Source organism: Bradyrhizobium sp. JR4.3 (genome assembly GCF_040547695.1).
In the GTDB taxonomy this organism is placed as follows: domain Bacteria; phylum Pseudomonadota; class Alphaproteobacteria; order Rhizobiales; family Xanthobacteraceae; genus Bradyrhizobium; species Bradyrhizobium canariense.
Window position 1 is genome coordinate 281,077 of sequence record NZ_JBEPQF010000004.1, and the last position, 56,352, is coordinate 337,428.

Annotated in this window: 56 protein-coding genes and 1 pseudogene (2 of these 57 cut by a window edge); 41 read left to right on the plus strand and 16 right to left on the minus strand. The window is 64.1% G+C overall.

Translation table 11 applies throughout. The features are described from left to right. A protein-coding gene (locus tag ABIB91_RS09905) for a DEAD/DEAH box helicase (protein ID WP_035993472.1) crosses the window boundary here: on the plus strand, nt 1-599 show its 3' end. It extends 2,512 nt beyond the left edge of the window; 599 of the gene's 3,111 nt are visible here — the last part of the coding sequence; its start codon lies beyond the left edge, outside the window; its stop codon occupies nt 597-599. Nucleotides 600-602: 3 nt separating this feature from the next. Here the strand turns inward: ABIB91_RS09905 and ABIB91_RS09910 are convergent, their stop codons facing one another. The 4 genes from ABIB91_RS09910 to ABIB91_RS09925 all read right to left on the minus strand — a co-directional run bounded on the left by ABIB91_RS09910 (nt 603) and on the right by ABIB91_RS09925 (nt 4,952). Then, nucleotides 603-1,874 (minus strand): DUF892 family protein, encoded by a 1,272-nt coding sequence (locus ABIB91_RS09910; RefSeq protein WP_007595978.1) that lies wholly within the window; start codon nt 1,872-1,874, stop codon nt 603-605. Between the two features lie 141 nt (nt 1,875-2,015). Then, nucleotides 2,016-2,309, minus strand: a complete 294-nt coding sequence (locus tag ABIB91_RS09915; protein ID WP_354160402.1) for a hypothetical protein — start codon at nt 2,307-2,309, stop codon at nt 2,016-2,018. 104 nt (nt 2,310-2,413) lie between these two features. Continuing rightward, on the minus strand, nt 2,414-4,651 hold the full coding sequence (glgX, locus tag ABIB91_RS09920) for a glycogen debranching protein GlgX (protein WP_354160404.1): 2,238 nt from the start codon (nt 4,649-4,651) through the stop codon (nt 2,414-2,416). Nucleotides 4,652-4,670: 19 nt separating this feature from the next. Next, a complete protein-coding gene (locus ABIB91_RS09925) occupies nt 4,671-4,952 on the minus strand; it encodes a DUF3606 domain-containing protein (RefSeq protein WP_219681535.1) in 282 nt (93 codons plus the stop codon). Nucleotides 4,953-5,228: 276 nt separating this feature from the next. On the opposite strand from ABIB91_RS09925, the gene treZ reads away from it, so the two are divergent. Continuing rightward, entirely contained in the window at nt 5,229-7,040 is a 1,812-nt protein-coding gene (gene treZ, locus ABIB91_RS09930; protein ID WP_354160406.1) for a malto-oligosyltrehalose trehalohydrolase, read from the plus strand. 63 nt (nt 7,041-7,103) lie between these two features. Further along, the gene (locus ABIB91_RS09935; protein ID WP_354160408.1) at nt 7,104-7,961 is read left to right on the plus strand and encodes an SDR family oxidoreductase; all 858 of its coding nucleotides are present in this window, start codon (nt 7,104-7,106) and stop codon (nt 7,959-7,961) included. Between the two features lie 90 nt (nt 7,962-8,051). Here ABIB91_RS09935 and ABIB91_RS09940 read toward each other — a convergent pair. Further along, nucleotides 8,052-8,150, minus strand: a pseudogene (locus ABIB91_RS09940) (DUF892 family protein); the annotation flags it as partial. 115 nt (nt 8,151-8,265) lie between these two features. On the opposite strand from ABIB91_RS09940, the gene ABIB91_RS09945 reads away from it, so the two are divergent. The 3 genes from ABIB91_RS09945 (at nt 8,266) to ABIB91_RS09955 (ending at nt 9,287) form a co-directional block, all read left to right on the plus strand. Next, nucleotides 8,266-8,460, plus strand: a complete 195-nt coding sequence (locus ABIB91_RS09945) for a hypothetical protein (RefSeq protein ID WP_027519884.1) — start codon at nt 8,266-8,268, stop codon at nt 8,458-8,460. 77 nt (nt 8,461-8,537) lie between these two features. Further along, the gene (locus ABIB91_RS09950; protein WP_354160410.1) at nt 8,538-8,765 is read left to right on the plus strand and encodes a hypothetical protein; all 228 of its coding nucleotides are present in this window, start codon (nt 8,538-8,540) and stop codon (nt 8,763-8,765) included. A gap of 336 nt (nt 8,766-9,101) precedes the next feature. Next, complete coding sequence (locus ABIB91_RS09955; RefSeq protein WP_007595953.1) at nt 9,102-9,287, plus strand: hypothetical protein; 186 nt, start codon at nt 9,102-9,104, stop codon at nt 9,285-9,287. Between the two features lie 38 nt (nt 9,288-9,325). Here the strand turns inward: ABIB91_RS09955 and ABIB91_RS09960 are convergent, their stop codons facing one another. Beyond that, nucleotides 9,326-11,113 carry a peptide ABC transporter substrate-binding protein gene (locus tag ABIB91_RS09960; protein WP_354160412.1) on the minus strand — a complete coding sequence of 596 codons (1,788 nt, stop codon included), beginning with the start codon at nt 11,111-11,113 and terminating at the stop codon, nt 9,326-9,328. 195 nt (nt 11,114-11,308) lie between these two features. Continuing rightward, a complete protein-coding gene (locus ABIB91_RS09965; RefSeq protein ID WP_354160414.1) occupies nt 11,309-11,893 on the minus strand; it encodes a TetR family transcriptional regulator in 585 nt (194 codons plus the stop codon). Nucleotides 11,894-12,030: 137 nt separating this feature from the next. Here ABIB91_RS09965 and ABIB91_RS09970 point away from each other — a divergent pair, with 137 nt between their 5' ends. Continuing rightward, nucleotides 12,031-13,476 carry an MATE family efflux transporter gene (locus tag ABIB91_RS09970; RefSeq protein WP_354160416.1) on the plus strand — a complete coding sequence of 482 codons (1,446 nt, stop codon included), beginning with the start codon at nt 12,031-12,033 and terminating at the stop codon, nt 13,474-13,476. Nucleotides 13,477-13,483: 7 nt separating this feature from the next. Here ABIB91_RS09970 and ABIB91_RS09975 read toward each other — a convergent pair whose 3' ends face one another. After that, a complete protein-coding gene (locus ABIB91_RS09975; RefSeq protein WP_354160418.1) occupies nt 13,484-13,696 on the minus strand; it encodes a hypothetical protein in 213 nt (70 codons plus the stop codon). A 72-nt stretch (nt 13,697-13,768) separates the two neighbouring features. Here ABIB91_RS09975 and ABIB91_RS09980 point away from each other — a divergent pair, with 72 nt between their 5' ends. The 9 genes from ABIB91_RS09980 to ABIB91_RS10020 all read left to right on the plus strand — a co-directional run bounded on the left by ABIB91_RS09980 (nt 13,769) and on the right by ABIB91_RS10020 (nt 22,826). Then, nucleotides 13,769-14,563, plus strand: coding sequence for a MetQ/NlpA family ABC transporter substrate-binding protein (locus ABIB91_RS09980; protein ID WP_354160420.1), 795 nt, complete (start codon nt 13,769-13,771; stop codon nt 14,561-14,563). 136 nt (nt 14,564-14,699) lie between these two features. After that, nucleotides 14,700-15,734, plus strand: a complete 1,035-nt coding sequence (locus ABIB91_RS09985; protein WP_354127226.1) for a putative FMN-dependent luciferase-like monooxygenase — start codon at nt 14,700-14,702, stop codon at nt 15,732-15,734. Between the two features lie 33 nt (nt 15,735-15,767). After that, nucleotides 15,768-16,391 (plus strand): CMD domain protein, encoded by a 624-nt coding sequence (locus ABIB91_RS09990; RefSeq protein WP_007595947.1) that lies wholly within the window; start codon nt 15,768-15,770, stop codon nt 16,389-16,391. Nucleotides 16,392-16,404: 13 nt separating this feature from the next. Beyond that, nucleotides 16,405-16,992 (plus strand): alkylhydroperoxidase domain protein, encoded by a 588-nt coding sequence (locus tag ABIB91_RS09995; RefSeq protein ID WP_354160423.1) that lies wholly within the window; start codon nt 16,405-16,407, stop codon nt 16,990-16,992. A 60-nt stretch (nt 16,993-17,052) separates the two neighbouring features. Beyond that, nucleotides 17,053-18,210, plus strand: coding sequence for an ABC transporter substrate-binding protein (locus ABIB91_RS10000; RefSeq protein WP_007595945.1), 1,158 nt, complete (start codon nt 17,053-17,055; stop codon nt 18,208-18,210). A 13-nt stretch (nt 18,211-18,223) separates the two neighbouring features. After that, on the plus strand, nt 18,224-20,047 hold the full coding sequence (locus ABIB91_RS10005) for an ABC transporter permease (protein WP_354160425.1): 1,824 nt from the start codon (nt 18,224-18,226) through the stop codon (nt 20,045-20,047). Continuing rightward, nucleotides 20,047-20,880 carry an ABC transporter ATP-binding protein gene (locus ABIB91_RS10010; protein ID WP_219681517.1) on the plus strand — a complete coding sequence of 278 codons (834 nt, stop codon included), beginning with the start codon at nt 20,047-20,049 and terminating at the stop codon, nt 20,878-20,880. The genes ABIB91_RS10005 and ABIB91_RS10010 overlap by 1 nt, the downstream gene beginning before the upstream one ends. Further along, nucleotides 20,877-21,617 carry an ABC transporter ATP-binding protein gene (locus ABIB91_RS10015; RefSeq protein WP_007595939.1) on the plus strand — a complete coding sequence of 247 codons (741 nt, stop codon included), beginning with the start codon at nt 20,877-20,879 and terminating at the stop codon, nt 21,615-21,617. The genes ABIB91_RS10010 and ABIB91_RS10015 overlap by 4 nt, the downstream gene beginning before the upstream one ends. 177 nt (nt 21,618-21,794) lie before the next feature. Continuing rightward, entirely contained in the window at nt 21,795-22,826 is a 1,032-nt protein-coding gene (locus ABIB91_RS10020; protein WP_354213014.1) for a HoxN/HupN/NixA family nickel/cobalt transporter, read from the plus strand. Between the two features lie 16 nt (nt 22,827-22,842). On the opposite strand, the gene ABIB91_RS10025 is transcribed toward ABIB91_RS10020, so the two are convergent. The 3 genes from ABIB91_RS10025 to ABIB91_RS10035 form a co-directional block, all read right to left on the minus strand. After that, a complete protein-coding gene (locus tag ABIB91_RS10025) occupies nt 22,843-24,354 on the minus strand; it encodes a helicase HerA domain-containing protein (protein WP_354160430.1) in 1,512 nt (503 codons plus the stop codon). Nucleotides 24,355-24,456: 102 nt separating this feature from the next. Further along, nucleotides 24,457-25,275, minus strand: a complete 819-nt coding sequence (locus ABIB91_RS10030) for a CxxCxxCC domain-containing protein (protein ID WP_354160432.1) — start codon at nt 25,273-25,275, stop codon at nt 24,457-24,459. Between the two features lie 527 nt (nt 25,276-25,802). Further along, nucleotides 25,803-26,867: a ketopantoate reductase family protein gene (locus ABIB91_RS10035; protein ID WP_007595931.1), complete on the minus strand. Its 1,065-nt coding sequence runs from the start codon at nt 26,865-26,867 to the stop codon at nt 25,803-25,805. A gap of 861 nt (nt 26,868-27,728) precedes the next feature. Between ABIB91_RS10035 and ABIB91_RS10040 the strand changes: the two genes are divergently transcribed. Beyond that, nucleotides 27,729-28,811 (plus strand): alpha/beta hydrolase family protein, encoded by a 1,083-nt coding sequence (locus ABIB91_RS10040; RefSeq protein WP_354160434.1) that lies wholly within the window; start codon nt 27,729-27,731, stop codon nt 28,809-28,811. Nucleotides 28,812-28,888: 77 nt separating this feature from the next. Here the strand turns inward: ABIB91_RS10040 and ABIB91_RS10045 are convergent, their stop codons facing one another. Further along, nucleotides 28,889-29,368: a MarR family winged helix-turn-helix transcriptional regulator gene (locus ABIB91_RS10045; RefSeq protein ID WP_007595922.1), complete on the minus strand. Its 480-nt coding sequence runs from the start codon at nt 29,366-29,368 to the stop codon at nt 28,889-28,891. Nucleotides 29,369-29,874: 506 nt separating this feature from the next. Here ABIB91_RS10045 and ABIB91_RS10050 point away from each other — a divergent pair. Continuing rightward, nucleotides 29,875-31,458 carry a porin gene (locus tag ABIB91_RS10050; protein WP_354160436.1) on the plus strand — a complete coding sequence of 528 codons (1,584 nt, stop codon included), beginning with the start codon at nt 29,875-29,877 and terminating at the stop codon, nt 31,456-31,458. 1,167 nt (nt 31,459-32,625) lie between these two features. Here the strand turns inward: ABIB91_RS10050 and ABIB91_RS10055 are convergent. From ABIB91_RS10055 to ABIB91_RS10070, 4 genes are all read right to left on the minus strand, one after another. Beyond that, nucleotides 32,626-33,261, minus strand: a complete 636-nt coding sequence (locus tag ABIB91_RS10055; protein WP_007595918.1) for a MarR family winged helix-turn-helix transcriptional regulator — start codon at nt 33,259-33,261, stop codon at nt 32,626-32,628. 840 nt (nt 33,262-34,101) lie between these two features. Then, the gene (gene fliI, locus ABIB91_RS10060) at nt 34,102-35,427 is read right to left on the minus strand and encodes a flagellar protein export ATPase FliI (protein ID WP_007595917.1); all 1,326 of its coding nucleotides are present in this window, start codon (nt 35,425-35,427) and stop codon (nt 34,102-34,104) included. Nucleotides 35,428-35,463: 36 nt separating this feature from the next. Beyond that, the gene (gene flgF / locus ABIB91_RS10065; protein ID WP_007595915.1) at nt 35,464-36,192 is read right to left on the minus strand and encodes a flagellar basal-body rod protein FlgF; all 729 of its coding nucleotides are present in this window, start codon (nt 36,190-36,192) and stop codon (nt 35,464-35,466) included. A gap of 3 nt (nt 36,193-36,195) precedes the next feature. Further along, complete coding sequence (locus tag ABIB91_RS10070) at nt 36,196-36,984, minus strand: DUF1217 domain-containing protein (protein ID WP_219681291.1); 789 nt, start codon at nt 36,982-36,984, stop codon at nt 36,196-36,198. A gap of 142 nt (nt 36,985-37,126) precedes the next feature. Between ABIB91_RS10070 and motA the strand changes: the two genes are divergently transcribed. From motA to fliK, 23 genes are all read left to right on the plus strand, one after another. Beyond that, nucleotides 37,127-38,026, plus strand: coding sequence for a flagellar motor stator protein MotA (gene motA, locus ABIB91_RS10075; RefSeq protein ID WP_354160439.1), 900 nt, complete (start codon nt 37,127-37,129; stop codon nt 38,024-38,026). Then, complete coding sequence (locus tag ABIB91_RS10080; RefSeq protein ID WP_007595903.1) at nt 38,023-38,961, plus strand: flagellar motor switch protein FliM; 939 nt, start codon at nt 38,023-38,025, stop codon at nt 38,959-38,961. The genes motA and ABIB91_RS10080 overlap by 4 nt, the downstream gene beginning before the upstream one ends. Beyond that, on the plus strand, nt 38,942-39,256 hold the full coding sequence (locus ABIB91_RS10085; RefSeq protein ID WP_354160441.1) for a hypothetical protein: 315 nt from the start codon (nt 38,942-38,944) through the stop codon (nt 39,254-39,256). Before ABIB91_RS10080 ends, ABIB91_RS10085 begins: the two co-directional genes overlap by 20 nt. A gap of 76 nt (nt 39,257-39,332) precedes the next feature. Next, nucleotides 39,333-39,713: a flagellar motor switch protein FliN gene (fliN, locus tag ABIB91_RS10090; protein ID WP_007595899.1), complete on the plus strand. Its 381-nt coding sequence runs from the start codon at nt 39,333-39,335 to the stop codon at nt 39,711-39,713. Nucleotides 39,714-39,715: 2 nt separating this feature from the next. Then, complete coding sequence (locus ABIB91_RS10095) at nt 39,716-40,756, plus strand: flagellar motor switch protein FliG (protein ID WP_007595897.1); 1,041 nt, start codon at nt 39,716-39,718, stop codon at nt 40,754-40,756. Nucleotides 40,757-40,769: 13 nt separating this feature from the next. Further along, nucleotides 40,770-41,855: a flagellar biosynthesis protein FlhB gene (flhB, locus tag ABIB91_RS10100; protein ID WP_354127232.1), complete on the plus strand. Its 1,086-nt coding sequence runs from the start codon at nt 40,770-40,772 to the stop codon at nt 41,853-41,855. A gap of 85 nt (nt 41,856-41,940) precedes the next feature. Next, nucleotides 41,941-42,321, plus strand: a complete 381-nt coding sequence (gene flgB, locus ABIB91_RS10105) for a flagellar basal body rod protein FlgB (protein WP_354160444.1) — start codon at nt 41,941-41,943, stop codon at nt 42,319-42,321. A gap of 11 nt (nt 42,322-42,332) precedes the next feature. Continuing rightward, nucleotides 42,333-42,749, plus strand: a complete 417-nt coding sequence (flgC, locus tag ABIB91_RS10110; RefSeq protein WP_007595894.1) for a flagellar basal body rod protein FlgC — start codon at nt 42,333-42,335, stop codon at nt 42,747-42,749. Between the two features lie 2 nt (nt 42,750-42,751). Next, nucleotides 42,752-43,081, plus strand: a complete 330-nt coding sequence (gene fliE / locus ABIB91_RS10115) for a flagellar hook-basal body complex protein FliE (protein ID WP_007595893.1) — start codon at nt 42,752-42,754, stop codon at nt 43,079-43,081. A gap of 15 nt (nt 43,082-43,096) precedes the next feature. Continuing rightward, entirely contained in the window at nt 43,097-43,885 is a 789-nt protein-coding gene (gene flgG, locus ABIB91_RS10120) for a flagellar basal-body rod protein FlgG (RefSeq protein ID WP_007595892.1), read from the plus strand. A gap of 13 nt (nt 43,886-43,898) precedes the next feature. Next, entirely contained in the window at nt 43,899-44,375 is a 477-nt protein-coding gene (gene flgA / locus ABIB91_RS10125) for a flagellar basal body P-ring formation chaperone FlgA (RefSeq protein ID WP_219681286.1), read from the plus strand. After that, complete coding sequence (flgI, locus tag ABIB91_RS10130) at nt 44,372-45,502, plus strand: flagellar basal body P-ring protein FlgI (protein WP_007595884.1); 1,131 nt, start codon at nt 44,372-44,374, stop codon at nt 45,500-45,502. Before flgA ends, flgI begins: the two co-directional genes overlap by 4 nt. Nucleotides 45,503-45,566: 64 nt before the next feature. Further along, nucleotides 45,567-46,325: a MotE family protein gene (locus ABIB91_RS10135; protein ID WP_007595880.1), complete on the plus strand. Its 759-nt coding sequence runs from the start codon at nt 45,567-45,569 to the stop codon at nt 46,323-46,325. Next, on the plus strand, nt 46,326-47,021 hold the full coding sequence (gene flgH, locus ABIB91_RS10140) for a flagellar basal body L-ring protein FlgH (RefSeq protein ID WP_219681280.1): 696 nt from the start codon (nt 46,326-46,328) through the stop codon (nt 47,019-47,021). A gap of 42 nt (nt 47,022-47,063) precedes the next feature. Continuing rightward, nucleotides 47,064-47,507 (plus strand): flagellar basal body-associated FliL family protein, encoded by a 444-nt coding sequence (locus ABIB91_RS10145; RefSeq protein WP_007595878.1) that lies wholly within the window; start codon nt 47,064-47,066, stop codon nt 47,505-47,507. Beyond that, on the plus strand, nt 47,504-48,244 hold the full coding sequence (gene fliP / locus ABIB91_RS10150; protein WP_247401331.1) for a flagellar type III secretion system pore protein FliP: 741 nt from the start codon (nt 47,504-47,506) through the stop codon (nt 48,242-48,244). Before ABIB91_RS10145 ends, fliP begins: the two co-directional genes overlap by 4 nt. Before the next feature lie 264 nt (nt 48,245-48,508). Beyond that, the gene (locus tag ABIB91_RS10155) at nt 48,509-49,417 is read left to right on the plus strand and encodes a flagellin N-terminal helical domain-containing protein (protein WP_007595876.1); all 909 of its coding nucleotides are present in this window, start codon (nt 48,509-48,511) and stop codon (nt 49,415-49,417) included. Between the two features lie 267 nt (nt 49,418-49,684). Continuing rightward, nucleotides 49,685-50,596, plus strand: a complete 912-nt coding sequence (locus tag ABIB91_RS10160; protein WP_007595875.1) for a flagellin N-terminal helical domain-containing protein — start codon at nt 49,685-49,687, stop codon at nt 50,594-50,596. A gap of 304 nt (nt 50,597-50,900) precedes the next feature. Further along, nucleotides 50,901-52,532 (plus strand): flagellar basal-body MS-ring/collar protein FliF, encoded by a 1,632-nt coding sequence (gene fliF / locus ABIB91_RS10165; protein WP_354160450.1) that lies wholly within the window; start codon nt 50,901-50,903, stop codon nt 52,530-52,532. Then, nucleotides 52,529-53,224, plus strand: coding sequence for a hypothetical protein (locus ABIB91_RS10170; protein ID WP_354160452.1), 696 nt, complete (start codon nt 52,529-52,531; stop codon nt 53,222-53,224). Before fliF ends, ABIB91_RS10170 begins: the two co-directional genes overlap by 4 nt. A 6-nt stretch (nt 53,225-53,230) precedes the next feature. Continuing rightward, nucleotides 53,231-54,580, plus strand: coding sequence for a MotB family protein (locus ABIB91_RS10175; protein ID WP_354160454.1), 1,350 nt, complete (start codon nt 53,231-53,233; stop codon nt 54,578-54,580). Continuing rightward, entirely contained in the window at nt 54,577-55,773 is a 1,197-nt protein-coding gene (locus ABIB91_RS10180) for a chemotaxis protein (protein WP_354160456.1), read from the plus strand. Before ABIB91_RS10175 ends, ABIB91_RS10180 begins: the two co-directional genes overlap by 4 nt. Then, nucleotides 55,770-56,352, plus strand: the 5' portion of a protein-coding gene (gene fliK, locus ABIB91_RS10185) for a flagellar hook-length control protein FliK (protein ID WP_354160458.1). The gene runs 749 nt beyond the window's last position; 583 of the gene's 1,332 nt are visible here — the first part of the coding sequence; its start codon is at nt 55,770-55,772; its stop codon lies beyond the right edge, outside the window. Before ABIB91_RS10180 ends, fliK begins: the two co-directional genes overlap by 4 nt.

The window sequence follows — 56,352 nt, forward strand, 5'->3', positions numbered from 1 at the left end:
TACTGGAGGAGTTCAGCAAGCCGGGTGCCGGCTTTGCGATCAGCGAGCGCGACCTCGACCTCAGGGGCGCCGGCGATCTGTTCTCGGAACAGCAGTCCGGCCATGTCCAGGTGTTCGGACCGGTGCTCTACAGTCATCTGCTGAAGCGGGCGTCCGAGCGAGGTAGCGACGCCGGCGCCGATCTGTGGGTGCCCGATCTCAATATGCCGTTGGCCGACATGCTGCCTGAGGGCTACGTGCAATCGGAAGCGGTCCGGCTCGAGATCTATGGCCGCGCCGCCCGATGCCGAAGCGACGACGATCTGGAAGATCTGGAGGAGGAGATCTCGCGTCGTTTCGGTCGGTTGCCGCCGGAGGCCCGCGACTTCTTCGCATCCGCCAGGCTCCGGATCGATTGCAAACGGCGCGGCATCGTCAGGCTCGATGTCGGGCCCGAGGCGGTCGCCGCGACGTTCCTGCCGGGGCGGCTGCGGAAATCCAGAGGAAAGTCGCAGACGGGAGCGCTGCAGCGCGACGGCGACCGCGTCGTTCACGCCGGCCGCCGCGACGCGGATCCGTTCAGCCGGGTCGAGGAGTTTCTCGACCTGCTGGACGGCTAGGGATCATTCGGTCTGCTCGACTGCCGCGGGCATTTTCGCCACCGACATCAGCGAGCGGGCCACCTGGTTGAGGAGCTGATCCGCGTTCTCCTCCTCCGCGAGTGATTTCGACAGCAGGGCGACAACGGCGCTGTGGCGAAGCTGCTGGGCGAGGTTGCGCGCCGTGGTATAGCCTGCGATCTCGTAGTGCTCGACGCGTTGCGCCGCGCCGATCAGCGCGAGGTCGGCCGCCGCGTCCTCCTTGTCCTCACCCTCGGCCATGATCTCCTGGCCCTCCTCGACGAGGCCCATCATGCCCTTGCAGGGCTTGGCGCGGGCGGATTTGCCGAGCATCTCGAAGCATTCGTTGATGCGCTCGACCTGTGCTTCGGTCTCCGCCAAGTGCTGCTCGAACAGCTCGCGCAACTGGTCGAAGCGGGCGGCCTCCGCCATCTTGGGAAGCGCCTTGGTCAATTGCTTCTCGGCATGCAAGATATCGCGCAGCTCGTTGATGAGCAGATCGCCGAGACCCGCTTCGTCGGCCGGCGGCGAGCTCTCGGTGACGATGGCCGAGGCCGGACCCGGTTCGCCCGCCTGGATCGCCGGCGACTCCGTGAAGACCCAGTCGCCGCCCTCGTTCCAGGGGCCGCGCGTGTCGATCTCGCCATGGTCGCCGGCGCCGGTGGAATCGTTGAAGAACTGGTCGACAAGGCCGGGCGTCGGGGCGATGCGGCCGATGCTGAAGGCCGGCTTGCCCATGCTCTCGAGCGCCAGCGCGAACGCCTTCATGTGCGTGATCTCGCGGGTCATCAGGAACTGCAGCGCGTCCTTGCTGCCGGCGTCGTCGCAGAAATTGATCAGCCGCTCATAGACGATCTTGGCCCGCGCCTCTGCGGCGATGTTGCTGCGCAGATCGACGTCGAGCTCGCCGGTGATCTTCAGATAGTCGGCGGTCCAGGCATTGCCCTGCGAGTTGAACAGATTGACTCCGCCGCCGCCCGCGATGGCGATGAGGGGATCGGCTTCGGCCGCCTGGCGGTCGAACTTCGAGGGCTTGAGATGCATCCGCGCCAGCGTGCCCACCACTTCCAGATGACTGAGCTCCTCGGTGCCGATGTCCATCAGCAGGTCCTTACGATCGGGATCCTCACAGTTCAATCCTTGGATCGAGTACTGCATCGCGGCGGCGAGCTCGCCATTGGCGCCGCCGAACTGCTCCAGCAGCATGTTGCCGAAGCGCGGATCCGGCTCGTCGACGCGAACGGTGAACATTAGCTTCTTGACGTGATGATACATGGCGGGACTCTCGGATTGGGAGGGCAGGAAAGAAGATGTCTTCCGAACGGGCGGCTTCAGCGTTCGTTCCTAGCGGAACGACCTGCGCCGATCAGGCGCAGGTCGTTCGAAGTCGATCGGCAGGATTGTGGACGTGTTCGTTCAGCGTTGATCCGGACGCTTGGCGGGCGGCCCGCTCTTATTGCCCGGTGCGCCCTGAATATGCGCCGGGTCCTGCGATTGCACGGCGGTGTTGCCGGTGGAGCTCGTCGAATTCGATCCGACGGTTTCACCGGGCTTGGCCGCCGGCCCGTTCTTGTTGCCGGGCTGTCCGGCAATGCCGGCACCCGAATTCTGTGCGCTCGGCGCGGACGAAACGTCAGGCTTGCTGGCCTGCGCCAAAGCTGCTCCGGGCAATGCGAGGGCAGCGAGGATAACGACACCTGTGAACTTCATCTCGGTGTTCTCCGACTGATGCCCCATTTACTCGAACGCTGGTAACCTGCGTGCGTTCCCAATTGTCATCAACTCGAAAGCATCGGCTCGCCTGATCGTGGCGACTATCCCGGCAGCGGCGCCTCCACGACGTCCAGCAGCGCTCCCAGGCCCTGGCGCAGGCGGCGGGTGGCGATGCTCTCGGTGGCGAGACCGAACACCACGAGGGATCGCCCGGTCATCACATAAACATGCCCGAAGTCGAACGCGGGCATCTGCCCCTCCGGTTGATTGGTGTCGATCAACCCGACCCAGCTGCGTCCCTCGGCGACGGCGGGCAGGGTGAAATGGACGACGTCGTGATGAGCATTGTAGATCAGCAGCATGGTTGCGTCCGAGCCGCGGCGCTTGATGCCGGTCTCCTGGGCGCGGCCGTCGAGCAGCAAAGCGAAACATTTGGCGTTGCCGTCCTGCCACTGCTCCGTCGTCATTTCCTCTCCGGACGGCGCGAGCCACGTCACGTCCTTCACGTCCAGCTCTTCATTGTGCGAGCCGACCAGGAAGCGGCTGCGGTAGAGAATCGGAAATGCCTTGCGCGTGGCGATCAGCTTGCGGGTGAATTCGCGAAGGCTGCGGCCATTCGCGGTGATGCCCATCCAGTCGAGCCATGTGGTCTCGTTGTCCTGGGCGTACGCGTTGTTGTTGCCGTGCTGGGTGTGCCCGAATTCGTCGCCGGCAAGCAGCATGGGCGTGCCGTGCGACAACAGCATGGTTGCCAGCAGATTGCGCTTCTGGCGCTCGCGCAGCGCAATGATGTCCGGATCGTCCGTCGGTCCCTCTGCGCCGCAATTCCAGGAATGATTGTTGCTGTGGCCGTCGCGATTGTCCTCGCCATTGGCTTCGTTGTGCTTGTCGTTGTACGAGACGAGATCGTTGAGATTGAAACCATCATGTGCGGTGACGAAGTTGACGCTGGCCCACGGCCGGCGGCCGCGCTTGTTGAAGAGATCGCCGGATCCGGACACGCGCTTGGCGAAGTCCGCGATCGATCCCTCGTCGCCCTTCCAGAAGGCGCGCACCGTGTCCCTGAACTTGTCGTTCCACTCCGCCCATCCCGGCGGAAACTGGCCGACCTGATAGCCGCCCGGACCGATGTCCCAAGGCTCGGCGATCAGCTTGACGCTGGAGAGCACGGGGTCCTGACGGCAGGCATCGAGAAAGCCGCCGCCTTCGTCGAACCCGTAGGGCTCCCGTGCCAGGATGGTGGCGAGGTCGAAACGGAAGCCGTCGATCCTCATCTCGGTCGCCCAATAGCGCAGGGAATCCGCGACGAGTTGCAGCACACGCGGGTGCGACAGGTTCACCGTATTCCCGGTACCGGTATCGTTGATGTAGTAGCGCTGCTGGTCCGGCAGCAGGCGGTAATAGCTAGCGTTGTCGATGCCCTTGAACGACAGGGTCGGGCCGAGCTCGTTTCCTTCCGCGGTGTGATTGTAGACGACGTCGAGGATGACCTCGATGCCATGGGCGTGGAACTGGTTGGCCATGGCTTTGAATTCGTTCGCGAACGGCGTCTTGAGGTAACGTGGCTCCGGCGCGAAGAAGGCGAGGGAGTTGTAGCCCCAGTAATTGCGCAGGCCTTTCTCAACCAAATAGCTGTCGTCGACGAAGGCATGGATCGGCAGCAATTCTGCACTGGTGATGCCGAGCGATCGCAGATAGGCCGGGACCTCCGAATGCGCGAGGCCGGAGAACGTGCCGCGGTCTGCGTCGGGCACCAGCGGATGCAGCTGGGTAAAACCCTTGACGTGCATCTCGTAGACGATCGTCCGCTCCCATGGCACTTCCGGCTTGCGCGCGGCGCCCCAGGTGAAGGCCGGGTCGATGACGCGGCATTTCTGCATCAAGGGCGCGCTGTCGCGTTCGTCGTAGGAGAGATCCTTGTCGGCATGGTCGAGCTGGTAGCCGAACAGCTCCGGTCCCCAGCGCAACCGGCCGACCAGCTGCTTGGCGTAAGGATCGAGCACGAGCTTGTTGGGATTGAAGCGGTGTCCCGCGTCGGGTTCGTAGGGGCCGTGAACACGATAGCCATAGATGGTGCCGGGACGGGCCGCGGGCAAATAGCCATGCCAGACTTCGTCGGTATATTCCGGGAGTTCGATCCGCTCCAGTTCGGTCTCGCCGTCGTCGTCGAACAGGCAGAGTTCGACCTTGGTGGCATGGGCCGAAAACAGCGCGAAATTGACGCCGAGCCCGTCCCAGGTGGCGCCGAGCGGAAACGGCTTGCCCTCGCTGATGCGGGAGCGGCGCAGGCGCGAGGCCGCCCGCGTCAGGGCGTCGTCTGGATGTACTGTTTGATCCATCGTTGCCCCGAAAAGTCGTTCAAGAATTTGGTGGGATTGCCGTCACTTCCGTCGTCGCCTGCTCGCCGACGGTCGCCGAAGCGATCACGGCGGCGGGAGGTACATCGTCCGGCTTGGGCAGCGTGGTTGCCCTTTGCAGCGCCGCCTCCTTGCTGATGGCCGCAATCGAGTTGCCGGTCCGCTCGACGATGCTGGTCAGCTCCGCATCCGACAGTCCGAGACGCTTTCTGACGAGGCGCACCTGAGTACGGTCGGTCAGGTCGAGCTTGTTGCGGATCGGCTGTGGCTTCGAGCGGCGCATGGCGAAAACTCCCGTGTAGAACTGCAACCGTCGCCGAGGCGATTCCGTTCCCTGTTTGCAACAGTGATCTTCCCCAACCATCGTCGCCGCACCTCGGCCCAAAAGTGCACACAACGCGCATGGCGCATCGGTGTGGCGCCGGCCTGAGGAACGAATGCCTCCATCTCGGCTTCTCCCGTCCTGAGCATGCTCGAGCGATCGTAAAATCGAGCCTCGCGAAGCGTGCTGTTACTTCCAGCCACGCAAAGGCGGCCAGGTTTGAGTCACAGATTGGGAATGGCCGGGCAAGCGCGACACCACGGCCCTCGATGCCTCGATCACGGGGTCTGCTTCAATCTCTGGGCGCCGACGGCGCAATCGGTCGAATTGCTCGAAGCCGGCCGGCCGCCACTCCGGATGACGCGCGACCATGATGGCTGGTACCAGTCGTTGAGTCCCACCGCGCATGTCGGCACGCGCTATCAGTTCAGGATCAACGAAGATCTGGTCGTTCCCGATCCCGCCTCGTTCTTCCAGCCCGACGACGTCGGGGCGCCGAGCGAGGTGATCGACACCCCGGCGTTCCGGGACTCGGTGCTCTATCCCGGCCGCCCCTGGGCGGAAGCCGTAATCTACGAGTTGCATGTCGGCACCTTCAGTGAGGAAGGCACCTATGCCGGCGTCGAGAAGAAGTTGCCCTATCTGCACGATCTCGGCATTACCGCAATCGAGCTGATGCCGCTCAATGACGTCCCCGGCCGGCATAATTGGGGCTATGACGGCGTGCTGCTGAATGCGCCCAATGCACGCTACGGCAGGCCGGAAGACCTCAAGCGGCTGCTACGCGCGGCGCATGCCCTCGACATCATGGTCTACCTCGATGTGGTCTATAACCATTTCGGGCCGCAGCTGAACTACCTGCACCTCTATGCGGAAAGCTTCTTCATCACGCGCCACAGCACCGGCTGGGGCCCTGCCGTCAACCTCGAGGGACACGACGGCGCGTTCGTGCGCGAGTTCCTGATCGAGAACGCGTTGATGTGGCTGCGCGACTACGGGTTCGACGGCTTGCGGCTCGATGCGGTTCACGCGCTCAAGGACGATTCCGACCGCCATTTCCTGATCGAGCTTGCCGAGACGGTTCGCAGTCAGCTGCCGGGCCGACGCGTGCATCTGATGCTGGAGAACGAGGCCAATCAGGTCCGCCTGCTCGACCGTGCTCAAGGGCGAACCCGGCTCTATGACGCGCAATGGGGCGATGATTTTCACAACGCGCTCCACGTCCTCTTGACGGGTGAGGACGAAGGCTACTATCGCGCCTTCGCAGGCAGGCCGCTTGAACATCTCGCGCGAGCGCTCACCGAGGGCTTTGCCTATCAGGGCGAAGTCTTTCCGCTGCATGACGAACCGCGCGGCGAGCCGAGCGCGCATCTGCCGCCTGAGGCCACCATCTTCTTCGCCCAGAACCACGACCAGATCGGCAATCGCGCGCTCGGGGAGCGGCTTTCCGCGCTGGTCGGTCCGGAGAAACTGGATCAGGCCATGGCGCTGGTTCTCTTGAATCCGCACATTCCGATGTTGTTCATGGGTGAGGAAGCCGCGGCCGAGACACCGTTCCTGTTTTTCGCAGACTGGTCCGGCGAAGCTGCCGAGCGGACGCGGGAAGGGCGACGCAAGGAGTTCGCGCACTTCAAGGCATTCTCGACGCCCGACATGCGCGCCAGGATTCCGGATCCGTGCGATGAAAAAACCTTCGCGGCATCGAAGCTCGACTGGACCGGCATCGACCGCTCTTCCGCCAGCGCCAGGTTTCGCGGCCTCACAACCCGATTGCTGAGGATACGGCGCGAGAAGATCGTTCCGCTGATCAAACGGGGTTTCGTTTCGGCTCATTGCAAGTTGCTGGGGGAGAACGAGGCTAAGGGCGGCCTGGATGCCCGTTGGCGGACGGAGAACGGAGACATCTTGCAGATTGTCGCCAATTTCGCGGACGGCGAACTGCCCATGCCGGCGCTGGTTGCGGGCGAGAGCCTATGGCGATTGGGCGCCGCCGAAGCGCCAGCCCTGTTGCGGAGCGACATCATCGTAAGGCTTGGCCACGAGGCGTGATGGAACAGCGAGGAACGCTTCCGAAAGCTTTCCGTTAGCGGAGTAAATCTCTGGAGCCGCTTCATGACCGAATATCCAAAGCCGCCTTTCCCGCCGCAGCAGCAGTCGATGCCCGGTTCGACGCGCGCGATGAACCCGCGACCGGATCATGGCGAGGAAAGTTACAGGGGCGCCGGGCGCTTGGCCGGAAAGAAGGCAATCATCACCGGAGGCGACAGTGGCATCGGCCGCGCGGTCGCGATCGCCTATGCCCGGGAAGGTGCCGACATCGTCATCGCCTATTTGAACGAGGACGAGGATGCCGCCGAGGTCAAGACGCTGGTGGAGCGCGCAGGACGCAAGGTCGTCCTGATCCCCGGCGACATCCGCAATCCCGATCATTGCCGCGCGATCATCCAGCGCACCGTCGAGGCGTTCGGCGCAATAGACATCCTCGTCAACAACGCGGCGCATCAGGACACGTTCAAGGAGATCGCTGACATCAGCGACGAGGAATGGCAGCGGACGTTCGAGACCAATATCCACGCCATGTTCTATCTCACCAAGGCTGCGGTCCCCCACATGCGCCCGGGAGCGGCGATCATCAACACCGCGTCGGTGAACTCCGACATGCCGAATCCGACTTTGCTGGCCTATGCCACGACCAAGGGCGCCATTCAGAATTTTACCGGTGGGCTCGCCCAGATGCTGGCGAGCAAAGGCATTCGGGTCAATGCGGTCGCCCCGGGTCCGATCTGGACGCCGCTGATTCCGTCGACGATGGCGGAGGACACTGTGAAGAACTTCGGCAAGCAGGTGCCGATGCAACGGGCCGGCCAGCCGGCCGAACTCGCGACAGCCTATGTCATGCTCGCCGATCCGCTCTCGAGCTACACATCGGGAGCGACCCTGGCGGTCACCGGCGGCAAGCCGTTCATCTGACCGAACGTGCGACGAGAACGTGGCAGCCCTGCGAGCAGGGCCGCCACGCCCAGCACGTCTTCACCAGTACGCCTCGACCGGCGACGAGGTCCTTGTTGTCGCCTTCTCGATCATCTTCGGCAGCGCCTTGAGGATCTGCTGTTCCGCGTAATAGATATCCTGCAGCCCGTGCAGCAGCAGGTCTTCCATCGATTTGATGTCCTTGGTGAAGAATCCCGTAAACGACGTCTCCTTGACAATGATGGAACTGGAACGCCGCACAGCTGCAGCTGTTCCATTCCCGTGACCAGATCAGGAGAGCCGAATGAGCGATGGAGCGGATCATCTTGCGAGCCTGCTCGGACGAGCGGCGATGGACGTCTGGGGTGACATGCCCCGCGACATCCAGGAAGCGCTGTTCGAGACCGCCATGAAGGGACGGCCAGCGGAGCGGGAAGAGCTCGCGCGACTGCTGCACGAGCGGCATCCCCGTACGCTTCATCCGGCGCGGCCTGGCTGAGCCGTTGCAGGAACGATCGGGCAAGAAGCCGATTTGTAAAATGGGCGAGGCGCGGCGAATGGGATTGGACGAAGCCCGTGAGCCGTAGCTCCGCCCGGGATCAAATCGGTGAGTCGATCGGCGTGACTGAAATGATGATCGGAAAATGGTACGACCCGATCTCCCAGAGATGGATCGTGCCGCGTGAAACGCACCTGGTGGCGGGCCACTCGCAGTCCGACCCGGAGAAGGGGCTCGAAGCCCGCAAGCCGGCCGAGGCGCAGCGGATCTGGGACCTGTTGGTCGATTGCTGCGCGCGCGGGTGATGTCCGAGCCGCACCATCATTGGCTTCTGCTGTCGGCAATTCACAGAGTGATGACATAGACCGCGAAGGCAATGATGAGCGCCAGGCTTACGACGGCGGTGCTGATCAATATCTTGCCCATGGCGCGTCCGTGCTGTCTCGCCGCGTCAATGTAACAGCCGTCATTTTCGTTCCGGACCGGCAGCTGAAGGCAGCTCCGACTGTTCACATGTGCACAAAGGGCGTCGGTACCAAATGGCTTGAACTATATCATTTGATGCAGACATGGCTGCGCTCGCTCTTATCATCGGCCATGCGGATAGGCACCGCATGGTGCCATGACATGGAGACCCGATCGTGCACAGGCGGCGTCGCGTTCAGCAAACCACCACGCTTCAAGAGCGGCTTGCAGAGTTCACCAGGACCATCCGCGAAAAGGCCGAGGCGTTGCCCGACGGCAAGGAGCGGGATGAGCTGATGAAGCGGCTGAGAAGCGCCGACACTGCGTCAAACCTCGACCGTCAATTCGCCGGCAGGGATTGAGCTCGCAAGGATTGAACTGGCAATTGAGCTGGAAAGCGTCAGCTGCGGTACCAACTCGCCAGATTCCAGGTCGTGACGTCCCAGCCTGACATGTCGACCATGAGATTGTTGACCCCTGCGTTGACGATGTTGCGGGATAGAAGCGGCAGGAACACGTTGGCCTCGCAAAAAGTTTCGTCGACCTTGATCAGCAGCGCGGCCCGCTTGACCGGATCGAGCTCGTTCTGGGCGGCCTTGTAGGCCTTGTCGGCCTCGGGATCGGACCAGCGCGAGACGTTGCGGCCGAGCCATTTGTTGTCCTTGTTGGAAATCTCCCAGGAGACGCATTGGTTCAGGAAGCGCTCCGGGTCGGGCTGCGGCTGCGTCGTGTTGTACATCTCCATGTCGGCATAGAACTTCGAGTAGGTGTCGGGGTTGCCGACGTCGGACGAGAAGAACACCGATGCCGTGACCGCCTTGATCTCGATCTCGATGCCGGCCTTCTGGCAGGCCTGCTTGATGATGGCCTGCGTCTTCTGACGCGGCGCATTGGTCGAAGTCTGGAAGACGAATTTGAGCTTCTTGCCGTCCTTCTCGCGGATGCCGTCCGCGCCCTTTGCCCAGCCGGCGTCATCCAGGACCTTGTTGGCCTTGTCGACGTCGAACTCGTATTTCAGCTTGGCCGACTTGAACTGTTTGGGTGCGTTGACGAAGCTCGCGGTGGCGACGCCGCCGCGCCCGTAAATGAACTTCTGGATCGACTCGCGGTCGATCAGCAAGTTCATCGCGCGGCGAACGGCGGGATCGGACAGCGTCGGGTGCTTGGTCTTGGGGCTGGAGCGCTCGCCGTCCACCTCGGTCCACGGATCGGTCGTGTTGAGGATGATGAACTCGACATTGCCTGACGGCGTGACGTCGAGCTTGCCCTTGCCGCTGGCCTCCATGCGTTTGAGGACCTCCTCCTCCACTTGCATGTTCCAGGCGTAGTCATATTCGCCGGTCTGCAGCACGGCGCGCGCCGCGGACACCGCATCGCCGCCGCCCTTGATTTCGAGCGTGTCGAAATGCGGCTGGTTCTTGACGTGATAGTCGGGATTGCGTTCGGCCCGGATCAGGTCGCCCGGCTTGAACTCGACGAATTTGTAGGGACCAGTGCCGACCGGCTTCAGATTGCCGGGCGCTTCGCGCGACTTCGCGCCGACATAATCGCCGAAATGATGCTTCGGCAGGATCGGACCGACCGAGCCGACGAAGGGATCGGCCCAGAACGGCGTCGGCGCCTTGAACAGTACCTTGACGGTGTGGTCGTCGATCTTCTCGACCGTGATGTCCTTGTAGGAACCCGTGGTGTACGCCGCGGTCGCGAGATCCGAGGCGTATTGCCAGGTGAAGACGACATCGTCGGCAGTGAAGGGCTTGCCGTCATGCCACCTCACGCCCTGTTTCAGTTTCCAGGTCACGCTCAGGCCGTTCGGCGAAAGGCCGCCGTTCTGCTTGGATGGAGCCTCGGCCGCGAGGCAGGGGACGAGGTTGCCCTCCTTGTCCCAGCCGGCGAGCGGCTCGAAGAAGACGCGCGAGGCGATCTGGTCCTTGGTGCCGAGCGCGAAATGCGGATTGAGCAGCGTCGGGGCCTGCCAGAGCAGGATCTTGAGCGGGCCGCCGCCGCCGGCCTTGGTCGGCTTGTAAGGCAGCGTGGCGTCCGCCATCGCCATGTCGTTCCAGACCAGGATCTGGCTCGCGACCGGCGCTGCGATCCCGATCGCAGCCATCGTCTGCATGAACGAACGTCGCGATAGCTTGCCTTGCTTCACCTCAGCGATGGACTTGCGGATTTCGTTCTCGTTCATCGGATGATCCCCACTTTACAGACAAGTCGTCACCGGCCAAGGCCCATCATGTTTCATCACGGGCGAGGCGGCAATGCCGACAGGGTGAGAAAACCCTGCGGCGAAATGACGAACGTAGGGGACGGCAGCTATGGCTGCCAAGGGGCGCTAGCTGGATCGCCGCGCGAGAGACCCAAGGCGGCGATCCAATGCGAGCTAGGGGAACCGCCCATTCGCAAGCGCCAGCGCAGCTCCAACCGCGTTCTCGAGAATTTCCTCCGACAATTGCCTGTCGCTCACCGCGCGCGACAATTGCAGCGCGCCGACCATGGTTGCGTAGACCGAAATGGCGCGTCGTCGACGCTCCGCAGCGGGGCCTTCCGGCATCTGCGCCGCCATCAGCGCGATGATCTCCGACGTCTTTCCGGTGAAGGCATCGCGCGTCGCCTTGGGATGTCGCGCGATCTCGGCGACAAGTGCTGCGGTCGGGCAACCGGCGCCCGCGCGGTCGCGATGGCGCGGGGAGAGGTAGTCGCGGATCGTTTCCTCGAGCGCGACGCCGTTTGCAAGATTGTCCTTGTGCCTCTGCTCGCGCCGCTCCAGGGCGTCGATCAGCACCGCGCGTACCAGATCCTCCTTGGAAGCGAAATGCGTGTAGAAGGCGCCGTTGGTCAGGCCCGCTTCCGCCATGATGCCGGCGAGGCCGACCGCGGCGATGCCGCTCTCGCGGAACTGCGAAGAGGCGACGTCGATGATGTGCCGCCGCGTCGTGTCCCTGTGTCCCTTGTCGTAGCGCGCCAATCCCGCCTCCTGCGCGACCCCCGCCACAAAATCGTGAGGCCGGGCCCATTGCATTATGATCATAATAATACATTATGAACATAATGCAATGGGCGGCCGATCGGCGGCGGCCCTTCGGGACCCCAGGGATCGAACCCATGTCAGTCGAGGATGCCGCCGCGCCGGCCTTGTCCGCCCCGCAGATCGTGGCTCGCGCCACCGCTCCGCTCCGCCAAGTGGCGGCATCAACACTAGGCGCGGCCGAGCAGCGGCGCGCAGCGCTGCTGACGGCGCCGATCCTGCCGACGCTGCTCCGGCTCGCGCTGCCGACCGTGACCGTCCTGGTGGCGCAAACCGCGGTCAACATCGCGGAAGCCTATTATGTCGGCTTCCTCGGCACCGATGCGCTGGCCGGTGCGGCGCTCGTGTTCCCGATCTTCATGCTGATGACCATGATGTCGAATGGCGGCTTCGGCAGCGGCGTTGCCTCCTCGGTCGCGCGCGCGGTCGGTGCCGGCCGCCGCGACGATGCCGAAGCCGCGTTGTTTCATGCCGTGGTGCTCGCGATGATTGCCGGCGGCGTGTTCACGCTCGGCGTCATCGTCGGCGGTCCGCATCTCTACCGCGCCCTTGGCGGCGCCGACGGTGCCCTCGCTGCGGCCACCACCTATTCCAACTGTCTGTTCGCCGGCGCCATCCCGGTCTGGATCGTCAATCTCCAGGCGGCGGCGCTACGCGGCGCGGGCAATGTCAAGGTGCCCGCGCTGGTGACGCTGGTCGGCGCGATCGTGACGATTCCGGTGTCGCCGGCGCTGATCTTCGGTCTGGGACCGATCCCGCGGTTCGGCATCGGCGGCGCGGGCATCGCCTTCGGCCTCTATTACGGCGCGGCGATGCTGTTTCTGCTGCGCTACATGGCCTCAGGCGCGACCGGCCTCAAGCTGCACATCGTGCCGCTCCGCGCAAAAATCTTCGGTGACATGCTGAAGGTCGGCATTCCCACCGCCTTCAATGCGGTGCTGACCAATCTCACCGTCATTCTCGTCACCGGCGCGGTCGGCCTGTTCGGCACCTCCGCGCTCGCCGGCTACGGCATCGCCTCGCGGCTCGACTACATCATGATCCCGCTGCTGTTCGGCATCAGCACCGCGACGCTAACGATGGTCGGCGTCAACATGGGCGCGGGACAGACGGCGCGGGCACGTCGCATTGGCTGGATCAGCGGCGTTGTCGGCATGGTTATGACCGGCACGATCGGCCTTTTGGTGGCGATCTTCCCGACGGCCTGGCTCAATCTCTTCAGTCACGATGCCGAGGTGGTGGGCGAAGGCATGACCTACTTGCGCATCGTCGCGCCGGCCTACGTCGCACTCGGCTTCGGCTTCGTGACGTCGTTCGCCGTGCAAGGCACCGGCCGCGCCATCGGCCCGCTCGCGTCTTCGGTCGCGCGCATCCTGATCGCGGCCGGCGGCGGCTGGATCGCGGTGGCAAGCTTCGGCGCCGGCATGGCGGGGCTCGCCACCATGGTGACGGCATCGCTCGCCGCCTATGCCGTGATCTGCGTCCTGATCATGCTGTCGCCGTCGACCTGGCGTTCCGAGTAGGCGCAGATCATCTGATGCTGGCAACACCGACAACCAGCACCGAAATCCCGGCTGGATTGCCTGCTGCTATCTCGCCGCCATTTTCGCTCCCCGGCTGTTGTTGCGCCGTGATGCCCGTCACGCTTGCGCAGAGCATTCCTAATCTCTGTGAATTCGTTTCCCGATTGGTATCGAATTGAGAAGGTGTCTGCCGCTGCCGGCATCCAATATGGATTTCCATTTCATTGATTTCGCCACATAGAGAAGCGAATACGGTTCCAATCGTTGCCGCTGAGTCATGGAGACCAAGATCATGGAGACCAAGATGTCGTTTCGCCTCCCCTTGATCCTTTCTGCCGTCCTCGTCGCGTGGTCGGCGGGCGCCTCGGCCGAGACCATCAAGATCGGCGTGACGCCGGGGCCGCACGCCCAGATTTTCGAGGCCGTGAAGCCGATCGCCGCCAAGCAGGGTCTCGACATCCAGCTCATCGAATTCTCCGACTACGTCGTGCCGAACGCCGCGCTCGAGGCCGGCGAGATCCAGGCCAATTCGTTCCAGAACCAGCCTTATCTGGACAACCAGAAGGCGGACCGTGGCTACAAGATCGAAGCCGTCGGCCTGACCGTGAATTTCCCGATCGGCGTCTATTCCAAGAAGCACAAGGCCTTCGCCGACATCCCCGAGGGCGGCAAGGTCTCGATCCCGAACGATCCGACCAATGGCGGCCGCGTGCTGCTGCTGCTGCGCGACAAGGGCGTGATCAAGCTGAAGGACGGCACGGGCTTCAAACCGACGGTGCTTGATATCGCCGAGAATCCCAAGAAGCTGAAGTTCATCGAGGTCGACGCGGCGCAGGCGCCGCGCGCGCTCGACGACGTCGACGCCGCCGCGATCAACACCAATTATGCAACCCAGGCGGGCCTCGATCCCGTCAAGGATCCGATCCTGCGCGAGGACCCGAAGGGGCCCTACGTCAATCTGATCGCCGTTCGCACGGTCGACAAGGACAAGCCATGGGTCAAGATCCTTGTGGACAGCTATCACACGGCGGAGGTCAAGGAGTTCGTCCTGACCAAATTCAAGGGCGCGGTACTGCCGAGCTGGTAGGCAGTCTGCCCAGCCAAAGTTCAGCTCAGGGCGATCCCGGCGGGCAGCCTTGCGTACGAGCCCTGCGCAATGCCCGCTTGTCTGGAGCTGCGGCAACCGACATCATCGGGGCCCATCCTCGCCTTGCAGGGGTCGTATGAAACGCTTAGCCAACCTGAAACGCCTGGGCTTTTTCACACGGCTTCTCGACGAGGCCCCGCCCGCCGACCGATATCGCTTCGCGGCCGAGCAGATCGTGCGCGCCGAGAAAGTGGGCCTGGATTCCGCGTGGATCGCGCAGCACCATTTCCACGAGCGCGAGGGCGGCCTGCCGTCGCCCTTTACTTTCCTCGGTTACGTCGCAGCCCAAACCTCGCGCATCCGGCTCGGCACCGGCATCGTCACCTTGCCGCTGGAGAATGCTGTGCGGGTGGCGGAGGATGCCGCGGTGCTCGATCTGCTCTGCAATGGTCGCTTCGAGCTCGGTGTCGGCACCGGCGGCAATCCCTCGGCCTTTGCCGCCTTCGGCCTCGACAGCGCCCAGCGCAACGAGATCTTTGCGCGCAATCTGGAAATCGTCCGCACGGCGCTGACGGGCAAGCCGCTCGACGGTGGCGACACGCTCTATCCGCAGCGGCCGCAATTGGACAACCGGATCTGGCAGGCGACGTTCTCCGTTGCGGGCGGCGCGCGTGCCGGTAAGGCGGGCGATGGCCTGTTGCTGTCGCGCACCCAGCCTCGAACCAAGGAGGCGCCGAAGGCAACGCTGGCCGAGATTCAAAATCCGGTCATCGATGCCTACCTCGAAGCACTGCCGCCGGGACGCGAACCCCGCATCATGGCCTCGCGCACCATCTTCGTCGCCGACGACCGCACCGAGGCGCTACGCCTTGCCGATATCGGGCTGCGGCGCGCGCTGCCGCAATTCCTCAAGGGCGGCCACGCCAAGCCGGGCGAGACGCTCGAGGAGATGATCGCAGCGTTCGACACCCATGTCGGCGCGGCCGACGACGTGATCGCTTCGCTCCGCGCCGACGCCACGCTGGAGCGGGTGACCGATCTCGTCTTCCAGGCGCATTCGGTCGATGCCCCGCATCCCCATATCTTGCGCTCGATCGAGCTGGTCGCGGAGAAGGTCGCGCCGGCGCTGGGCTGGACCCGGACGGCGGCGGATGTGGCGCTGGCGGGCTAGTTGCGACACCAGAGAATTGTACGAGGCTGAATGATGGCTACGAAGGATATCATCGACGCGCTCGCTGGGATTGAGCCGGGATCGGCCCTGGACGGCATTCGCGCCAAGCGCGTGCAGGCGCGTGACAATGCGCAGAAGAGCTATCTCTCTTTGTTCGAGCCGATCGATGCCGGTGATGTCTCGCTTGTCGAGCGGGCGGCAGTCGCGTTCTTCGTGATCGGTCTTCACCGCGAGCCGACCGTAGCTGCCTTCTATCGGGCGAAGTTAACTGCGATCGCCGACGGTGCGCGCCTGATTGAGGCAATCGAGGCTGAAATCGCGCGGGGCGAGACTTCGGGCCCTTACGGCGCCTTTCCGGCCGGGCCGCTGTCGGTCGAGAACAAGGCCGGCCTGGCCTACCGCGTCAGCGCGGAGCGCAAGACCGATCTCGGGGACCGGCTCGTTGCGGCGTTCGAGCATGCGCATCTGCTGGTGTTCCGCCCGCGCGATGCGGCCGTGGCCGACATGAAGGCGCTGCTCGCTGCCGGCTGGTCGAACACCGGAATCGTCACGTTCTCTCAGCTCGTTGCGTTCCTGTCGTTCCAGGTGCGCGTCGTCACCGGACTGCGCGTGCTCGGCGCCTCGCTTGGCAGCGCAAACGCTGCGGGCGGCGCCTAAGGAGATCGCAATCATGAGCGCTGCAAACAACGTCAATCCGCCCGTCGTCTTCACCCAGGATGAACTGGGCTGGGTGTCGTGGATCGATCCGCTGCCCGAAGCCGAGCTGACCGAGCGGCATTTCGCCGGCCTCGTCGATCGCTCCCGTTCCAAGTCCGAATATTTTCGACTGCTGGTGCGCGATCCCGAGGTGCTGGAAGCCCGCACCAAGACTGACAAGGACATCTTCTACAACGTTGCCGACGGCCTGCCGCGCGCCGAGCGCGAGCTCGCAGCGGCTGCGACCTCGCGCTACAACGGCTGCATCTACTGCGCCTCCGTGCACGCGCGTTTCGCCAGCACTTATTCCAAGCGCCGCGACGATGTGCAGCGGCTGCTCGACGAGGGCGTCGGCGCCGATCTCGGCGACGAGCGCTGGAATGCGGTCGTCAATGCCTCGGTGGCGTTGGCCGCAACGCCGATCGCGTTCGGCCCCGACAATATCGATGAGCTGCGCCGCGCCGGTCTCGACGATGCCGAGATCGTCGACGTCATCAACGGCGGGTCGTTCTTCAACTGGGCGAACCGGCTGATGCTGTCGCTCGGCGAGCCCTCGAAATAGCCAATCTCACCGGCATGGAAATTGCTGGTTGTTTCAACACCTGACAGGATGGAGCCGTCCATGAGCAACATCGATCGTCGTACCCTGGTCAAGGGCTCGCTTGCCGCCATGATGGCGGGAGCAGCCTTCTCGCGCGCCGCGCTTGCGCAATCGTCCGAACCGATTTTGCTGGGCGTCAGCGGTCCGTTGACCGGGCCGAACGCACAATATGGCACGCAGTGGAAGCAGGGCTTTGATCTCGCGCTGGACGAGATCCAGGCAGCGGGCGGCATCAACGGCCGCAAGCTCGCCTACAGCTTCGAAGACAGCCAGAGCGACCCGCGCCAGTCGGTGGCGATCGCCCAGAAGTTCGTCTCCGATCCCAGGATTGTCATGGAGCTCGGCGACTTCTCCAGCCCCGCCTCGATGGCGGCCTCGCCGATCTATCAGCGCGGCGGGCTGGTGCAGTTCGGGTTCACCAATTCGCATCCCGATTTCACCAAGGGCGGCGACTTCATGTGGAGCACCTCGGTCAGCCAGGCTGACGAGCAGCCGCTGCTGGCGGCTTATGCCGTGAAGCGTCTCGGCCTGAAGAAGCTCGCCGTGCTGCACCTCAACACCGATTGGGGCCGCACCAGCCGAGACTATTTCGTCAAGGCCGCGAAAGAACACGGCGCCGAAATCGCCGTCACCGAAGGCTACATTGCGGAGGAGCGCGACTTCCGCTCCACGCTGGTGCGGGTCCGCGACGCCAATCCGGACGGGCTGATCCTGATCTCCTATTATTCCGACGGTGCGCTGATCGCGCGGCAGGCACGCCAGGTCGGGCTGAAGCAGGTGATCTGCGCCGCGAGCTCGGTCTACTCGCCGAAATTCCTGGAGCTCGGCGGCGAGGCCGTCGAGGACGTCCATGTCGGCACGCGCTACTTCCCGGAAGACCCGCGCCCCGAGGTGCAGACGTTCATCGCGGGCTTCAAGAAGAAGTACAACGGGGTGGAGCCCGACGCGTTCAACGCTTACGCCTATGACGCGATGAACATGGCCGCCGCCGTGGTGAAGATCGGCGGCACCGACCGGCGTGCGATCCGCGACGCCTTCACGAAAGTGAAGGACGTATCGAGCGTGATCTTCGGCAAAGCGACGTTCGACGTCGAGAGCCGGCGCGTCAAGGGCGCCATGAATGCCGAGCTCGTCGTACGCAAGGGCCAGTTCGCGCTCTGGGACGGCAAGCCGACCTGAGGGGATTTTCTGCGTGTCTTCCTGGCTCGACTACACGATCAACGGGCTGATCGTCGGTAACGTCTACGCCCTCGTTGCGGTCGGGCTCGCGCTGATTTTCGGCGTCAGCCGGCTGATCAACTTTGCGCAAGGGTCGATCTACCTCGTCGGCGCCTATATCGGCTGGGTCGCGGTGGTGCAGCTGCACACGCCGCTGCCGCTCACCATCATCGTGGTCGCGGTGGCGGCAGCGCTGGTCGGCCTGATCATCGAACGGTTCGGCCTGCGTCCGCTGCAGAACTCGGTGCGCATCGCGCCGCTGCTGGCGACGATCGGCATCAGCTTCGTGCTCGATCAGCTCGTGATGCTGACCTTCTCGCCCAATCCGCGCGCGCTGCCGAGCCAGTTGCCGGATATCCGCTTCCAGATCGGCGGCGGCACGATCGGACCGCTCGATCTCCTCATCGCCGGTGTCGGCCTCACCAGCGCGTTGCTGCTGTTCGTGTTCCTGCGCTACAGCAAGCTCGGCTGGGCCGTGCGTGCCACCGCGCAGGACCGCGACGCCGCGATGCAGATGGGCGTCGACGTCAATCGCGTCAATCAGGCGGTGTTCGGCATTGCGGCTGCGCTCGGCGGCGTTTCCGGCCTGCTGGTCGGCATGTATTACAACCAGATCGACACCGCGATGAGCCTGCAGGCGACGCTCAAGGGCGTCGTTGCCGAAGTCGTCGGCGGCGCCGGCAACGTGCCGGGCGCGGTGATCGGCAGCCTGCTGCTCGGACTGGTCGAGAGCTATGGCGTCGCCGTGTTCGGCACCAGCTACCGCAATCTGTTCGCATTCCTGCTGCTGGTCGTGGTGCTCGTGCTGCGCCCGAACGGTCTGTTCGCCAGCGCACGGCAGGCGCCGCCCGAGCCGCTCACCGGCACTTTCATTGCGCCGAGCCGCCCGGTGCGTATTCCGCGCTGGGCTCTGCTGATCGCGACCGCCGTCTTCGCGATCCTGCCGCTGTTGCCGGTGTCGTTCTACGTGCTCCAGACCCTGATCAACGCCTGGCTGCTCGGCATGCTCGCGCTGAGCCTCACCCTGGTGGCAGGCACGATCGGCCAGGTTTCGCTCGGGCACGCCGCGCTGCTCGCGATCGGCGCCTACACCTCCGCGCTGCTGTCGCTCACGTTCGCCGTCCCGGTCGGCCTTGCCATCATCGGCGGCGGCTTGATGAGCGCGGCGCTGGGCACGGCGCTGATCTCACCGTCGTTCCGGCTGCGCGGACATTATGTGTCGATCGCGACGCTCGCGATCGGCGAGATCGTCTCGCTTGTGATCCTGAACTGGGAGAGCGTCACGCGCGGTCCGATCGGCATTTCCGGCATTCCGCCGCTGGCGCTATTTGGCTATGAGCTGGTCAGCCCGATTTCGATCTACTGGTTCAGCTTCATCGTGATGGTCGTGCTGGCGCTGCTGCAGGGACGCCTGCTCGGCTCGCATCTCGGCCGCAGCTTTCGCGCCATCCGCGACGACGACATCGCCGCGCGCGCCTATGGGCTCAGCCTGAATCGCTACAAATCGCTCGCCTTCATCTTCGGCGGCTTTGCCGCCGGCGTCAGCGGCGGCATCGCCGCGCACCTCTATTCCTACATCAACCACGAGACCTTCAACACCCAGCAATCCATCCTGGCGCTGACTGTGGTGATCCTCGGCGGCCTCGGCAATGTCGTCGGAGCGATTCTCGGGGCGGTCGCGCTGGTCGGCCTGCCGGAAGTGTTCCGCATTGCGGCGGAGTATCGCATCCTGATCTACGGCATCGTGCTGCTGCTGCTGGTGCGGTTCAGGCCGCAGGGCCTGTTGGGGACGATGTGATGAGCACGACCATGCTGTCCCTGCGCGGTCTGACGCGGCGTTTCGGCGGCCTCACCGCCGTCGACGCCATCGATCTCGATCTCGCCAAAGGCGAACTGATCAGCATCATCGGCCCGAACGGGGCCGGCAAGACGACGCTGTTCAATCTGGTGACCGGGCTTGACCTGCCGGACGCCGGGACGGTTCGCTTCGAAGGTCAGGACATCACGGGTCTCTCGCCGGAACGGCTCGCCGCCGAAGGCATCGCGCGCACGTTCCAGCTCGGTCGCGTGTTTGGCAATCTCAGCGTCATGGACAACGTCTTGATCGGCGCCCATACGCGGCTGCGTGCCGTCAAGCCGGCCGTGCCGCTGATCGGCCCGCTGCTGGAACTGGGTCTGGCGCTGCTGCGCCCCGCCAGCGTCAAGGCCGAGGAGGAGCGGCTGCGCGAGGAGGTGAAGGTCATTCTCGCGCGCTTCGGCGAGCGGCTGCTGCCGCGCATCGACCAGCCCGCCTACAGTCTCTCTTACGCCAACCGCCGCCGCGTCGAGATCGCCCGTGCGCTCGCCTTGAGGCCGCGCCTGCTGCTGCTCGACGAGCCGACCGCCGGCATGAATCCAACCGAAACCACGGAGATGCAGGGGCTCGTCGCCGAGCTGAAAGCCGAAGGGCTGACGATCTTGCTGATCGAGCACAAGCTCGAAATGGTGATGCGCCTGTCCGATCGCGTCATCGTCATGGACGAGGGCAAGAAAATCGCGGAAGGCCCGGGTGAACAGGTGCGCGGCGATCCCAAGGTGATCGAGGCCTATCTCGGCCACGGCCTGACGACGAAGCAGGAGAGCGCGGCATGACGAACCCGCCTCCCGATGCGCTGCTGACGCTCACCGACGTCAACACCTTCTACGGTCAGGCCCAGGTGCATTTCGACCTGTCGATATCAGTTCCGCGCGGCCACATCGTCTGCCTGCTCGGCGGCAATGCCAGCGGCAAATCGACCACGATGAAGATCATTTTGGGCCTGGTGAAGCCGCGCTCGGGCGAGGTGACTTTCGACGGTGCCTCGCTGCTCGGACTTACCACGCCGCAGATCGTCCGCCGCGGCATTGCCTCGGTGCCGGAGGCGCGACGGCTGTTCGCCGACATGAGCGTGCGCGAGAACATCCTGATGGGTGCGTTCGTGCGCAACGACCGCGAGGCGATCGCGCAGGATCTCGACAAGATGCTCACGCTGTTCCCGAAGCTCGGCCAGCGGCTGTCGCAGCGCGCCGGCTCGCTCTCGGGCGGCGAGCAGCAGATGGTCGCGATGGCGCGCGCGCTGATGAGCCGTCCCAGGATGATCGTGATGGACGAGCCGACCATGGGCCTGTCGCCGCTTTACGTGGACCGCGTGCTGGAGCTGATCCGCACCATCAACCAGGAGGGCGTCTCGGTCTTCATGGTCGAGCAGAACGCCAGCCTCGCGCTCGAGATCGCGCACGAGGCCTATGTGCTCCAGACCGGCAAGATCGTTCTCTCCGGCTCCGCCCGCGCGCTGAAGGACGATCCCCGCATCCGCGATGCCTATCTCGGCGGCTCCGAGGCCGCGTAAGGGGTCCGCTGTCGTCTCCTCCCTCCCGCAAATCCGCATATGCGATCATCGGGTGGAAGTCGAGTCTGGCCAGTATGACCACCTTATGAAAAGATCATACCGCTCGTGCGATGGGCGTGCGCAGTGGACCGAATGATTGACGTGACGAGATTATCTTTGCGGGCGGTCGAGCCCGGGATGGTGCTGCTGTTCGGCGGGTTGATCGCGGCCAACATCGGGGCGTGGGCCTGGGCCTTCGCGGCGTTCGGTGACCGGCCGACGGTGATGGCGACCGCGCTGCTCGCCTGGGTGTTCGGCCTGCGCCATGCCGTCGATGCCGACCATATCGCGGCCATCGACAATGTCGTGCGCAAGCAGATGCAGGCAGGCGGCACGCCACGTAGCGTCGGTCTGTATTTCGCGCTCGGCCATTCCACGATCGTCGTGGTGGCGACCATGCTGCTCGCGCTCGGCGTCGTGAGCCTCGGTGGCGACAGCCTGCTCAAGGAGATCGGCGGCTTCATCGGCACCTCGGTCTCGGCGCTGTTCCTGCTGGTGATCGCGGCCATCAATCTCCTCATCTTCGCCGGCCTGTGGCGGACGTTTCGCACGGCACGGGAGCAGGGGATTCACGACGCCGAGGGCCTCGATGCCCTGCTTGCCAATCGCGGCCTTCTGGCGCGGCTGCTCGGCCCGATGTTCCGCCTAGTGACAAAACCCTGGCACATGTATCCGCTCGGCTTTTTGTTTGGGCTCGGCTTCGACACCGCAACCGAAATCGGTCTGCTCAGCATCTCCGCCAGCGAAGCCGCGCGCGGCGCTTCGTTTGCCGATGTTCTGGTTTTCCCCGCGCTGTTCGCGTCGGGCATGGCGCTGGTCGATACCGCCGATTCGACACTGATGGTGAGCGCCTATCGCTGGGCCTTCGTCGATCCGCTGCGAAAGCTCTGGTACAACCTCACGATCACAGGAGCTTCCGTGGCGGTGGCGCTGTTGATCGGGGGAATCGAGGCGCTCGGGCTGATCGCGGACCGGCTCAGCCTGTCCGGCGGCGCGTGGGCATTGGTCGACGCGCTCAACGACTCGCTCACCAATGTCGGCTTCGCCGTGATCGCGCTGTTCGCGATCGCATGGCTCGTCTCGGTCGTGCTCTATCGGCGGATGTTTGCAGTTGAGCGGCGGCGCGCGGCCGATGCGCTGATCGGCGCCGACGCCACCGAAGCGGCCTGATCGACAATCCGCTGGGTCAGGCCGACGCTGCGCTCGCGACCTGCTCCGCCGGCAGGTCGTCGGCATTGGGATCGCCCGGCGCGGTGGCCCAAGCCAATTCCACCAGCGTCACGAATCTGCGGCCGGCGCCGTCGAGCTGACAGACGATCAGGCCCTGCTCTTCCATGTAGCCGAGCAGGCGCTGCGCCCGGCGCAGCGAATGCGAGCCGTAGGCGCGCGCGATCGCGGCGTCGCCGGGACACGGCCAGCCTTCTTTCGCCGCGCGCGCGATCATCATGAACACGCCCTGCATGTCGTCGGGCAGGATCGAGGCGCGGAGCGACACATCCTGCCAGGCGTCGTCCTCGGCATGCTCGGCGCCGAGCCCGGCGCGTGCGCGCGTCAGCATGCGACGGAATTCGGTGAGGTCGGGCACCGCCGAGCCGAGCCCCTCGATGCGGCAGCGAACCACGAACTCCTGGTACAGCACGCCGACCGCGCGGAAACCGGCGTCGGGCGCGGCGAGCACGGCACGAAGGGTCCGATCCACGCGCTCGCGCCGTTCGGCGAGCTCCTCGGCGCTGACCGGAACCTCGATCATTTCGGGCCCGATCTCCGGTGCCGCAGCCTTCGCGGCGCGGAGCTGCTCGAGCAGATCGGGCGCGGGCCGGCGCTGCGGCCGGCTGGCATCGGGGGGCGGCGCGGCCAGGATCACGGCGCGCATGTTTTCGAGTGCGGCTTCGGGCATCGGCATCAGCCGCGGCGTGGAATTGCGCGGCTGGGTTTCGGTCGTGCCGATATTCAAACGCAGGGGCCGTCGCGACAGCGCGGGGCCGAGCGCCATGAATTGTCCGCGTTCGAGATCGCGAAACGATTCGGCCTGCCGCCGCTCCATGCCGAGCAGGTCGGCGGCGCGCGCCATGTCGATGTCGAGGAAGGTGCGGCCCATCAGGAAGTTGGACGCTTCCGCCGCGACGTTCTTGGCTAGCTTTGCCAGCCGCTGGGTCGCGATGATCCCGGCGAGCCCGCGCTTGCGGCCGCGGCACATCAGATTGGTCATCGCGCCAAGCGAAAGCTTTCGCGCTTCGTCCGAGACTTCGCCCGCGACTGCAGGCGCAAACAGCTGCGCCTCGTCGACGACCACCAGCATCGGATACCAATGGTCGCGGTCCACATCGAACAGCCCGCCGAGGAAGGCCGCGGCGCGGCGCATCTGGTTTTCGGCGTCGAGCCCTTCGAGATTGAGCACGGTGGAGACGCGATGCAGCCGTGCGCGCTCGCCGGCAACCTGAAGGCCGCGTTCGGTGTGATCCTCGGCCTCGATCACGAGATGGCCGAAATGCTCCGCCAGCGAGACGAAATCGCCTTCGGGATCGATGATGGCCTGCTGCACCCAGGGTGCGCTCTGCTCCAGCAACCGTCGCAGCAAATGCGATTTGCCGGAGCCCGAATTGCCCTGCACCAGGAGGCGGGTCGCCAGCAGTTCCTCGAGGTCCATGGCGGCCACAGCGCCCGCCGTGGTCTGCCCCATCTCGATTGCAACCGTCATGCCCGACTCAAGTCCTATCATTCGCGAACAGGGACTTAACAACCCGGTCGCGGCGCGTCGAGCACCATGGCGGAAATCATGCGTTGTTGCCCACGGCGGAGTTCAGGCGTGATTCGATTGCCGTAGAAGTGCGGGCCGATAGGGCGCTTGCGGATCGTCGTCCTCATCGGAAGGAATGGCGCAGGAGCCGAATTCCTGCCTGATCCGCTCGATCTCGGCGATACGCTCGTGCAGCCGCTGCAGATGCTCCGGGGATGTCGCCCGCCAGAATCGAAATGTGTCGGCGGTGAGCGGCATGAACGCGGTGCCGAACAGCGTTGGCTCGGGAACGACGGTGCGCCCGAGCAGCAGGAACCGGTCGGCGCCGGAGACGACGAGCGTCGCGTAGCCGCGATTTCCGATTCGCTTGATGCCGTTCAGCGACCATTCGGCGAGCTTGCTGAAATAGGGCTCCTCGCGCCAGCGATCAGGGCAATGATCATCGACGGTGACGTTGACGGCGTCCTGGCTGAAATGCACGATGATGCCCGACTTCGCGGGAAACCAGTGGTCGTCGAGATGGCCTTGCAGCCAGGCGCAGACGAATGAACGGCACATCTGGGGACGGCGCTCGTAGATGGTGCAACCCGTGCCCGTCTGCCAATGCTTGCACAGCTGGTTCACCGGCTTGTCGACGGCGGCGACTTCGAGGATGTCGCAGCAGGCATTGCACGAGCCGCATTGTCGGGCAGGCTGGGCTGTCCTGGTCGGGCCGGTTCCGCGAAAACCCTGGCCGTCGCGGACCAGCAGCTTCTGCTTCTCCAGCGCGTTCAACGCACGTTCGATTTTGAGACGGGACAGTCCGGTGGCGTCGATCACGCCCTTCATCGTCGTCGCGCCTGCCTCTACTGCGCGGACGACGCTCAGCATCGCCTGGTCCATTGCTTCTTTTTCTTCGATTTTTCTTGTCTGGATCCGAACGCGGGGACTGCAAACCGTGTCTGGAAAAGCCGTAAAAGACTGTCTTGCAAAGCTATGTTACTCAGGCACATCTGCCAGACAAGACGGCGAGCCTGGCGCGCGCGCATGCGGCGTTTGCGCAAATGAAGGATCTCGTCCGAAGCGTGCGACCTCGTTCGAGCGCGCGGCGGACAAGGATTGTGCGCTTTGGTTCAGTTCGAGCGGAAATGCCGCATTTTCACGCTGCGCCACGTCTAGAAATGACGAGCCACATGGGCTCTGTGTCATTCAGGCGTGATATTTGCGGTAAAAGCAGGAGGGAACTGAAAGCGACACGATCGCGTGATCGATGACTCGCGATCACTCCTGTTGAGTTTGCGTCACACCAGGAACAGTGCCGCGCGCGATCATTTGCGTGAGAGCATGGTGGCAGCCCCAGGCGCGACGCTCAGCCCCGGTGTCTTGGGAGCGTAAGCGCCGACGCGTCCGATCGCGAATGGAAGCGCCCGTTACAGCGCGCCCGATCCGCCCTGCACGATCTTCTCGTTGAGCTTCAGGTCCACGGTCTCGACCGTGCGGTCGATCTCTGCATTGGGCGCGCCGAGCTGATGCGAGATCAGCTTCACCAAGAGATCGACGCGCTCGATGAAGGGCGCGCCGCCGGCCACCGCGCGTGCGGCCGACGACGGCTTCAGCAGGCTCTCGGCAGCCTTGGCGTACTTCGCGAACGGCACCTGGTCCTGCGGATCGGCGCCGAGACGCCGCGCGATGGCGTCGACATGCTCGTAGATCGTCTGCGAGCGCGCGAGATCGCCGTGCACGGCGTCACGGATCGACTGCGGCTCGTGCGGCGTGATGCAGCGGTAGTTGCCGGTCAGCAGCATCGACCATTTCGCTAGCGGCACGAACAGAGAATCGAACACCTTCAGCTTCACCGGCACGTCGTGGCCGTCCAGGGTCACCGCGTCGATGTCGGCTTCGAGCTCGCGCAGCACCTTGTTGTGCTTCTCGTCGGCGAACACGGATGCCTTGAAATTCGTGGGCAGACCGACGTGAAGCACGTTCGCAGCCTCTTCCGGCGGACGGAACGCCTGCGGGTCGGGCGAGCACAGGGTCACCAGCCCGGGCTCGAAGCGCTCCCACACCTGCGCATTGGTGTAGGCCTCCTCGAGATCCATGTCTGCGAGCGAGGGGATCCGCTTCAGATAGGGCAGCGGCGGCATGTTCATGATCGACAGGCACGGCAGCTTCGCCGCGGCGATCCTGACCATGAGAACGCGCACCGTGTGGTTGGTGTATTGCGGCTCCTGCATCGCAAGGCCGACCATGTCGTAACGGGACAAGTCCACATTGGCCGGCGTCACGGCGTCGAGCTTGCCGGGCAGGTCGCGCGAGAAGATGGCGCGGTGAACCGCCTCGTCGCGCAACTTGATGCGCACTTCGGTACCCTCGCGGTTGATCAACTCCGCGGTCTTGGCGCGGCAGACCAGGGTCACGTTGTGCCCCGCCATCAGCAGCTTCGTGCCCAGCAGGGAGCCGTAGGAAGCCCCGAGAATCAGGATGTTACGCGCCATGTCTCGTCCCTTTGACAATTTGTGCGATTTTTGAGCCCCGGCCGTCATCCGCGGGCGAGTTTGGCCGGCATGTAAGGCAAAGTGCGTGGGGATGGCAACTGGGATAATGGATACAAGGCACGGAAGGCTCAGCAGGCGGCCCGGCGTGTTGCTTGACGCCGAAAGCGCGACGGCGCCTCACCGGCGACGGGTTCTGCATGTCCATGAGTTGCTCAAATAACTGGCTTACCGAAGTAAGAAATGTTGCACGCCTCAATCGCCCGGGCTCGCCCAGAACGCGATCATACCTCGTCACGTCTCGCGCGCCGGGTGCGGATGAGCGACATCGAGGATTTCGTCGCGCGGGTTTTCCTGCGACGTCGACCGCGGGAAAGTCCCGTGGCGAAGGGCGTCGGCATCGATCAGGCGGCAACCCGCCGCATCTTTTGTCGCTGGCGTGATTGGTGGCACGGCGGATCGGCGTCATCAGGAATTCATGATGGAAGCCGACACAGGCGATGCCTTCTCCCTCGTTAAATGAGCTCCAATTTTAGTCGTCCACCGCAACAAAAAACTGCAAACGCGGAACAGCAAAAAATGGCAGAGTGGTGCGGGGCCTAAACTGTGTATCAGCAACGGAGCTGAGACGTGACGATTGAGTTGGAGTCGGCGTGAGACTTGCTTTGCGACCGGTTCGTTCGGACTGTAGTCCGTCTGGTCCAGTGCCCCCGCCCGCGAAGGGAAAGCGGAATGATCATCGGGGCGGCAGACGCAAGCGCGATCACGCACGCGTGATATCGCATCGAGCAGACATGCAGGGCGTTGCGCTAACAGCGCTGCGCCGAGTCCAAGCAACCGCCGACGCGCCGTTCGGGGACTGTCATGGAACATGATCATTGGCCTCACGGCACGTGCGACGGCGCCGGTCGAAGCCTGGCGTGCTTGCGGAAACGCGCGTCCGATTTTTTCGAAAGCTTGTCCGTCGCCGAACTCGTGCGCGAGGCGCACAGGCATCGGTGGATTTCGGACTGGTTGAGGATCTCAGGCGAGTACCGGATCTTCGCCGAATCGGTGCGCGCAGCCGGTTCAGCTCAGATCGCGCGGGAAGCGTGGCTGTGCTCGCTGACGGCCCTTGAAGTCGCGAGGAACCTGTCTTGGCCCGGAGATCCCGGGAGTACCGACCTCGTAGACAAGGTCGGACTCAGCCTGAGGGGCTTCGAGGAGAACGCCGGTTCGGCGATCGAGCGCGTGGAGATCGACTGCTTTGATCAAGGCTCGCTTGCGGGCTACTTTCTGCCGGCGTTCCCCGATCGGTCTTTCGCACCCGCGGTTATCTGTGTCAGCGACGAGGACATCACCCTGGGCTCGATGATGAGCAGGCTGTTGCCGGCCTCCGGGCGACGGAACATGTCGCTCCTGCTCGTTGATACCGGCAATTCATCCGGTCGCAGCCCCTTCAAGCCGGCGCATATTCTGCAATGCTGGCTGGATTACCTGGAAGCGCGTCCGGACGTCGATTCGCAGCAGATCGCGGTCTACGGCGAGGGGGCGGCCGCCAGTCACGCATCCCGTCTTGCCCTCCTGGATCGCAGGATGGCTGCCGTCGTGGGCGACGGCGGCATTGCGACGCCGGTCATGCGCCGGGCATCGCTGCGCTGGATGATCGGCGTCGAGCAGACGGTCCGTGACGGGACCTCAACGGGTTCGTTGCCGCCGTCGCGTCGGATCCCTTGCCCACTTCTGATGGTCGTCGGGAGCCGCTCAATGGTTTGGGAGGAGGATGCTCTCGAACTGCAAGCCGGCTATCGGCAGGCCGGAGCCGATTGCGCGACCGTCGTGCCGAACTGCATTCCGCACCCCCTGGGCGAGGTCGAGAATTTCATCGCGGTGGACGATTTCATTTTCGAATGGCTCGACAGCAAACTCGGAATTGCCCCCCAGCTGGGCTCTGTGACCTACCTCTGAGCCGCGCAAGAGATTGGGAAGGCGAGAAGAGATTGGGGATTGATCGAGGCGCACGTTCCGCGTCTGAGGTCAGGGGGTCAGGAGGCGTCGATGGCCAGCAACCGTGCGGCCAACCGGGCATTCTTCGCAATCGTTGCGAGCGCGGCATTCAGATCGGCCAAGGTCTTCTCGTCGAGCTCGTTGAACATGGTCGAGTTCAAGGCAAGCTTTCTCTTGGACAGCTTTTCGATCTCCGAGGTCGCCTTTGCGGTGAGCGACATCAGGACGTAGCGTGCGTCGTCTGCTGCCGGCCGTCGCGATAGGAAGCCGCCCTTTTCGAGGGCCTTGGTCTGGTTGGTCACGAAGGCCGGGTGGACCCGCAGCTTGTTTGCGATGTCGATTCCGGCGACACCTCGCCCCTGGTCCAGTTCAGTGATTGCCATCAGGATCAGCCACTGCGGCTCGGTAATGCCCAGCAGTCCGGCCCAGCTGGTGTGGATGTCCTCCAGCTGGGAATGAATTTCAACGACGTTCCAGATAAAGTCCGTAATCGCCCTGTCGAGTTTCTTCTCGATCATGTGGCTCCCTCCCCATTTGTTCTATGAGCCATCTTTAATGGGATATCTTGGAAGCGTCTCGAAAATCGCGCGCCGACGACAGGGAGATACCGCGCAGCTGAAATCACAGGACAAATTATTGCTTGCAAAGAACAATTAATTTTATTATCGACTATCGTACTCTATTTCGCTGCTCTTGACCCGCTCGATGGACAGCGATGCGAGACCTCCAAGAAGCCCTCGGGATGCCCCCTGAGGGCTTTTCTTGTTTGGTTATATGGAATCTTCGCTACCAAAGCCGCCGCTGTTGCTCTTAAGCCACATCCCGGCCGGAACTGTCGATTCATCAAATCAATAAATTGAGGCAGTTGTTTTTATAAACTATATGTGAAGCCACGACGGAGGGGGGGCACCTCGCTGTCGTTTCAGTCCGGACCTTCGTGCGGATCTGAATTGATCGAAATTGAGAGGGTAAAGCGGCGTCCACCGAGGACCCGAGCCCCCTGAACCGACCTGGAGGTTTACTAATGAAGTTGACGAAGACACTCTTTCTCGGCTCGGCTGCCGGCCTGATGGCCGCCTCCGGGGCGTTCGCAGCCGATCTTCCCGTGAAGGCCAAGGCGGTCGAATACGTGAAGATCTGTTCGCTGTACGGCGCCGGCTTCTACTACATCCCGGGCACCGACACCTGCATCAAGCTCGGCGGCTACGTGCGCGCTGACGCGAACTTCAACACCAACTCGGACTTCAATCCGAACCAGGGCGGCACTGCCGGTGCTCGCAACCGCCTGATGAACTACTACACCTTCCGCGCTCGTGAAGACCTCAACATCGACACCCGCACAGCGACCGAATACGGCGTGGTCCGCACCTTCTTCGACGGCGTCTTCACCTGGACGAGCGGCAACTATACCCCGACCGGGTCGGCAACGGGCGCAACCCAGTACAGCGGTACGCTCGGTCTCAACGCTGCCGGCACCGGCCTCGTTGGTTCGAATGGTAGCGGCAACGTCAACGGCACCGACGGCAACACCTCGGGTGGCGCACTCGGCGTGTACTACGCCTTCATTCAGTTCGCCGGCTTCACCATGGGTAAGGCCGTGTCGCAGTTCGATGCGCCCTGGACCAACTATCCCGGCAACATCACCGACAACCTCGTCGGCGGCAGCGGCACGGTCACTGGTGTCAACCAGTTCACCTACACCGCCGACTTCGGTCAGGGCATCACGGCGTCGTTCTCGGCTGAAGACGTCTCGGCCTACTATCAGGCCGGAAACGTCAACATGACCGGCGCGACCGCGGGCGGCATGATCGGCGGCTCGTACGGCACCAACGCGATCGGCGGCACTCGTTCGCCGAACCTCGTTGGTACGGTCCGTGTCGACCAGGCCTGGGGCCTGTTCCAGGCGTCGGTGGCTGCGCATGACAACCACGTCGGTTATTACGGCGCGACCGAGCCGACCGGCCACCCCGACGACAAATGGGGTTGGGCGGTTCAGCTCGCTCTGTCGATCAAGAACATCCCGACCGGCGCGGGTGACACGATCAACATCCAGGGCGTCTACACCGACGGTGCGACCCGCTACAACTTCCAGAATCTGTCGGGCAGCAGCTACGCGCTGTACGGCAATTCGGGCATTGCTGGCTCTTACGGCAGCATCGGCTTCGCCAGCGCTCCCGATACGGTGTTCGTGACCGGCAGTTCGCAGGAAACCGTCAAGACCTGGGGTTTCCGCGGCGCTTACACCCACAACTGGGATCCATACTGGAACTCCTCGCTGTACGGTGCCTACGCACAGGCCCAGTTCGGCACGCTGGCCAAGACCACCCTCTGCGGCGCCGGCGGTGCTGGCGGCGTGTTCGGCGGCCTGGCCGGTGTGACGGGTTGTAACCCGGACTTCGCCATCGGCCAGCTCGGTGTCGTCACCCGCTGGACCCCGGTCAAGAACCTGACGTTCTCGGCTGACGTCTCCTGGACCCACCTCGACCAGAAGTACTCCGGTACGGTTGGCCTCGTCCCGAACGTTATTACCGCTAAGCCGGCCGCGGTTTACGAACTGAAGGACCAGGACTCGATCGCCATGATCCTCCGCGCTCAGCGCAACTGGTAAGATCTGTCGAAACACATGAACGAACACCCGGCGGGAAACCGCCGGGTGTTTTTTTTGCGCAAAGCAGATGATGTAGGACGGCGAAGCCCCGGTGCCCGGATGGAGCGCAAGTGCGATCCGGGGCCGCTCGCGCGGTGTCTGGCACCTTCCCGGATTACGCTTGCGCTCCATCCGGGCTACGGGATCGCGCCTGTGTCGCTCCTCTGTCAATCGTTGGCCGCAAAAATATTCCACTTTACCGAAATTCGGTTTTGGCGTATGTGTCACTCATCCCGGCTCATCCTTGAGGGGCGATCTTGTGGTCGTCACGTTCGCGAGCCGGGCTTGCGGTGGACGCGGCAGCGTTCGGGTACGAGTGGCCAAGGGCAGGGCGGATTGCTCTCCGTGAGCCCAAGGCTTCGTTCCGACGAGCGGCGCTGCTAGGCTTCGTCTCGTCTGTAAGTTTCCGGCTCTGTCGACAGGGCTGGAAAAACTGCGGCGAAATGGCGAGCCGTGCGTACGGCAAAACCGTGTGGTCCTGGCCGTCGTTGCTACGGTCAAGCTCTTGCGGATGCGGCATCTGCGTCAACCGGCGCGGTGTCGGTGAATTTCGCGAAGGCGAGGGAGGCCAAAGAGAACTCGGCTCCCGGGAGAGCACGGCATAAGCCGTCCAACCATCGCGCAGGGAAGGCCGAGTGATTGGCTACACCTGTATGCTGCTGTGCGGTTTTCCTGCGTGTGCTTTTCGCGCAGCGGACCGCGGGTGCCAGCCGGCACCCGGCCTTCCCTGCGCCCTCTTGGACAAGAGGGTGGAGCTACCAGGCAAAGCTCGGGCGAAATGCGCCGCGAGGACGCGAAGCTGTGTCCGCGGCTACACACTCCCTGTCATCGCCCGGCTTGACCGGGCGATCAGTATTCCGAGACAGTTTATGACTGAACCGAGAAGCCGCGGCGCACTGGATTCCCCGCTTTCGTGGGAATGACAGTGGTGCTGGGAGGACGAAGCTGCCGCCTCATACGCCGTCATTGCGAGCGCAGCGACGCTTCCGCCTTCGCTAAAGCTTCGGCGGACACGTCGCTGCGCTCGCAATGACGGCTTGACGGAGTGTGCGCCACATTTCGTTCTCGCCAACGCTGCGCAATCTTCCGCAAGTAGCGCAGAATCCGCGCGCGGAATTTACGCGTGCCTCACCCCTGGTTCGCGACGCGCGCGCGGTCGAGGTGCTCCTCGATCTTGGGACGGTCGCGGGTGCGCTCGAAACTGGTGCAGAGCAGTTCGGTCTCCTCCAGCGAAACCGGCGCGCGATACAGCCGGCACATGAATTCGGCCGTTGCGCGTCCCTTGCCGGTACCCGGCCCGCGTTCGGCGAGAAACATGCAGTCTCGGCAGATGCTGGCATCGAGCCGCTGATGCGCCGCGTCGAGGTGATTGAGGATCTCGCGCAGCGAATCGCGCAGCCTGACGCACTCGTCGGGTCCGAGCGCGGTGACCGCGTTCAGCACGTGATTGATCGGATCGTGCTGGCTCAGGCACTTCTCGCCCTGCGCAGTGACGTGCAGCACGACAGAACGCTTGTCTTCGTGCGACGGCTTTCGCACCAGGAAGGATTTGCCCTCCAGCGTCTTCACGATCTGCGATGCAGTGGCCCTGGTGGCGCCGATGAAGCCGGCCAGCGCGGACGGCGTGCGCGAAAACCTGTTGGCGCGGCCGAGGAAGCGCAGCGCCATCCATTCTCGATCGCGCAACCCATGCTGATTGCCTTCGAAATACCAAGCCCTCGCCGCCTGAACCAGCAGCTCCACGGCTTCTCTTGCCAATGGCATGAATTCCTACCTTGCCCCGGGAAAAACGTTTGCGGCGCCCCGGAGCCGCCTTCGGTCGTTGCGCACCAGCCGTTCGCGAGAAGCTGCAGCACCGGCAATGTCCGATACATGCACCGTGCTCTTCTCTCGCATGAAGGCACGGACTGCCCGGGGCCCGACCCGGACCGATGGGCATTGCAAGCTATGGCGCGGGAAGCGGTGTTGCTGATGGTATGCCATTCGCGGCGTCGTCGCACGGGAGCCCGAGTAGCCGTCGCCAGCAGACGATGGATCGGAGTAGTTCAACCGAAGCCCCTAAGGTTCAAGTCACACGCAGACGTTTCTTATCTTCGACGAAACGATGAATGAGCTTCTCAACAAAATCAAGTAGAGACCCTCTCGGAGACTGGATGTCGTCGCAGGCGAATGTAACGTTCAAGACAATCTCGGGCTTCGGGGACACATGATGGTGAACGCAATACGCTGTCCCACCAGCAACATGCACGCGACTATGCGACAGTTTTATTGCACGGCCCATTGTTGGCAGTCGTTGATGCAAGTTGATCGAAGCTTGTGCACGACGACGATGTGCCTCGGCATGTCATCCACAACTTGTGCGTTCTGCCAAGAATTGTCCGAGGGAACTCACAGGAAGTACACGCGGCGGTTGTCCGGGCCGGAGGATGGAGTCGCATTCGGCGCGGCTGCCTCACCCGAACGGTGGAGAAGATCACGGCCGAAACCGGAGACGGTCGCGCAGGCGCATGCGCTGTAAGCGTGGCGGCATGCGCAATCGCCTGTCGAAAACAACGAGCAAGGTGCGATCGCGGGCGCCTCGCGGCCGACCCAAGTTGAGACTTGCTAGTCGCCCTTGAGCATATCCCGCAGTTCGCGAAACGGATCGGCGCTTGGCGCAGCCGAGGCGTCCTGCCTCATCGCGCCGTAGATTCTCGGAACCATGTCGACCGCCTGATCGAGCCCCGAATCACGTCCCGTTTGGTATCCGCCCATCAGGCGAAGGTCGCGCGTGTCCTCGTATTTGGCGATCATGGCGCGCAGCTTGCTCACCAATTCGCGCTCTTCGGGATCCCAGACGTTATGGGCGAGGCGGGAGACCGAACCCAGAACGTCCACCGCCGGGTAGCGCGCCTGGTCGGCGATGTGCCTGGAGAGCACGATGTGTCCATCGAGTGTGCTGCGGATGGTATCGGCGATCGGCTCGTTGTGATCGTCGCCGTCCACCAGCACGGAGAAAATCCCGGTGATCGTCCCGGACCCCTCCTCGCCGGGGCCGGCGCGCTCCAGAAGGCGCGGCAGATCGGTGAAGACGGTGGGTGCGTAGCCGCGTGCGACCGCGGGCTCGCCGGCGGCGAGCGCAACTTCACGGGCTGCGTGGGCGAAGCGGGTGATCGAATCGACCATGAGCAGGACCGATTCGCCGCGGTCGCGGAAATATTCGGCGACCGCCATGGCCGTCTTCGGCGCCAGTCGTCGCATCATCGGGCTCTCGTCTCCCGTCGACACGATCGTGACGGCGCGGTGACGATCGGCGCCCAGCACGTCCTCGATGAACTCGCGCACCTCGCGGCCGCGCTCGCCGACCAGCGCCAGCACGACGGTGTCGAAGCCCTGACTGCGGGCGAGCATCGCAAGTAGCGTCGATTTACCGACGCCGGAACCGGCAAAGATGCCGACGCGCTGGCCGGCGCAGATCGGGGCGAACAGGTCGATGACGCGTACGCCGGTGCGCAGCGGCTTGTGGACTCGTGCGCGCTTCATGGCCGAAGGCGCCTCCGCCTCGGCCGAGACCGGACGCGATCCCGGGGTGAGAGGGCCCTGTCCGTCCAGCGGCGCCCCGAGCGCGTTGATGACGCGGCCTTTCCAGCTCGGATCCGGGGCGAAGGACAGGGGCGGCATCCGGTAGGCGACCGAGCCGAGGCCGCCGGCGAACTGCCGGTCGAACGGCTTGGCGATGATGCCTTCGCTGTCGATCCGCACCACCTCGCCGATCTGGGGCTTGCCGCCGGAGTTGACGCCGATCAGTTCGCCGAGCCTGACGAAGCGCGACAGGCCGGAGACGCGGAAATGTGTCGACGCGATCTCGGAGATCGCGCCGCTGACGCTTGCCAGGGGAGTGCTCTGCTGAAGCTCCAGCAGCGCCCACTCAAGTTGCCGAAGAGCGTTCAAGGAAACCGTCCAACCTCATTGCGCGCGGGGCGCAGTCTATTTGCCGGGTTCGCCCAGCGTCCGGATTGCGTTCTGGAGCGAGCTCTCGGTGCCCTCGATCATCGAATTGGTGCCGTCGAAGGCGCGCGAGGCCGCGATCAGCTTCGTCAATTCCATCATCGGATTGGCGCCGGAGCCCTCGACATAGCCCTGCTTGAAGCCGTCGCGGGAGAAGTCGGCGATGGCTGTCGCAGGCCGGTTGGGCGTGACGCCCGAATTGCCGTAGCGGTCGAGATTGGCGTCGGCGGGAATGTTGAACAGGCCGATGGTGCCGATTTCGTTGTTGTCCTGGGTGATCGCGCCGCTGCGCGCGATGGAGACCGGTCCGCCGTTCGGATCGAGGGTGATCTGGGCGCCGCCGGAATCGATGACCGGGAAGCCGGACACGGTCTGAAGGTCGCCGTTGGCGGCGATCTGGAGGCGACCGTCGCGCGTATAGACCGTGCCGTTCGGACCGGCGAAGGCGATCCAGCCCTGTCCGACCACGGCGACGTCGAGCGGGTTGCCGCTCTCGGTGATGCTGCCCATCTCGCGCGAGATGATGTTGTCGCCGGGCGAGGAGAAGGCGACCGGGTTCGCGCCCGCCTTGGACAGCACCGTCTCGAACTTCACCACGTCGGTGCGGAACGCCGCCGTGTTGACGTTGGCGACGTTGTTGGCGATCGTCTGGAGGCGCTTTTCGAGGGCGACCTGCGCCGACAATCCTACATAGAGGGCCGATTGCATGACTTACCTGTTGAACTTGATGTTCTGAAGTGTCGTGAGCACGTTGCTATCCATGCTGATCGACGGTGCGGCGCCGCCGATCAGGACCAGCGCCGGGTTGGTCGAGGTGTCGCTCTGGGCCTGGGTCGCATCCCACATCGCCGCGAAGCGCTGCACGAATTTGGTGACCTTGGCCGGGTCCTGGAAATCGGTGAGCTTGATCTTGCTCGTGATCATCTTGGCCTGGGCATCGATATCAGCCGAGCTGATCGTCGATGGCAGCCCGAGCGCCGTCTGGACCACTTGCGTCATCGCCTTGTCCGCGAGGATCTGGTAGGAATTGGTGATCGTGGAGGCCTTGCGCGTGAAATAGAGCGCCAGCCGCAGGCCCTCGTTCTGGTCGCCCGCCTTCTCCTCCATCGTCTGCGTGACGTATTGGGTCGCGGTGCCGGTCGTGGCCGCGGCGGTTTGGGTCGCCTTGTCGCCGAGGGCGGCGAAATTGAAGGCGGCGGCGAATTGCCGATAGCGGGTGTCGGTCAGCTTGTTGGCGAAGGTCTTGTTGTCGGCGATACCCTCGGTCAGCACCTTGCGCATGAACGCCTTGGCGTAGGTCATGTCGCTGAGGCCATATGCCTTCATCGCGTAGGAATAGAGGCGATAGTCCTTCAGGAAGTCGTCGATGGTCTTCACGTTGCCGATGTGGCTGAGGAAGTAATCGGTATCGCGGCTGACATCCGGCTGCGTCGCGACCTGTGTCAGCGACTTGCCCATGTCCTTGGTCAGTCTGGTGTAGTCCGCGATGGTGGATAGCATGACCCGCGCCCCTCTGGCCGCTCTCGCGACGTCGTCCCAAGCTGCCGTGAATCGCTTGCGCGAGGCTGGCGAGGGGGAAGCCAGCCTCGCGCAAGGCTCGCCGACTAGATATTCCCGATGGGATCGGTGATGGAGCGGCGCGTTGGGCAGTTTCGTGGGGATCGTCATCACGGTAGCGGCACTGCTGGGCGGATTCGCCGCCATGGGCGGGCATCTGGGCGTGCTCATGCAGCCGTGGGAGTTCGTGATCATCATGGGCACCGCGGCCGGCACCTTCATCATGGCCAATCCCTGGAAGACGGTCGCGGATACCGGGCTTGCCTGCGTGCAGGCAGTGACGGGGGCGGTGCCCGGCCAGCGCTACTATCTCGATCTGCTCGGCGCGCTGCACGCGCTGATGCGGGAGCTGCGGGGCAAGGGCCGCAACGAGGTCGAGGCGCATATCGACGATCCCGCGTCCTCCGAGATCTTCAAGGCGTTCCCGAGCGTGCTCGGAGATCCGTCGCTGCTCCAGTTTATCTGCGACTACGTCCGTCTCATCATCATGGGTAATGCGCGAACGCACGAGATCGAAGCGCTGATGGACGAGGAGATCCACACCATCGTGAAGAGCAAGCTGGCGCCCTATCACGCGCTGGTGGTGGTCTCGGAAGCTCTGCCTGCGCTCGGCATCGTCGCCGCGGTGCTCGGCGTCATCAAGGCCATGGGCGCACTCGACCAGTCGCCGAAGCTGCTGGGCGGCTTCATCGGCGCCGCCCTCGTCGGCACTTTCGCCGGCATTTTCCTGTCCTACGGCATCATTTCGCCCTTCGCGATGAAGGTGAAGATGACGCGGGAGAAGCGTTGCCGGCCCTACATCATCGTCAAGCAGACGCTGCTGGCGTTCATGAACGGCGCCATGCCGCAGATCGCCGTCGAGCACGGCCGCAAGATGATCGCGAGCCCCGAGCGGCCCTCGATCGACGTCGTCGAGAACGAGACGATCGCGGGCCCCAAGGCGGTCGTGACCGAAGCTGAACCGAAGGCTGCGCGCGCATCATGATGGAAGCCCTCGACGTCGATCAGCGCAAGCCGCTGCCGAACTATCTGCTGGACGCCGCCGGCATCTCGATCGAGCGCATGCCGATGCTCAATGTGATCTTCGATCGCATGGCGGCATCGTGCACGGACAGCCTGCAGCCGATGGCTGGAACGCCATGCTATTTTTCGGTCAACGGCATCACCAACGACCGTGTCGGCGACATCGTCAAGGACTACGAGGCGAACGCGGTCGCGGCCGTGCTCTATGCCGAGCAGTGGGACTCCCGCATCATCATCATGCTCGACCGCGACTTCGTGTTCACGATGGTCGAGGCGATGTTCGGCTCCGACGGCGCCGAACCGCCGCTCGACGTCGAGCGCAGCTTCTCGAACATCGAGATCCGCCTGGTCCAGGCGCTGTTCGAGCGGTTCGCCAAGGCGCTGCAATCCGCTTTCGCCGGCACCTCCAACGTCACCTTCCGCGTCGAGCGGGTCGAGACCGCCATGGCGTCGCTGGCGATCGGGCGCAGCGGCAACATGTCGATCTGCGCGAACATCATGCTGCAGGCGCTCTACCGCGGCGGTCAGATGTTCCTCATCATTCCGCACTCCGCGCTCAACCCGCTCAGGCAGAAGCTCGCGACCGTCGTCGTCAGCGACGGCCGCGCGGCCGATCCGCGCTGGCGCGAGCAGATGGAGACCGAGGTTCACCGCACCGAGGTGACGCTGAGCGCCGTGCTGGACGAGAAGATGATTTCGCTCGGCGACGTCGTGAAGTTCCAGGTCGGACAGGTGCTCGAGCTCGAAGCCACGCCGCGCACGCTGGCCCGGCTCGAGAGCAACAACCAGGTGCTGTTCTGGTGTCAGATCGGCCAGCTTGATGGCTATTACGCCATGCAGGTGGCAGATCCCGTCGATCAGAAACGGGAGTTCGTCGATGATATCCTATCTCGTTGATGCCGTGCTGCTGATCGCGCTCGCCTTCACCAGCATGCGGGTGACCCGGATGCATCGTGAGCTGGCGCGGCTGCGCAGCTACCAGGGCGAGTTCTCGACCATCGTCCAGGAGACGGCAGGCGCCTTCGACACGGTCATCACCGCGGCGCATGATTCCACCGCAAACCTCGGACGGCTTGCCAACGTGCTGAGCACGAAGATCGATCAGGCCCACGAGGCTATCGCGGCGCTCGATGCGAGGAGCGGGCTCGGATCCGCGGCGACCGCGGGCGGCGCCGACGTGAACAAGCATTGAAGCCGAAACCGGCGGAATAAATACGGTCGGAACGTTGCGGCGCTCCGGGAGTGGAAATACCAAGAGGCGATACCAGATGGCGCAATCCTTCGATTATGAGTCAGCATCGGCGTCCGACGAGGGGCATACCGAGACATCTCCGCTGGAGCGGCTGGCGGAGATCGCCGCGCGCACTGCGGAGGAGACCGGCAAGTTCGCCAATGTCGACGCTATCCTGCGCATTCCCGTGACCATGCAGGTGGTGCTGGGATCGGCCACCATTCCGGTGGCAAACCTGATGAAGCTCGGCCGCGGCGCGGTGGTTCCGCTCGACCACCGGGTCGGCGAACCCGTCGACGTCGTCGTCAACGGCCGCGTCGTCGCCCGCGGCGAGGTGGTCGTGGTCGAAGAAGACAATTCCCGCTTCGGCGTCTCGCTCACCGAAATTGTCGGGCCGTTGGGACAGGGTGATACCTGACCATGGCGGCACAGGTCGGCATGGCTCCCATCAAGCAGCGAGGCGTTGCCACGCTGGGCGGGACGGAGAAGGTCGCGGCACTCCTGCTCGCCATGGGCCGGCAGGCGGCCGCGAGCGTGCTCGCGCAGTTCGAGCCGCAGGATATCCGCACCGTTACAAAGGCCGCGGCCGAGCTGCGGCCGATCACGGCGCAGGAACTCGAAGCGATCGTCGAGGAGTTCGCCCAGCAATTCTCGATGGGCGCCAACATTCTCGGCACCCTCGGCGGCCTGGAAGCCGTGCTCGGCGACGTGCTTCCGGCCGACCAGGTCTCGGCCATCATGTCGGACCTGCTCGGCAATTCGAGCCGGTCCGTGTGGGACCGCGTCTCGTCGGTGTCGGAAAACTCACTGGCAAGCTACCTGTCCAAGGAGCATCCGCAGACCGCGGCGCTCATCCTGTCCAAGGTCAAGCCGTCCTGCGCCGCCAAGGTCATGAGCCAGCTGCCGTCGAGCCTGCGCAACGAGCTGATGCGGCGCGTGCTCAGCCTCAAGCCGATCGTCGACGACGCCCTGAGGGTCCTCGAGAAGACGCTGCATGAGGATTTGACGCTGAATTTCGCCCGCAACCTCGGCGCGGACACTTATGCCCGCGTCGCCGACATCATCAACAAGATGGAGCGCGGACATATCGAGGACATGCTGAAGAGCCTGTCGGAGAAGCGGCCGAAGTCGGCCGAAGTGCTGAAGGAGCTGCTGTTCACCTTCGACGACGTGACCAACCTGACGCCGAAGGCGCGCACCATGATCTTCGACCAGGTGCCGACCGATCGCATCGTCATCGCGCTGAAGGGCACCGACAAGCACTTCCGCGAGATGATCCTGTCCTCGGTCGCCTCGCGCGTCCGCCGGGTCGTCGAGCACGAACTCGCCATTGGCGAACCGTCGAACCAGCGCGATGTGCTGGAGGCGCGGCGCGTGATCACCGACCTCGCGCTCGACCTCGCGGAAAAGGGCGAAATCGAGCTCAACCCCGAGCAGGAGGATGAGCTGGTCTTCCGCTGACCGCTGAACCGGCATGGCAGAAACAACCGATCAGGAGAGCAAGACAGAAGAGCCGACCGAGAAGAAAGTCCGCGATGCGCTCGAACAGGGCAAAATCCCGGTCTCTCGGGAGGCTTCCATCTTCGCGTCGATGGCGGCTCTGATGGTGATCCAGATGTTTCTGATCGGTCAGGGCGTGCAGCAATTGACGCCGATGCTGACGGGCTTTCTCGACGATCCCGACGGCTTCCCTCTCAGCACCGGGGCCGACGCCCTCAATCTTCTCACCGTGGTAGGCCTTCAGGCATTGCGATTCCTGGTGCCGCTAGTTGTCACTCTGTCGGCGTTCGGGCTGGCAGCCTCGCTGTTGCAAAATGCTCCCAGCCTGGTGCTCCAGCGCATCACGCCGGATCTATCGCGAATCTCGCCGCTCAGCGGCTGGAGCCGGCTGTTTGGATCGCAGGGCCTTGTCGAGTTCGCCAAGTCGCTGTTCAAGCTCGCCGCGGTGACTATCGTCGTCGTGTTCGTTCTGCGCTCGTCGGAAGCGAAGGCGTTCGAGGCGATGTACACTGATCCGGTCGCGCTGCCGGAGATGATTCTCAATATCGCCATGCGAATCGTCTCGGCGATCTGCATCGCGACCATCGTCCTGGTCGCGGTCGATCTCGCCTGGGCGCGCTTCCACTGGCGGCGCGAGCTGCGCATGACGCGGCAGGAGATCAAGGACGAGCACAAGCAGGCCGAAGGCGATCCGCTGATCAAGGCGCGCCTGCGCTCGCTGGCGCGCGACCGCTCGCGCCAGCGCATGATCGCCTCCGCATCGCGCGCGACGTTGGTGATCGCGAACCCGACGCACTTCGCGATCGCGCTGCGCTACAATCGCGAAGAAAATCCGGCCCCGATCGTCGTGGCGAAGGGCATGGACGTGATTGCGCTGAAGATCCGCGAAGTCGCCGAGCAGAACCGAATTCCGGTGATCGAGAACAAGGCGCTGGCGCGCGCGCTCTACGAGGCGGTTCAGGTCGACCAGGTGATTCCGGCGGAGTTCTTCCGGCCGGTCGCCGAGATCATCTACTTCCTGCAGTCCAAGCAGACGCCGCGATCCGAGAAGGTCCAGTAGAATTCCGAGGACGGCGTCCCTTCCATCAGCCTGACGAAAGCTTGCGACCCTAAGGTTACACCGTCTGAACCAGAATGGTGCTGCCGTGGGACCGCTCTATCTCTTCGAACTCGCATCGTCGCAGGCGCGATATCTCGAGCTCCGCCAATCGACGATCGCCACCAACGTCGCCAACGCCAACACGCCGGGCTTCAAGGCGCGCGACGTCGAGCCCTTCAACAAGGTGCTCGATGGCATGCCGGTGAGGCTCGCGACGACGGCGCCATCCCACATGCAGCTCTCCGCTGCCGAGAGCGACACCCGGGCGACCGCGAAGAAGGACAGCTGGGACGTGGTTCACTCCGGCAATTCCGTCAGTCTCGAGCAGGAAATGATCAAGGGCAGCGACGTCAGTCGCGACTACTCGATGAACTCGGCTATCGTGCGGTCGTTTCACCGCATGCTGCTGTCGAGTGCGAAGACCTGAGGTGAACTGACATGCTGGACTCACTGCAATCCTCGTTGACGGTCGCGAGCTCCGGGCTCGAAGCGCAGTCGACGCGCATGCGCATCGTCTCGGAGAACCTCGCCAACGCGACGTCGACAGGGCGCGCCGCGGGCGCCGATCCCTATCAACGCAAGACGATCACCTTCGATGCCGCGATGGACCGCGCCTCGGGCGCGCAGCTGGCGAAGGTCAAGGAAATCGGCGTCGACACCACGCCGTACCGCGTGGAGTACGAGCCGGGGCATCCCGCTGCCGACAAGGCCGGCTACGTCAAGCTGCCGAACGTCAACATGATGATCGAGATGGCGGACATGCGGGAAGTCAACCGCTCCTATGAAGCCAATCTCCAGGTCGTGAAACAGGTGAGGTCGATGCTGGGCATGACCATCGACCTGCTGAGGAGCTGACAATGCTTGAAGCAATTTCATCCACGGCGATCTCAACTGCGCAGGCGGCGAGCCGCGCGACCGAGGCGCAGGCCATCTCGCCGGCGGCCACGCCCGCGATCCAGTCCGGCGGCGACGTCGGATTCGAATCGGTCATGAAGCAGGTGACGACGGACGCGATCGGGACGCTGAAGGCGGGCGAGGCTGCCTCGATCTCGGCGATGCAGGGCAAGGAATCGACGCGGCGCGTCGTGGAGGCGCTGATGTCGGCCGAGCAGGCCTTGCAGACGGCGGTCGCAGTTCGCGACAAGGTCGTGCAGGCCTATCAAGAAGTCGTTCGGATGTCGATCTGATCAAGGAGTGACGCTGTGAAATCGCTTGCTATCGCGGCCACGGGCATGAACGCCCAACAGACCAACATCGAAGTCATCGCGAACAACATCGCCAACATCAACTCGACGTCGTACAAGCGGGCGCGTGCCGAGTTCACCGATCTGTTCTACCAGATGGACCGCATGCAGGGCGTTGCCAACACCAGCGGCTCCTCGCCGATTCCGGAAGGCGCCAATCTCGGCCTCGGCGTCAAGTCGGCGGCGATCCGCAAGCTGCACATCCAGGGCGCGCTCACGCAGACAGGCAATCCCTACGACATGGCGATCAACGGCCGCGGCTGGTTTCAGGTGCTCGGCCCGAACAACGAAGTGCAGTATACCCGTGCCGGCTCGTTTAACACCAACGCCAACAGCCAGCTCGTCACGACCGACGGCTATCTGCTGGATCCCGCCATCACGGTGCCGCAGGGAACGGTCCAGGTCACGGTCAACCAGACCGGACAGGTGTTTGCCAAGCTGGATACGGAAGTGAACCCGAGGCAAATCGGCCAGCTCAACCTCGCCAATTTCGCCAACGAGGCCGGCCTCGAACCGCTGGGCAGCAATCTCTATCGCGAAACCACGGCGTCCGGCACGCCGGTCGTCGGGCTGCCCGGCGATTCCGGCTACGGCAAGATCAACCAGCAATATCTCGAAGCCTCGAACGTCGACCCGGTCAAGGAAATCACCGAGTTGATCTCTGCCCAGCGTGCCTACGAAATGAATGCCAAGGTCATCCAGGCCTCGGATGAAATGGCCCAGACGGTCTCGAAGGGCATGCGCTAGTTCCGGTGTATCCATGTTGAACAGGATGGGCTCGATCATGCGCGGGTTGGCCGCCGTGCTGCTGGTTCTCGTCTCGGCGCGTCCCGCCGCGGCCGAGGAGAAGCGGCTTCCCGTGCCGGCCGTCTCGATCCGCGCCGGCGAGCTGATCCGGGACGACATGATCACCGAGCGCGCCTTCGCGCCGAACGTGCTCGGCGTGGCCATGTTCATCGAAGGACGCCAGGTCCTGGTCGGCCGTATGGCGCGTCGCGCGCTGCTCCCCGGCCAGCCGATCCCGACCAACTCGGTGGAGGATCCCTGGACGGTCGCCCGCGGCGCGATGGTCAAGGTCGTGGTCGAAGACAGCGGCCTGTCGATCGTGACCTACGGCGCAGCGATGCAGTCGGGTGCGCCCGGCGCGCTGATCCCGATACGAAACACCGACACCGGTGTGATCATCAGGGCCGTCGTCCAGCCGGACGGCACCGTCAAGGTCGTGGACGGGTCATGACCAGAGTCCTGCTTGCGCTCGTCCTGCTCGTTTCCGCCGCCAGCGCCCAGGCCGCCGTCCGCATCAAGGACATCGCGGACATCAAGGGATTGCGCGAAAACCAGATCGTCGGCTACGGCCTCGTCATCGGCCTGAACGGCACCGGCGACACGCTCCGCAATGCGCCGTTCACGGAGCAGTCCCTGCAATCGATGCTCGAGAACATGGGCATCAATGTCCGGAACGAGACCACGAGCACCAACAATCCGCCGCGTCCGACGACGCTGCGCACGCGCAATGTCGCGGCCGTGATGGTGACCGCGGACCTGCAGCCCTCGATCGGTGCGGGCGAGCGCATGGACGTGACCGTGTCGTCGCTCGGCGATGCGACCTCGCTGCTCGGCGGCACCCTGGTGATGACGTCGCTGCGCGCGGCGGACGGCGCGGTCTATGCAGTGGCGCAAGGCGCGGTCACGGTCGCCGGTTACAGCGTCGGTGGCCAGGCCCAGAACGTCAGCCAGGGCACGCCGACCGCGGGCCGCATTCCGAACGGCGCGCTGGTCGAGCGCGAGGTGCAGGGTAGCCTCCACGAAATGGAGTATCTTGTGCTGGAGCTCAAGAACCCCGACTTCGTCACCGCAACGCGAATCCTCGACGCCATCAATCGCTACGCGGGCGGACGCTACCGCGCGCAGATCGCCTTCGAGCGCGACTACCGCACCATCGTGCTGTCGAAGCCGCGCCATATCGGACCGGTCCGCTTCCTCGCCGAAATCGGCGAGCTGACCGTAGAGCCGGACACGCCGGCGCGGGTCGTGATCAACGAACGTACCGGCACCGTGGTGATCGGACGCGACGTACGGATATCGACCGTTGCCGTGACGCACGGCAATCTGACGGTCCGCGTCACCGAGCTTCCCGTGGTGTCGCAACCGGCGCCCTTCTCGAAAGGGCAGACGGTGGTCGTGCCCCAGACCGTGGTCGAGGCCAACGAAGCCGGATCGCAGGTGGCGATCCTGAGCGGCGTCGATCTCCAGCGCCTGGTGCGCGGCCTGAACCAGATCGGCCTGAAACCATCCGGCATCATCGCGATCCTCCAGGCGATCAAGACGGCCGGCGCCCTCCAGGCGGATGTCATCGTGCAATGACGCGTAAGCGCCGTGCAAGCTTGGTCGCTCAATGCTCTCTCGACCGAGAATCGTACGCGGGCCGATGTTGAAGCTGGATCATAAAGCCAAACTCCTCCTCCTGGTCGCGGCCTCCGCGCTCGCGAGCGCTTCGCCCGTCCTGGCGCTGGATGAGGCCAAGCCGTCGAAGCCGCTCAACCTGCTGTCCTTCGCACGCGCCCGCGCGCCTGGCCCGCAGAAGCCGATCTCGTCGATCCCGAGCGACAATGCATCGATGCGAGCGACGGCGTGGGCAGCCGAAGATTCGGGACCCGCGACCACGGGTGCCGTGCCGGCCTCCGAGAAGCCCGCGCCGGCAGCCACAGCCGCGCCGCGACCGGCCAAGCCCGGCAGCGTCACGGCGCCGCCGAAGCCGGTGCCGCCCCCGGCCGCTGCAACCGCGGACAACGAAGTCGCCCTGTTCTGCAGCAATGTCGCCGACCCCGCCGTCGATGCAAGGCTGGCTTGGCAGCTCAAGGAGCTGGAAAAGGCCGAGAACCAGCTTCGCGAGCGGATCGCCGAGGTTGAGGCCAAGCGCGCGGAATATGAGAAGTGGATGGCGTTGCGCGACGACTTCCTGAAGAAGGCCGAAGCGAGCGTCGTCGAGATCTACTCGCGCATGAAGCCGGATGCCGCCGCAACCCAGATCGCCGGAATGGCAGACGAGACGGCTGCGGCCGTGCTCGCAAAGCTCAGCCCGAGGAGCTCGAGCGCAATCTTCAACGAGATGGAGACGGGGCGCGCGGCGCACCTCGCCGATCTGCTCGGCGGAATGCGTCGCGTGGATGACGGAAAGACCAAATAGATGAAGAACCTGATCCTCATCCTGTCGCTGTTCTCGCTTGCCGGATGCGTCACTGATCCGGCCGAGGTCCTGACTGGCCCGCGATTGTCGCCGGTCGGGAGCGGGCTGAGGACGCAGGCCGATCCGATTCCCGTGACGCCCCGTATGCACTCGCCCGTCAGCTATCGCTCGACCTGGGACGATGGCACCGACCTCTACCGCGATCCCCGCGCCCGGCGCGTTGGCGACGTCGTGACGGTGATCATCTCGATGCAGGACAAGGCCAAGCTGGACAACAAGACCGGCCGCTCGCGGGATTCGCAGATCAAGTTCGGGCTCGACTGGCTGATGGACGTTGCGGGATGGCAGGACAAGGGCTCGACGAGCGCCAACCTCAACACCAACACCCAGATCAAGGGCAACGGCCAGATCGACCGCACCGAGGATATCAAGCTGTCGATCGCGGCCATCGTCACCGACGTGTTGCCGAACGGCAATATGATGATCAGCGGCTCGCAGGAATTCAAGGTCAACACGGAAATGCGCGTGCTCAACGTCGGCGGCATCGTGCGTCCACGTGATATCTCGCGAACCAACACGATCTCCTACGAGAAGATCGCCGAGGCACGCGTGGCCTATGGCGGTCGCGGAAATCTCTCTGACGTGCAGCAGCCTGGATGGGGACATCGGATCTATGACGCCGTGGCACCGTTCTGAGATGCGCGACCGTCGGGCCGCGTCGCGGGGGCAGGGGACGTCATGCGCCTGATTGCAGCCATCCTGGTGTTGACCCTGATCGCGATCGGTGCGGGCGCGCTTGCCGGCCTGCATCTGTTTGCGGCCGCCGAGCGCGTCGCCGATGCGAAGAAAACCGCCACGCCGCCGCCTCTTGCCTCGAGCTACGCCGGCAGCGCGCGGCTCAGGAAGCTGTCCCCGATCGTGACTAATCTTGGCGCGCCGGCCAACAACTGGGCCCGCATCGAAGCCTCCATGGTGACCGAGAGCATGAGCGACGAGGATGCCGGCATCCTGGCGGCCCATGTCAGCGAGGACATCGTCACCTATCTGCGGTCGGCGACGGTGGCGCAGTTCGAGGGATCGCGCGGGCTTCAGCACCTGCGCGACGACCTGACCGAACGCGCCAATATCCGCTCCTCGGGCAAGATCCGCGAATTGATCATTGAGACGTTGGTGATTCAGTGAAACTGAGACTCCTGCTGCTTGCGTTGCTCCTGGTCGTGCTGCCCGAAGTGGCACTGGCCCAGATTCCGGACCTCAATTCGCTGCTGCCGCCGGGCAACGGCTCGACCAGCGGCCGGATCATCCAGCTGATGGCGGTGATCACGGTGCTGTCCGTGGCGCCGGGACTGCTCATCATGGTGACGAGCTTCACGCGATTTGCGGTGGCGCTGTCGTTCCTGCGGGCCGGTCTCGGCCTCCAGACCACGCCGGCAAATCTGGTGCTGATCAGCCTCGCGCTGTTCATGACCTTCTACGTGATGGCGCCGACCTTCGACCGCGCCTGGGAAACCGGCATCCAGCCGCTGATGAAGAACGAGATATCGGAGGAAGAGGCCTATCTGAAGATCACCGATCCGTTCCGCGAATTCATGCTGGCCCATGTTCGCGACAAGGATCTGCAGACGTTCGAATCGCTGGCCGCGGAGAGCTTCCGCAGGAAGTTCGACGACAAGCGCGTCGACATGCGCGTCATCATTCCGGCCTTCATGATTTCCGAGCTCAGGCGCTCGTTCGAAATCGGATTCCTCATTATCCTGCCGTTCCTCGTCATCGACATGATCGTGGCGACGCTGACCATGTCGATGGGCATGATGATGATGCCGCCGACGATCCTCGCACTTCCGTTCAAGATGCTGTTCTTCGTGCTGATCGACGGCTGGAACCTGCTCGCCTCCGGGCTGGTGCGGTCGTTCTCGTAACGGCAACGAGCGCCAGAGGGATGGTTATGGTTAGCGAGAAGTACCGCCCTATGGTTAGCAATAGGTACTGTTAACCATCTGATTTTACAGCGTAATTCAAGCCGATCTTAATCTGCGCGCAAGATTCGGCGTGTTAGCAATGCGGCACGGCGGGTTGGACCCCACCCATATCAGTCCAAAGGCATGATGCCGCCCCTCCGTACCGGTGAAAGCCCGGTATGTCCCCTCGTGAAAATGTAACGCGTACATAAAGGGACATTCGCAATGTCAAGCCTGCTTACGAACTCGACCGCCATGACCGCACTCCAGACCTTGCGGTCTGTGAGCTCGCAGCTCTCCACCACGCAGACCCGCATCTCCACCGGCCAGCGCGTCTCGACCGCCTCGGACAACGCTGCCTATTGGTCGATCGCGACGTCTATGCGCGCCGACAACGCCGCGCTCTCGGCGGTCTCCGACTCGCTTGGTCTGTCGGCCGCGACCGTCGACACCGAATATACCGCTCTGACCACGGTCATCGGCGACAAGGACTCCGGGCTGACCAAGCTCCAGTCCCTGCTGGTCGAAGCCAAGACCGCCGGTATCGACCGCAGCAAGATCCAGGCCGACGTCACCCAGATCCAGCAGCAGATGAAGGCGACAGCCAGTGCGGCGACCTTCAACGGCATCAACTGGCTGAGCACGACCGCCACGACGCCGACGACCTTCAGCCTCGTGTCATCGTATTCGCGTATCGGCGGCACGCCCACCATCGGCTCCATCACCGTGACGACCGCCAACTACTCGCTCTACACCTCGGCGCAGGGCGGCATTCTGGACACGGCTGGTTCGACCGCTCCGTCGATCGACACGATGAGCATCTCCGCGCTGACCGACTCGGCAGCTGACCAGACCACGCTCGATGGCTACATCGCGCAGGTCACCGCTGGCATCAACTCGGTTGCCTCGGCCGCCGCCAATCTCGGTGCCGTCAAGAACCGCCTCTCGACCAACACGGACTTCGTGAAGTCGCTGATGGACTCGGTGGACCGCGGTATCGGTCAGCTCGTCGACGCCGACATGAACCAGGAGTCCACCCGGCTGTCGGCCCTCCAGGTCCAGCAGCAGCTTGGCGTGCAGGCGCTCTCGATCGCCAATAACAGCAGCCAGAGCATCCTGTCGCTGTTCCGCTAAACCTCGAACCATCCGGGGAGGGCCGCGCTTCTCGCGAAGCGCGGCCCTTTCGCTTGGCGGTGACGTCGCGCGCCGTAATTTCGGCTGCCCTGTTGCGGTCAAGACACAGGGCCACAAGCCCCGCACAAGCTTCGCGGGCTATCGTCGCCGTTACGACAGGTTGGGCCTTGACGCTTTTGCGCAGCCCAAAGGCATGACGCCGCCCTGCCGTACCGGTGCAAGTCCGGTATGTCCCCAACTCAATCCAATCTCCAAAGGGACATCAAAATGGGTTCTAGCCTCCTCACCAACTCGTCTGCAATGACCGCGCTGCAGACCCTTCGCAACGTCAGCTCGCAGCTCGCGACGACGCAGAACCGGATCTCAACCGGTATGCGTGTTTCGACCGCCTCAGACAACGCCGCCTATTGGTCGATCGCGACGTCGATGCGCTCCGACAACGCCGCGCTTTCCGCGGTTTCCGACTCGCTCGGTCTGTCGGCTGCGACCGTCGACACCGAATATACTGCTCTGACCTCGGTCATCGGCGACAAGGACTCCGGCCTGACCAAGCTCCAGGCGCTGCTGGTCGAAGCCAAGACCGCTGGTATCGACCGCACCAAGATCCAGGCTGACATCACCCAGATCCAGCAGGACATGAAGCTCAAGGCCAACTCGGCGACCTTCAACGGCATCAACTGGCTGAGCACGACCGCCACGACGCCGACGACCTTCAACCTGGTGTCGTCGTACTCGCGCGTCGGCGGTACGCCCACCATCGGCTCCATCACGGTGACCACCGCCAACTACTCGCTTTACACCTCGGCGCAGGGCGGCATTCTGGACACGGCCGGTTCGACCTCTCCGTCGATCGACACGATGAGCATCTCCGTGCTGACCGACTCGGCAGCTGACCAGACCACGCTCGATGGCTACATCGCGCAGGTCACCGCCGGCATCAACTCGGTGGCCTCGGCCGCCGCCAATCTCGGTGCCGTCAAGAACCGCCTCGCGACCAACACTGAGTTCGTCAAGACCCTGATGGACTCCGTGGATCGCGGTGTCGGCCAGCTCGTCGACGCCGACATGAACGCGGAATCGACCCGGCTGCAGGCGCTCCAGACCCAGCAGCAGCTCGGCGTTCAGGCGCTCTCGATCGCCAACCAGAACAGCCAGAGCATCCTGTCGCTGTTCCGCTAAGTCGCGGCTTCGAAAACGACCGTGCTCCTCAGGGAGCACGGTCTCCGTCATGAACGGCGGATCTGACGGCACACGACGTGCCAACATCGATCTCCTGACGCCACCTTCCAGGCAACACGCCGTCGCCGATCGCGCCGCGATGCGACCGGCCGTCCGCTTGTTGCCGACGCGCGCGATTGCGTCACTCAGTCTCTTGTAAAATTGCAACGCCTCGCCTGCGAACCGACACATTCGTGGTCTCGCGCAACCTTCAGACAAGGTTGGCAGCAGAGTGTCCTCTACGTTCGCATTGGTATGAGGTCACATGCTGTTCAGTCGTGCGCAGATACAGCAACTGCTCAACAATCTGCTGGAGCTTGGGCCGCGACGCCTGATGGCCTTGGGATTGATCGGTTTCGCCGTTCTCGTCACCGTCGTGGGCGGCGCCTATTATCTGAGCCGGCCTGAATTCGAAACGCTCTATACGGGCCTTTCCCGCGAAGATGTGACGCGCATGGGTGCCGCCCTGCGCGAGCAGAACATCACCTTCGACGTCAGTACGGCCGGCGACGCGGTCTCGGTGCGTCCGAGCCAGACCATGCAAGCGCGGATGCTGCTCGCCGAGAAGGGGCTGCCGACCAGCGCAAATTCCGGCTACGAGCTGTTCGACAAGATCGGGTCGCTGGGTTTGACCTCGTTCATGCAGGAGGTCACCAAGCTCCGGGCGCTGGAAGGCGAAATCGCCCGCACGGTGCAGTTGATGAAGGGCGTGAAGGCGGCGCGGGTGCATATCGTGATGCCGGTGCGGGGGTCGTTCCGCGCGACGCAGCAGCCGCCTTCGGCATCGGTCGTGCTGCGCACCGACGGCGCGATCGAGGCACGCACGGCGCAGTCGATCCGTCATCTCGTCGCGGCGGCCATTCCGGGCATGACTCGCGACAAGGTCACGGTGCTGGACGCCGACGGTTCGATGCTGCTTGCCGAAGAGGACGAGGCGACTGCTGCTCCGACCAAGATGGCGAGCCTGCAGAAGACGGTCGGCGGGATGGTGCAGGAGAACATCCGCAAGGCGCTGACGCCGTATCTTGGCCTCGACAATTTCGAAGTGAGCGTTGCATCGCAGCTCTCCACCGACAAGCGGCAGATCAACGAAACTGTCTACGACCCCGAAAGCCGCGCCGAGCGCTCGGTCCGGAATGTCCGCGAGAACGAGAAGTCACAGAACGCGGATCGTTCGCAGCCGACCACGGTGCAGCAGAATCTTCCCGACCAGCAGGTGAACGCCGGCGGCACCAAGAACTCCAGCGAGGACAAGACGCGCCGCGAGGACGTCACCAATTTCGAGGTCTCGTCCAAGACCACGACGACGGTGAGCGACGGCTATTCGGTGAAGAAGCTGTTCATTGCCGTGCTGGTGAACCGCGGACGGCTCATTGCCGACCTCGGCGACAAGAGCAACCAGGCCATCGTCGACAGCAAGCTCGCCGAGATCAGCCAACTCGCGGCCACGGCCGGCGGTCTGGACAAGGCGCGCGGCGACCAGATCCAGGTGACGGCCGTCGATTTCATCGAAGGCTCGCGCGAACTGGCGCCGGTGCCGCCGATCAGCTTCGTCGAGATGATTAACAAGCAGCTCGGCAGCGTCATCAACGCAGTCACGATCCTGGCCGTCGCTTCGATGCTGGTGTGGTTCGGACTTCGTCCCGCGGTCAACGGCATTTTGACCCATCGCGCGGCGCAGGAGCAGACCGAGGCGGCGGAAGCTGCCCAGCTCGAGGCGGCCGCCGGCGCCCTTGCATTGGCGGACAGCGAGGAGAGCGAGCTCAACCTGGTCGAAGACCTCGAAGGCAAGATGCAACGAACGCCGCAGAAGCGGTTGGAGCAGATCGTCCGTCTCGATCAGATGCAGGCGGCAGCGATCCTTAAAGACTGGATGCGACGCGAGGAGGCGGCATGAACGCGGCAATCGGAAAGCTCCTGACGCAGTTCGACGCGAACGGGCGGGTCAAATCGCCTCCGCCTCCACCGCCGCCCAAAATCCAGGATGTGCTGACGAGGCCGAAGGAAGCCCGGCGCGAGCCTCAGCCGCAGCCCCAGACCCATTCGCAGCCGCAGCTTCAGTCGCCGCCTCCGGCGCCGAAGGCGGAAGCCCCGGCGGCTAATCTCCTGGATGATGCCTTTCGGCGCGGGCATGCGGCCGGCGTCGCGGAGGGCGAGTCCAGGATCGCCGAGGAAAGAGTTCGCAGCGCGATCCGGCTCGGCGAAGAGCGGGCCAAGTGGTCCGACCAGCAGGCGGTGGCGGTGGTCAGCGGCTTCGAGACGGCTTGCCGCGAAATCGAGACCAACATCGCGAGCTCCGTTGCGCGGATATTGCTGCCGTTCCTCGCCGATGCGGTCCGCGACAAGGCGATCGGGTCGCTGATCGAGCAGATTGCGGCGCTGACCGGCAATTCGCCGGTGCCGGTGTTCAAGGTCACCGGCCCGAGCGAACTGCTCGACCTGGTGAGGACGCAGCTCGGGACGGCGCGGCGAACCGGCTTCGAGTATGAGGCCGCCGATACTTTCGAGGTTCGCGTCGTGGCCGACCAGACCGTGATCGAGACGCAGATCACAGCCTGGAGCGAGCGCCTGAAAGAGGCGCGCCGGTAGTCCGTCATGAATGAGGTCAAGTCAGAACTCGTCATCATCCGCCGGCGGAGCGCCTTCGACGACGAGAAACCGCACGGCGGCGTCTGGAAGATCGCCTATGCGGACTTCATGACAGCGATGATGGCGTTCTTCCTGGTGATGTGGCTGATCAATGCACTCAACCAGGATCAGAAGCAGGTGGTCGCGAGCTATTTCAATCCGATCAAGCTCGCGGAGAACGCACCTGCCCCGAAGGGACTCAAGGATCTCTCCAAGAAGGAGCCGTCGTCGTTCGACGGCCAGGACGGCAGGCGCCAGCCGGGAGGACCGAGCGAGGAACGTCGCGGTGACTCTCCGACGGCCGAGAAGCCGCCCTTCTACGAGGAGAAGGTCCTGTTCCGCGATCCCTATACGACGCTCGCCGAGATCGCCAGCAGTGCGAACCAGGCCTCGGGCCAGCGGCGCGCCGGCGCCCTGACGTCCGCCGAAGAGGATGGCCTCAAGGGAGGCGACGCCTACCGAGATCCGTTCGATCCCGGCTATTGGAAGCTTGCGCCGCAGGCGGCCAAGGATGCCGATCGCATCATCGAGGGCGAACCCAAGCCCAAGCCAGAGCCCGAGTTCAAGTCGAATGCGTCCACGCGCGACACTGCGTCCGGGACAGGCCAGGGCGAGCCGCAGGCACGCCGAGCCAGGCAGGACGATGCCGGCGGAAGCGTGGCTCCGAACGGCGACGCGTCGTCCGCAAGCCTGTCGCCTCTGCTGCCGCCGGGGCCCGCGTCGTCGCTGTTCTCACGCGAAGGGAGCGCGCAGCCGGGTGCCCAGGCTGGTAATCAAGCCAATGCCGCCGCGCAGCCGCGTCCCAACGATGCGACGAAGGAATCCGAGCCGCGCGACGCGGTTCAGGCCCAGCAATTAACGGTCAAACAGCTTCAGTCGGCGATCGCGGATGCGCTGTCAGACGTCAAGGCCGGCGCGGGACCGGTGGCCGAGGTGCGTCAGGTCGAGGAAGGCCTGCTGATCAGCCTAACCGACGATGCGAACTTCGGCATGTTCGCGGTCGGCTCGGCTGAGCCGCGGCCCGAACTCATCCGTGTGATCGACAAAATCGGCCCGCTGCTGACAAAGCGTCCCGGCGTGATCATCGTCCGCGGCCACACCGACAATCGGCCGTACCGTTCGGAGACCTACGACAACTGGCGGCTGTCGACGGCCCGTGCGCAGATGGCCTATTACATGCTGGTCCGCTCCGGCGTCGATGCGCAGCGCATCGAGCATGTCGAGGGTTATGCCGATCGGCGGCCGAAGCTTCAAAACGATCCGGCGGCCGCGCAGAACAGGCGGATCGAGATCATGGTCCGGGAGAAGCGTCCTTGATCTGGCCCCTTCTCCGAGCCGCGCTGCTGCTGCCGTTCACGGCGGCGGCCGCATTCGCCGAGGCGGCACCGGTGCCGGTACCGGCGGCATCGACATCGAGCGAGCCGTATGAGCTCGTTCGGGCGTTGCAGACCGTGCAGGACGGCATCGCTAATGGCGATAGTGCGGCACACGGCAGCCACGGCGCATTGATCAGGCAGATCGGCGAAAAATTTCTCGCCGCCGATCCGGGCGTGTGGAGTAATTCGCAGAACGGCCAGGCCGCCGTCATCTACCTGCTCAGCGGCGGCGCACCGCAAATCATCCGCAAGCTGCCGCGAGACAAGCTGAACGTCGATGGACGGCTGTTCGATGGCGCGCTTGCCTATGTCGAGGGTCGTCAGGACGAAGCGCGCGAACTGCTCAAGGACGTCAAGCCGCGGACAATTCCGTCGGGCCTGGGCGGACAGCTCGCGCTGGTGCAGGGCGCGCTGTTCGCACGCGCCGAGGCATCGCTTGCAATCGAGCGTCTGGATGACGCGCGCCTGCTCTTGCCGGGCACATTGGTGGAGGAGGCAGCGCTGCGGCGAGAGATCTTGCTGGTCGGGCAAGCCGAGGATTTCGACAAGTTCGAGTTCCTGGCGCTGGCTTATATCCGGCACTACCACAACTCGGTCTATGCGGGGGACTTCTGGCAGCGTTTTTCCACGGGTCTGACGCAGTCGAGCCTCGCGCTCGACGAGCGTCGGTTTGCGCGGATCAGCACTTTGCTGGAGCAGATCGACCGCGCGAGCCGCCTCAAGCTCTATCTCGTGATCGCGCGCACCGCGATGGTGCGCGGAGGGCTGGCCGTGACCCGGCTTGCCGGCGAACGCGCGCTGGCACTCAGCGCCGATGCCTCGGCGGAGCGCGAGCGGGCGCATTTGTTTCGCGGCGTGTCGCGGGCGCTCACCGACGAATATGACGGCGGTCTCGCCGAATTGAAGGCGCTCGACCGGTCGAAGCTGCCGGAGCGCGACATTCCCTTTCTCAATGCAACGGTGCAGCTCGCACTCGACGTTCGCAAGCCGTTCGCTGGCGGATCCGCCGCCGCAGCCGACAAGCCTCCGGTCACGCCGGCGCGTCTCGACCTCGCGTCGTCGACCGCAACGCTTGCTCGCGCGCAGAAGCAGCTCGGCGAGCTCGAACTCCTCACCAGGGATCGCCGTCCATGACGAAGCTCAGTGGAACCTCCGGACAGGTCTTTTCGAGTCTCGCCGAAAGCCTCAACATGCGGGGCACATCGCGCTCCGGCAAGAGCGCCGGGGCGAAAGCGCCGGCGGACTCGTCCTTCAACGATCTGCTGCACACCGTCTCGAATCTCGCGAAGCGGGCGCTCAACGACGGGGGCAGCGACACGGCCGTCAAAGCCGGAACGCTGCGGACGCGCCTGGCGCACCAGAGCGGGAAGGACAACGCGAGCGACGAGGAAGAGCCCGGATCCAGCGAGAATCTCACCGAGAAATCTTCCGACAAAAAGGTCGACAAACCCTCCGGGAAACATGGACTTCTCGATCATACCGAGCAGGCCGACGTCCAGAGCCGATCGAGCATTGCCGGGATCATCGGGCAGGAGAGCGTCGCCGGGCCGCAGGTCGTGATGCCGCAGATGCAAGCACCGGCCGGCGACAAGAAGGGTGCGTCCGGGCGCGACGAGCGGTCTGCCACGACGAAGCGCGACGTTCAGGCCATGGGCACGTCGAAGGCGACAGCCGAGCTCCCATCTCCGGTGGCTCCAGCCGCCGCGCATTCGC

Excerpts from the sequence above, each read along its gene's own strand:
- ABIB91_RS09980 (WP_354160420.1), top strand. The coding sequence starts at position 13,769 with ATGGAGACCAAGATGTCGTTTCGCCTCCCCTTGATCCTTTCTGCCGTC.
- ABIB91_RS10035 (WP_007595931.1), bottom strand. The coding sequence starts at position 26,867 with ATGGCGCGTAACATCCTGATTCTCGGGGCTTCCTACGGCTCCCTGCTG.
- ABIB91_RS10010 (WP_219681517.1), top strand. The coding sequence starts at position 20,047 with ATGAGCACGACCATGCTGTCCCTGCGCGGTCTGACGCGGCGTTTCGGC.
- ABIB91_RS09925 (WP_219681535.1), bottom strand. The coding sequence starts at position 4,952 with ATGCGCCGCTCGAAGCCACAGCCGATCCGCAACAAGCTCGACCTGACC.
- ABIB91_RS09970 (WP_354160416.1), top strand. The coding sequence starts at position 12,031 with ATGTCAGTCGAGGATGCCGCCGCGCCGGCCTTGTCCGCCCCGCAGATC.
- ABIB91_RS09990 (WP_007595947.1), top strand. The coding sequence starts at position 15,768 with ATGGCTACGAAGGATATCATCGACGCGCTCGCTGGGATTGAGCCGGGA.
- ABIB91_RS09935 (WP_354160408.1), top strand. The coding sequence starts at position 7,104 with ATGACCGAATATCCAAAGCCGCCTTTCCCGCCGCAGCAGCAGTCGATG.
- ABIB91_RS10045 (WP_007595922.1), bottom strand. The coding sequence starts at position 29,368 with ATGATCGAGAAGAAACTCGACAGGGCGATTACGGACTTTATCTGGAAC.
- ABIB91_RS10000 (WP_007595945.1), top strand. The coding sequence starts at position 17,053 with ATGAGCAACATCGATCGTCGTACCCTGGTCAAGGGCTCGCTTGCCGCC.
- fliF (WP_354160450.1), top strand. The coding sequence starts at position 50,901 with ATGCTGTTCAGTCGTGCGCAGATACAGCAACTGCTCAACAATCTGCTG.
- ABIB91_RS10135 (WP_007595880.1), top strand. The coding sequence starts at position 45,567 with ATGTTGAAGCTGGATCATAAAGCCAAACTCCTCCTCCTGGTCGCGGCC.
- ABIB91_RS10025 (WP_354160430.1), bottom strand. The coding sequence starts at position 24,354 with ATGACGGTTGCAATCGAGATGGGGCAGACCACGGCGGGCGCTGTGGCC.
- ABIB91_RS09910 (WP_007595978.1), bottom strand. The coding sequence starts at position 1,874 with ATGTATCATCACGTCAAGAAGCTAATGTTCACCGTTCGCGTCGACGAG.
- glgX (WP_354160404.1), bottom strand. The coding sequence starts at position 4,651 with ATGGATCAAACAGTACATCCAGACGACGCCCTGACGCGGGCGGCCTCG.
- ABIB91_RS09960 (WP_354160412.1), bottom strand. The coding sequence starts at position 11,113 with ATGAACGAGAACGAAATCCGCAAGTCCATCGCTGAGGTGAAGCAAGGC.
- treZ (WP_354160406.1), top strand. The coding sequence starts at position 5,229 with ATGGCCGGGCAAGCGCGACACCACGGCCCTCGATGCCTCGATCACGGG.
- flgF (WP_007595915.1), bottom strand. The coding sequence starts at position 36,192 with ATGCAATCGGCCCTCTATGTAGGATTGTCGGCGCAGGTCGCCCTCGAA.
- ABIB91_RS10040 (WP_354160434.1), top strand. The coding sequence starts at position 27,729 with ATGGAACATGATCATTGGCCTCACGGCACGTGCGACGGCGCCGGTCGA.
- flgC (WP_007595894.1), top strand. The coding sequence starts at position 42,333 with ATGCTGGACTCACTGCAATCCTCGTTGACGGTCGCGAGCTCCGGGCTC.
- flgA (WP_219681286.1), top strand. The coding sequence starts at position 43,899 with ATGTTGAACAGGATGGGCTCGATCATGCGCGGGTTGGCCGCCGTGCTG.
- ABIB91_RS10155 (WP_007595876.1), top strand. The coding sequence starts at position 48,509 with ATGTCAAGCCTGCTTACGAACTCGACCGCCATGACCGCACTCCAGACC.
- ABIB91_RS09995 (WP_354160423.1), top strand. The coding sequence starts at position 16,405 with ATGAGCGCTGCAAACAACGTCAATCCGCCCGTCGTCTTCACCCAGGAT.
- ABIB91_RS10030 (WP_354160432.1), bottom strand. The coding sequence starts at position 25,275 with ATGGACCAGGCGATGCTGAGCGTCGTCCGCGCAGTAGAGGCAGGCGCG.
- flhB (WP_354127232.1), top strand. The coding sequence starts at position 40,770 with ATGGCAGAAACAACCGATCAGGAGAGCAAGACAGAAGAGCCGACCGAG.
- fliN (WP_007595899.1), top strand. The coding sequence starts at position 39,333 with ATGGCGCAATCCTTCGATTATGAGTCAGCATCGGCGTCCGACGAGGGG.
- ABIB91_RS10095 (WP_007595897.1), top strand. The coding sequence starts at position 39,716 with ATGGCGGCACAGGTCGGCATGGCTCCCATCAAGCAGCGAGGCGTTGCC.
- ABIB91_RS10070 (WP_219681291.1), bottom strand. The coding sequence starts at position 36,984 with ATGCTATCCACCATCGCGGACTACACCAGACTGACCAAGGACATGGGC.
- ABIB91_RS09985 (WP_354127226.1), top strand. The coding sequence starts at position 14,700 with ATGAAACGCTTAGCCAACCTGAAACGCCTGGGCTTTTTCACACGGCTT.
- ABIB91_RS10055 (WP_007595918.1), bottom strand. The coding sequence starts at position 33,261 with ATGCCATTGGCAAGAGAAGCCGTGGAGCTGCTGGTTCAGGCGGCGAGG.
- ABIB91_RS10015 (WP_007595939.1), top strand. The coding sequence starts at position 20,877 with ATGACGAACCCGCCTCCCGATGCGCTGCTGACGCTCACCGACGTCAAC.
- ABIB91_RS09945 (WP_027519884.1), top strand. The coding sequence starts at position 8,266 with ATGAGCGATGGAGCGGATCATCTTGCGAGCCTGCTCGGACGAGCGGCG.
- ABIB91_RS10170 (WP_354160452.1), top strand. The coding sequence starts at position 52,529 with ATGAACGCGGCAATCGGAAAGCTCCTGACGCAGTTCGACGCGAACGGG.
- flgH (WP_219681280.1), top strand. The coding sequence starts at position 46,326 with ATGAAGAACCTGATCCTCATCCTGTCGCTGTTCTCGCTTGCCGGATGC.
- ABIB91_RS10020 (WP_354213014.1), top strand. The coding sequence starts at position 21,795 with ATGGTGCTGCTGTTCGGCGGGTTGATCGCGGCCAACATCGGGGCGTGG.
- ABIB91_RS09975 (WP_354160418.1), bottom strand. The coding sequence starts at position 13,696 with ATGGAAATCCATATTGGATGCCGGCAGCGGCAGACACCTTCTCAATTC.
- ABIB91_RS10175 (WP_354160454.1), top strand. The coding sequence starts at position 53,231 with ATGAATGAGGTCAAGTCAGAACTCGTCATCATCCGCCGGCGGAGCGCC.
- ABIB91_RS09915 (WP_354160402.1), bottom strand. The coding sequence starts at position 2,309 with ATGAAGTTCACAGGTGTCGTTATCCTCGCTGCCCTCGCATTGCCCGGA.
- ABIB91_RS10145 (WP_007595878.1), top strand. The coding sequence starts at position 47,064 with ATGCGCCTGATTGCAGCCATCCTGGTGTTGACCCTGATCGCGATCGGT.
- ABIB91_RS10085 (WP_354160441.1), top strand. The coding sequence starts at position 38,942 with ATGATATCCTATCTCGTTGATGCCGTGCTGCTGATCGCGCTCGCCTTC.
- fliE (WP_007595893.1), top strand. The coding sequence starts at position 42,752 with ATGCTTGAAGCAATTTCATCCACGGCGATCTCAACTGCGCAGGCGGCG.
- ABIB91_RS10050 (WP_354160436.1), top strand. The coding sequence starts at position 29,875 with ATGAAGTTGACGAAGACACTCTTTCTCGGCTCGGCTGCCGGCCTGATG.
- flgI (WP_007595884.1), top strand. The coding sequence starts at position 44,372 with ATGACCAGAGTCCTGCTTGCGCTCGTCCTGCTCGTTTCCGCCGCCAGC.
- ABIB91_RS10080 (WP_007595903.1), top strand. The coding sequence starts at position 38,023 with ATGATGGAAGCCCTCGACGTCGATCAGCGCAAGCCGCTGCCGAACTAT.
- ABIB91_RS10160 (WP_007595875.1), top strand. The coding sequence starts at position 49,685 with ATGGGTTCTAGCCTCCTCACCAACTCGTCTGCAATGACCGCGCTGCAG.